At 60.7% G+C, this 57,671-nt stretch carries 43 protein-coding genes (2 of these 43 cut by a window edge); 22 read left to right on the top strand and 21 right to left on the bottom strand.

Annotation, left to right across the window (positions count from 1 at the left end; translation table 11 throughout):
- From ilvB to D3260_RS06715, 3 genes are all read left to right on the top strand, one after another.
- Positions 1–358 carry the end of a biosynthetic-type acetolactate synthase large subunit gene (gene ilvB, locus D3260_RS06725; RefSeq protein WP_120097813.1) on the top strand. The gene continues 1,487 nt to the left of window position 1, outside the view, so the window shows 358 of its 1,845 coding nt (coding positions 1,488–1,845); its start codon lies off the left edge, out of view; its stop codon occupies positions 356–358.
- A gap of 635 nt (positions 359–993) precedes the next feature.
- A complete protein-coding gene (locus D3260_RS06720) occupies positions 994–1,632 on the top strand; it encodes an SDR family oxidoreductase (RefSeq protein WP_120097812.1) in 639 nt (212 codons plus the stop codon).
- On the top strand, positions 1,632–2,300 hold the full coding sequence (locus D3260_RS06715) for a DNA-3-methyladenine glycosylase (protein ID WP_120097811.1): 669 nt from the start codon (positions 1,632–1,634) through the stop codon (positions 2,298–2,300). The genes D3260_RS06720 and D3260_RS06715 overlap by 1 nt, the downstream gene beginning before the upstream one ends.
- Positions 2,301–2,518: 218 nt before the next feature.
- Here the strand turns inward: D3260_RS06715 and D3260_RS06710 are convergent, their stop codons facing one another.
- A complete protein-coding gene (locus tag D3260_RS06710) occupies positions 2,519–3,520 on the bottom strand; it encodes an NAD(P)H-quinone oxidoreductase (protein ID WP_120097810.1) in 1,002 nt (333 codons plus the stop codon).
- Between the two features lie 262 nt (positions 3,521–3,782).
- On the opposite strand from D3260_RS06710, the gene D3260_RS06705 reads away from it, so the two are divergent.
- The 6 genes from D3260_RS06705 to D3260_RS06680 all read left to right on the top strand — a co-directional run bounded on the left by D3260_RS06705 (position 3,783) and on the right by D3260_RS06680 (position 9,915).
- The gene (locus D3260_RS06705; RefSeq protein WP_120097809.1) at positions 3,783–4,250 is read left to right on the top strand and encodes an RT0821/Lpp0805 family surface protein; all 468 of its coding nucleotides are present in this window, start codon (positions 3,783–3,785) and stop codon (positions 4,248–4,250) included.
- 98 nt (positions 4,251–4,348) lie between these two features.
- Positions 4,349–4,780 carry a thioesterase family protein gene (locus D3260_RS06700; protein ID WP_120097808.1) on the top strand — a complete coding sequence of 144 codons (432 nt, stop codon included), beginning with the start codon at positions 4,349–4,351 and terminating at the stop codon, positions 4,778–4,780.
- 621 nt (positions 4,781–5,401) lie between these two features.
- Positions 5,402–7,150 carry a CocE/NonD family hydrolase gene (locus D3260_RS06695; RefSeq protein WP_120097807.1) on the top strand — a complete coding sequence of 583 codons (1,749 nt, stop codon included), beginning with the start codon at positions 5,402–5,404 and terminating at the stop codon, positions 7,148–7,150.
- Between the two features lie 37 nt (positions 7,151–7,187).
- The gene (locus tag D3260_RS06690; protein WP_120097806.1) at positions 7,188–7,967 is read left to right on the top strand and encodes a DUF1295 domain-containing protein; all 780 of its coding nucleotides are present in this window, start codon (positions 7,188–7,190) and stop codon (positions 7,965–7,967) included.
- Between the two features lie 50 nt (positions 7,968–8,017).
- The gene (locus tag D3260_RS06685; RefSeq protein WP_120097805.1) at positions 8,018–9,091 is read left to right on the top strand and encodes a cyclopropane-fatty-acyl-phospholipid synthase family protein; all 1,074 of its coding nucleotides are present in this window, start codon (positions 8,018–8,020) and stop codon (positions 9,089–9,091) included.
- Positions 9,092–9,096: 5 nt separating this feature from the next.
- On the top strand, positions 9,097–9,915 hold the full coding sequence (locus D3260_RS06680; RefSeq protein ID WP_147418122.1) for a hypothetical protein: 819 nt from the start codon (positions 9,097–9,099) through the stop codon (positions 9,913–9,915).
- Positions 9,916–9,976: 61 nt separating this feature from the next.
- Here the strand turns inward: D3260_RS06680 and D3260_RS06675 are convergent, their stop codons facing one another.
- Entirely contained in the window at positions 9,977–11,221 is a 1,245-nt protein-coding gene (locus D3260_RS06675; RefSeq protein ID WP_120097803.1) for a pyridoxal phosphate-dependent aminotransferase, read from the bottom strand.
- A gap of 203 nt (positions 11,222–11,424) precedes the next feature.
- On the opposite strand from D3260_RS06675, the gene D3260_RS06670 reads away from it, so the two are divergent.
- The 4 genes from D3260_RS06670 to D3260_RS06655 all read left to right on the top strand — a co-directional run bounded on the left by D3260_RS06670 (position 11,425) and on the right by D3260_RS06655 (position 16,605).
- Positions 11,425–12,429: a D-2-hydroxyacid dehydrogenase gene (locus D3260_RS06670; protein ID WP_120097802.1), complete on the top strand. Its 1,005-nt coding sequence runs from the start codon at positions 11,425–11,427 to the stop codon at positions 12,427–12,429.
- Positions 12,430–12,751: 322 nt separating this feature from the next.
- Positions 12,752–14,209 (top strand): NAD-dependent succinate-semialdehyde dehydrogenase, encoded by a 1,458-nt coding sequence (locus tag D3260_RS06665; protein ID WP_120097801.1) that lies wholly within the window; start codon positions 12,752–12,754, stop codon positions 14,207–14,209.
- Between the two features lie 747 nt (positions 14,210–14,956).
- Entirely contained in the window at positions 14,957–15,961 is a 1,005-nt protein-coding gene (locus D3260_RS06660) for a histone deacetylase family protein (protein ID WP_120097899.1), read from the top strand.
- A gap of 221 nt (positions 15,962–16,182) precedes the next feature.
- Entirely contained in the window at positions 16,183–16,605 is a 423-nt protein-coding gene (locus D3260_RS06655; RefSeq protein WP_120097898.1) for a cytidine deaminase, read from the top strand.
- Between the two features lie 290 nt (positions 16,606–16,895).
- Here the strand turns inward: D3260_RS06655 and D3260_RS06650 are convergent, their stop codons facing one another.
- The 4 genes from D3260_RS06650 to D3260_RS06635 all read right to left on the bottom strand — a co-directional run bounded on the left by D3260_RS06650 (position 16,896) and on the right by D3260_RS06635 (position 20,907).
- On the bottom strand, positions 16,896–17,657 hold the full coding sequence (locus D3260_RS06650) for a PEP-CTERM sorting domain-containing protein (RefSeq protein WP_120097800.1): 762 nt from the start codon (positions 17,655–17,657) through the stop codon (positions 16,896–16,898).
- A 362-nt stretch (positions 17,658–18,019) separates the two neighbouring features.
- Positions 18,020–18,877 (bottom strand): 23S rRNA (adenine(2030)-N(6))-methyltransferase RlmJ, encoded by an 858-nt coding sequence (locus D3260_RS06645; RefSeq protein WP_120097799.1) that lies wholly within the window; start codon positions 18,875–18,877, stop codon positions 18,020–18,022.
- Between the two features lie 279 nt (positions 18,878–19,156).
- Positions 19,157–19,795, bottom strand: a complete 639-nt coding sequence (locus D3260_RS06640; RefSeq protein ID WP_120097798.1) for a GNAT family N-acetyltransferase — start codon at positions 19,793–19,795, stop codon at positions 19,157–19,159.
- A 347-nt stretch (positions 19,796–20,142) separates the two neighbouring features.
- Positions 20,143–20,907: an SHOCT domain-containing protein gene (locus tag D3260_RS06635; RefSeq protein WP_120097797.1), complete on the bottom strand. Its 765-nt coding sequence runs from the start codon at positions 20,905–20,907 to the stop codon at positions 20,143–20,145.
- Between the two features lie 125 nt (positions 20,908–21,032).
- Here D3260_RS06635 and D3260_RS06630 point away from each other — a divergent pair, with 125 nt between their 5' ends.
- The gene (locus tag D3260_RS06630; RefSeq protein WP_120097796.1) at positions 21,033–21,425 is read left to right on the top strand and encodes a hypothetical protein; all 393 of its coding nucleotides are present in this window, start codon (positions 21,033–21,035) and stop codon (positions 21,423–21,425) included.
- Between the two features lie 17 nt (positions 21,426–21,442).
- Here the strand turns inward: D3260_RS06630 and D3260_RS06625 are convergent, their stop codons facing one another.
- Complete coding sequence (locus D3260_RS06625; RefSeq protein ID WP_120097795.1) at positions 21,443–21,748, bottom strand: YrhK family protein; 306 nt, start codon at positions 21,746–21,748, stop codon at positions 21,443–21,445.
- Between the two features lie 123 nt (positions 21,749–21,871).
- On the opposite strand from D3260_RS06625, the gene dinB reads away from it, so the two are divergent.
- The 3 genes from dinB (at position 21,872) to tmpT (ending at position 24,401) form a co-directional block, all read left to right on the top strand.
- A complete protein-coding gene (gene dinB, locus D3260_RS06620) occupies positions 21,872–22,960 on the top strand; it encodes a DNA polymerase IV (protein WP_233543989.1) in 1,089 nt (362 codons plus the stop codon).
- Between the two features lie 83 nt (positions 22,961–23,043).
- The gene (locus tag D3260_RS06615; protein WP_120097794.1) at positions 23,044–23,745 is read left to right on the top strand and encodes a glutathione S-transferase; all 702 of its coding nucleotides are present in this window, start codon (positions 23,044–23,046) and stop codon (positions 23,743–23,745) included.
- A complete protein-coding gene (gene tmpT / locus D3260_RS06610; protein WP_120097793.1) occupies positions 23,745–24,401 on the top strand; it encodes a thiopurine S-methyltransferase in 657 nt (218 codons plus the stop codon). Before D3260_RS06615 ends, tmpT begins: the two co-directional genes overlap by 1 nt.
- A gap of 738 nt (positions 24,402–25,139) precedes the next feature.
- Here tmpT and D3260_RS06605 read toward each other — a convergent pair.
- The 7 genes from D3260_RS06605 to D3260_RS06580 form a co-directional block, all read right to left on the bottom strand.
- Positions 25,140–27,482, bottom strand: coding sequence for a S8 family serine peptidase (locus D3260_RS06605; protein WP_158583421.1), 2,343 nt, complete (start codon positions 27,480–27,482; stop codon positions 25,140–25,142).
- Positions 27,483–27,860: 378 nt separating this feature from the next.
- The gene (locus D3260_RS17230; protein WP_147418121.1) at positions 27,861–28,451 is read right to left on the bottom strand and encodes a hypothetical protein; all 591 of its coding nucleotides are present in this window, start codon (positions 28,449–28,451) and stop codon (positions 27,861–27,863) included.
- Positions 28,452–28,484: 33 nt separating this feature from the next.
- A complete protein-coding gene (locus tag D3260_RS06595) occupies positions 28,485–30,749 on the bottom strand; it encodes a S8 family serine peptidase (RefSeq protein ID WP_120097790.1) in 2,265 nt (754 codons plus the stop codon).
- 355 nt (positions 30,750–31,104) lie between these two features.
- The gene (locus tag D3260_RS17225; RefSeq protein ID WP_147418120.1) at positions 31,105–31,302 is read right to left on the bottom strand and encodes a hypothetical protein; all 198 of its coding nucleotides are present in this window, start codon (positions 31,300–31,302) and stop codon (positions 31,105–31,107) included.
- A 939-nt stretch (positions 31,303–32,241) separates the two neighbouring features.
- Positions 32,242–34,260, bottom strand: a complete 2,019-nt coding sequence (locus D3260_RS06590; protein WP_120097789.1) for a S9 family peptidase — start codon at positions 34,258–34,260, stop codon at positions 32,242–32,244.
- A 516-nt stretch (positions 34,261–34,776) separates the two neighbouring features.
- Positions 34,777–35,481: an aspartate/glutamate racemase family protein gene (locus D3260_RS06585; RefSeq protein WP_120097788.1), complete on the bottom strand. Its 705-nt coding sequence runs from the start codon at positions 35,479–35,481 to the stop codon at positions 34,777–34,779.
- Between the two features lie 225 nt (positions 35,482–35,706).
- A complete protein-coding gene (locus D3260_RS06580) occupies positions 35,707–37,971 on the bottom strand; it encodes a TonB-dependent siderophore receptor (protein ID WP_120097787.1) in 2,265 nt (754 codons plus the stop codon).
- A gap of 985 nt (positions 37,972–38,956) precedes the next feature.
- Here D3260_RS06580 and D3260_RS06575 point away from each other — a divergent pair.
- Complete coding sequence (locus tag D3260_RS06575; protein WP_120097786.1) at positions 38,957–40,654, top strand: ABC transporter ATP-binding protein/permease; 1,698 nt, start codon at positions 38,957–38,959, stop codon at positions 40,652–40,654.
- A gap of 796 nt (positions 40,655–41,450) precedes the next feature.
- On the opposite strand, the gene D3260_RS06570 is transcribed toward D3260_RS06575, so the two are convergent.
- Both D3260_RS06570 and D3260_RS06565 read right to left on the bottom strand, forming a co-directional pair.
- Positions 41,451–41,954, bottom strand: a complete 504-nt coding sequence (locus tag D3260_RS06570; RefSeq protein WP_120097785.1) for a sigma-70 family RNA polymerase sigma factor — start codon at positions 41,952–41,954, stop codon at positions 41,451–41,453.
- An 850-nt stretch (positions 41,955–42,804) separates the two neighbouring features.
- The gene (locus tag D3260_RS06565; RefSeq protein ID WP_147418118.1) at positions 42,805–44,043 is read right to left on the bottom strand and encodes a hypothetical protein; all 1,239 of its coding nucleotides are present in this window, start codon (positions 44,041–44,043) and stop codon (positions 42,805–42,807) included.
- 920 nt (positions 44,044–44,963) lie between these two features.
- Here D3260_RS06565 and trxA point away from each other — a divergent pair.
- The 4 genes from trxA to D3260_RS06545 all read left to right on the top strand — a co-directional run bounded on the left by trxA (position 44,964) and on the right by D3260_RS06545 (position 48,519).
- The gene (gene trxA, locus D3260_RS06560) at positions 44,964–45,311 is read left to right on the top strand and encodes a thioredoxin (protein ID WP_120097783.1); all 348 of its coding nucleotides are present in this window, start codon (positions 44,964–44,966) and stop codon (positions 45,309–45,311) included.
- 2 nt (positions 45,312–45,313) lie between these two features.
- On the top strand, positions 45,314–47,089 hold the full coding sequence (locus tag D3260_RS06555; RefSeq protein WP_120097782.1) for an enoyl-CoA hydratase/isomerase family protein: 1,776 nt from the start codon (positions 45,314–45,316) through the stop codon (positions 47,087–47,089).
- Between the two features lie 108 nt (positions 47,090–47,197).
- Positions 47,198–48,160, top strand: a complete 963-nt coding sequence (locus tag D3260_RS06550) for a DnaJ C-terminal domain-containing protein (RefSeq protein ID WP_120097781.1) — start codon at positions 47,198–47,200, stop codon at positions 48,158–48,160.
- Between the two features lie 2 nt (positions 48,161–48,162).
- The gene (locus D3260_RS06545; RefSeq protein ID WP_120097780.1) at positions 48,163–48,519 is read left to right on the top strand and encodes a chaperone modulator CbpM; all 357 of its coding nucleotides are present in this window, start codon (positions 48,163–48,165) and stop codon (positions 48,517–48,519) included.
- A gap of 144 nt (positions 48,520–48,663) precedes the next feature.
- Here D3260_RS06545 and D3260_RS06540 read toward each other — a convergent pair whose 3' ends face one another.
- The 5 genes from D3260_RS06540 to D3260_RS06515 all read right to left on the bottom strand — a co-directional run.
- Positions 48,664–50,358: an NAD-dependent malic enzyme gene (locus D3260_RS06540; RefSeq protein WP_120097779.1), complete on the bottom strand. Its 1,695-nt coding sequence runs from the start codon at positions 50,356–50,358 to the stop codon at positions 48,664–48,666.
- A gap of 128 nt (positions 50,359–50,486) precedes the next feature.
- Complete coding sequence (gene betA, locus D3260_RS06535; protein WP_120097778.1) at positions 50,487–52,145, bottom strand: choline dehydrogenase; 1,659 nt, start codon at positions 52,143–52,145, stop codon at positions 50,487–50,489.
- 25 nt (positions 52,146–52,170) lie between these two features.
- The gene (gene betB, locus D3260_RS06530) at positions 52,171–53,634 is read right to left on the bottom strand and encodes a betaine-aldehyde dehydrogenase (RefSeq protein WP_120097777.1); all 1,464 of its coding nucleotides are present in this window, start codon (positions 53,632–53,634) and stop codon (positions 52,171–52,173) included.
- Between the two features lie 481 nt (positions 53,635–54,115).
- Complete coding sequence (locus D3260_RS06520; RefSeq protein WP_120097775.1) at positions 54,116–56,527, bottom strand: mechanosensitive ion channel domain-containing protein; 2,412 nt, start codon at positions 56,525–56,527, stop codon at positions 54,116–54,118.
- Between the two features lie 185 nt (positions 56,528–56,712).
- Positions 56,713–57,671 carry the 3' portion of a DUF2254 domain-containing protein gene (locus D3260_RS06515; RefSeq protein WP_120097774.1) on the bottom strand. 385 nt of this gene lie beyond the right edge of the window, so the window shows 959 of its 1,344 coding nt (coding positions 386–1,344); its start codon lies off the right edge, out of view — the gene reads right to left on this strand; its stop codon occupies positions 56,713–56,715.

Below are 57,671 nucleotides of genomic sequence, written 5' to 3'. Positions count from 1 at the left end.
GCTCAACAACAACGGCGACGGCATGGTCAAGCAGTGGCAGAAGCTGTTCTTCAAGGGCCGATTGTCGGCCTCGGACAAGTCGCTGCACAAGAAGGACTTCGTCAAGGCTGCCGAGGCGGACGGTTTCGAGTTCGCCCAGCGCGTGGCAGACCCGGATGCCCTGCCCGGCGTCATTGCCGATTTCCTGGCCTTCAAGGGCCCGGCGTTCCTCGAAGTCATGGTCGATCCGGATGCCGGAGTCTATCCGATGGTCGGGCCGGGCAAGACCTATCGCGAGATGATCACCGGCGACTGGATCAACAGCCGCTATGCCGACGATGCCGGCGATACGGACGTTGGCCCCTCGGAGATGTTCTAGGGCCTGTTGATGTTTCGTGCGAGCCCGCGCCAAGCGCGCCCTGAAATTGACGATGGGCGGCAAGAAGAGGCGTAGCACGAGCAGCGCAGTCATTCTGCGCCCGCGGGCGACAACGCTGTATTGCCGTCGTGTTTTTGATTTTGGGGCGCTTGTCCCTTCGGGTTGGGCCGCCCATGAAAAATCGACGATGGGCGCGCGGCGGCGTTGCGAGCCTTGATCGTGGCGCGCAACACGGCATGGCGCGGCCCGCTGAGTAACCCGAAGGACGAGCGGCGCATGCGGCGTCGTTGCGCGCCGGTCGCTCGTCGCGGGTTCGTCGGCAACCGCACGGCCGGATGGGGACAGAGACGTCTGGCCTTGCTGCGAACGTTGTCGGCCTAAATCGCTGACCTGCGCTGAAAACGATACCGCCCTTCTCGAGCCGCCGATTTCCTCTCGAGCCGTCGTTGCCGGCGCGCATGACCGGTGTCGTCAGTGCGGCAAGGCCTGTGGATCGGCCCACGTGCCCGGCGGCCGCGCCCGAGACGTCCGGTTCATTACCGGGTTGCAAAATCCATTGCCGATGCAATGGTTGATATAGCGGCGCCGCGGAGACAACCGGCGCGCACTATGTCTTGAACCAGCAAGGACTCGTCATGCACGTACTTGTCGTCGGTGCCAACGGCCAGATCGGCCGTCGTTTTATTCACGCCATGCAACACAGCCAGCACACAGTGCGCGCGATGGTCCGTGATGCCGATCAGAGCGCGCGCCTGGAAGCCATCGGTGCCAACGAAGTCGTCGTCGCAGATCTGGAGGGCGATTGCCGCAGCGCACTCGCCGGTTGCGATGCTGTCGTCTTCACCGCCGGCTCCGGTGCACACACGCCGCCCGAAAAAACCGAGGATATCGATCGCAACGGCGCGATCTCGATCATCGACCAGGCCGTCTCGGCCGGTGTCCGGCGTTTTCTGATGGTCTCGGCCATCAAGGCCGATACCCCGGAAAAGGGCCCGGACAAGATGCTGCATTATTTCCGGGCCAAGGGCGCGGCCGACAATCATCTGCGCAACTCCGGTCTGGAATATACGATCGTACGCCCCGGCAAGCTGACCAATGAGGACGGCACCGGCCATGTCGATATCGCGAAATCGCTGAATCGTGACGGCGAGATACCGCGTGCGGATGTGGCTGAAGTCCTCGTCATGACGCTGGATTCGCCCAATACCGTGGGCCGGCATTTCGAGCTGCTCTCCGGCGAGACACCGATCGACAAGGCGTTGCTGGGCATCTGATGACCGACGCAACGCGGGCGACACGCCTGAGCTTCGATTCGACCGCCGCCCAGACACATCTGAGCGCGGCCGATCCGATACTAGGTCAACTGATGGCCCGTTGCGGCCCGTATCGGCCCGCCACCACGGCCGCCCCGGACGTCTTTCATTCGCTGATGCGCGCGATCGTCTATCAGCAACTGTCCGGGAAGGCCGCGGGTACCATTCATCAACGGGTTCTGGCAGCGCTGGGCAATGGTGATGCACCGGGGCCGCATGCCATTCTGGCTACCGATACCGACACGCTACGCGCGGCCGGCCTGTCAGCGAACAAGGAAGCCAGTCTGCGGGCCCTGGCCACGGCTCAGGCCGCCAATGAATTGCCCGACGAGAGCCGGTTGGGCGATTACGACGACGCCGAACTGATCACGGCCTATTCGGCTATCCGCGGCATCGGACGCTGGACCGTGGAGATGTTGCTGCTCTTTCATCTCGGCCGACCGGATGTCATGCCGATTCACGATCTGGGCATCCGCAAGGGTTATGCCCTGACCTACGGACTGACCGAACTGCCCAAACCCAAGGCGCTGGAAGCCGACTGCGAGATCTGGCGGCCCTATCGATCCGTGGGCAGCTGGTTCATGTGGCGGGCACTGGAGGCCGAAGGCGCCGCGCCGCAACCGGGCTGATTGTTGCGATACCAGAGAAGCGCTCGTCGTTCGAGACGCACTACGACCACATTCTTCAAGCGGCCATAGTCGGCGCGGCTGGCCGCCCGAGCGGCACAACGTCGTTTGGCCGCGGCGTAGGTCGTGGCCGCTGCCCCAACAGACGGGCCTCGCGCTGGAACCGTGCCGGCCATCCCGTACGCGCCGCACCGATGCGCACCGCGCGGCCCAGGGGCCGCTCAGTCGCGCACGAGCACGATCTTGCCCAGATGCCCACCGGTCTCCATCTCGCGCTGCGCCTCGATCGCTGCCTCGAAGTCGAAGGTGCGATCGACGATCGGCCGCAGACGGCCTGTCTCGAACAGGGGACGCAGGCGCTCGTCGAAGATACGGGCCATCTCGATCTTGCGCTCGAGCGGCAGGCTGCGCATCGTCATCGCGATGAGCGACAGCCGGCGCATGAGCAGCACGCCCATGTCGAGCTGCGCTTTTGTCCCGCCCATGACACCGATCTGAACCTGACGTCCCTCGTCGCGCAGACAGGCCATGTTGTCGGCCAGCACTTTGGCGCCGACGAAATCGAGCACGAGGTGCGCGCCGCCGACCTGCTCGTGCACGGTATCGGCCAGCCCGTCGTCTTCATCGACGAGGCCGAGATCATACGGCTGTGCCATGCCCTGCGACTTGAAGCGGGCCGCCAGCTCGTCGAGCCGTGCGCGGCTTCGGCTGGTCGCGATCGAGCGCGCACCAAGCGCATGGGCAAGCTGGAGCGCGGCGGTGCCGACACCCGACGTGGCGCCGCGCACCAGCGCCCACTGCCCGGGCATGAGGCCCCCTTCCATGAACAGACCACGGTAGGCGGTCAGAAAGGCCTCGGGCATGGCTGCGGCCTGGGCATGGTCGTAATAGGCCGGCGGGCGCATGGTATCGCGTTCGTGCACCACGACCTTTTCGGCGTAGGCGCCGCCGCCGATCAGCCCCATGACCGGATCGCCGACCTTGTGGCGCGTGACGCGCTTGCCCACCGAGGCCACTTCACCGGCATATTCGAGCCCCGGTCGTCGTGGATCGAATCCGGCCGGCGGCGGATAGGCGCCCTTGCGCTGCAACAGATCGGCCCGATTGACGCCGATGGCGCGCACGTCGACCAGAATCTCGTCGGGGCCTGGTTTGGGTGTCTTGATTTCCTCCAGACTCATGCCGTCGGAGTGTTCGGCTTCGTCGATCAGCCATGCGCGCATGAGCACACCTTGTTCGGGTCGTGAAACAATGGGCGCCGGTGGCAAACCGGCACGTCGAGCACGATACACACCCTGCGCACAATCGTGAACGCCCGCGCCGGCGAGTCCTTGCCAGAAGCCAGCCAGCGCCGACATTCATTTAAGGGCAAGCCGTCCCGCGGCTGAATATGGTGCATACAGCGGCTGCGAGGCCGGCCCGGCATCCGCTCTGGACTCGCGCCATCCAATCGCAACGCATCACGATCCTGCTAGGGAGCTCGCTATGAACAAGACCCTCACCACACTCGCTGCCGCCGCCATGGCGGTCGTCATGCTCGGCGGCTGCGCGAACTCGGGCTGGAACAACTCCGATACCGGCACGCTGCTCGGCGGCGCCGCCGGCGGTGCGCTCGGCAGCCAGATCGGCAGCGGCACCGGCTCGACCATCGCGACTGTGGTCGGCACCCTGGCAGGGGCGGCGCTGGGCAACCGCGTGGGTCAGCACTTCGACCAGAAGGATCGTCGCCAGTTCGGCAGCGCGCTGGAATCCAACCAGACCGGCAACACCTCGCGCTGGACCAACCCGGATACCAACGACACCTACTCGGTGACGCCGACCCAGACGTACCAGCAGGGCAACCAGCCGTGCCGCAAGTTCACCATGAACGCCAACGTCAACGGTTCGCCGGAAAAGGTCAATGGCACCGCCTGTCGTCAGTCGGACGGCACCTGGAAGGTCGTCAACGGCTAAACCGCCTTGCCGAGGCGCGTGCCGAAAGGCCGGATCCCGTGATCCGGCCTTTTTTGTAAGGCGCCCGACTCGTCATTCTTTTCGAACGGATCCGCGCCATGGCCGAGGATGATCGCCCTGCCCGCACCGACTACCGCTGGTTCAACGAGCTTCCGACTCGCTGGATGGACAACGATGTCTATGGCCACGTCAATAATGTGACCTATTACTCGTATTTCGATACGACGGCCAACCGGTATCTCATCGAACACGGCGGCCTGGATATCCAGAACGGCGCGATCGCCGGCTTCGTCGTGGCTTCCCAGTGTGCCTATCACGCCCCGATCGCTTTTCCCGACCGGCTCACCATCGGCCTGCGGGTCGACCATCTCGGTCAACGCTCGGTCACCTACGGGCTTGCCGTGTTTCGCGAAGCCGAAGATACGGCCCGTGCAACAGCCACGTTCACGCATGTCTTCGTCGACCGGGCAACTGGCCGATCGGTGGCCATGCCGAACGCCATGCGCGCAGCCCTCGAAGCCATCAGATAAGACGGGATCGCGCGACTGTTTAGGGAACCTCTGATCTATTCATCTACGGTCGCGCCGGTGTCTTTTGCGCGCGTCTGACAAGACGCCGCGAGCGCCGTTTGCTGAAATGCAAATGAGCGAGCGGCAACGCCGCTCAGGCGCGCGCAAAAGCCCGGCCGCCAAGCGGTTTGGCCCAAAAGGCCGCGCTACGGCGTTGCATGGCTGGATCATAGAGTGGCTATGACGCGGCGCCATGCGCCTTGTATCGTGGCCTTTGGGGACTCAAACGCGACCGTGGATGAATAGATCAGAGGTTCCTTAGAACCGATTCGTGACATGCGACTTCAAGCCGACGGTTCTTGCGCCCGGTCGGCCTGCCATCGTCGCCTTGCGGCCTATCGACCGTCGGCGGCGGGCACGCCCGTGCCCGAGTCGGGACTTGCCCCGCCGGAGAGAGCACCGGCGCCCCGTGTCTTCGACTACCCAGGATCAATATGTTCGTGGATGTCATGATCGACGAGATCGGTTCCGTGCCCCGCCGGGATTGACGCGCCGGACTCGATGCCCGTCTCCGTAGAACGGCGGACGCCGAACCCGTTGCATCCCGCTAAGCTGAGCCCACGACTTACACCGCGACTGCCGATGGCTGCCTCCGCCGACCGTGCCGCGATCCAAGCCCGCGATTATCACGCGCGGGTGACCAATCCCGATGATGGCGTGACGATCGCCATCACAGTCATGCAGCCGGCGCTCTCGGCGCAACAGACCGCCCCGCTGTTGCTACATGGCCACGGTTTCGGCGGATCACGGCTGACAGGACGTGCCGATCCGGCGCTCTACGAGACGCTGTCAGGCGGTGCACTGCCTTCGACCGAAGCCGCGCGGCGAGCCGCGGACGACGGTTATTTCGTGATCAGTTTCGATCAGCGGGGTTTCGGCGAATCCGGTGGGCACGTCCACATCATGGATCCGACGATCGAGGGCGCGGACATCGCCGCCCTGCTCGACTGGGCAGAACACGAGATGACCCACGCCGACCGGCTGATGCGCCGCGATGGACACATCGTGGTCGGCGGACTGGGCCTGTCCTATGGCGGCGGCTTTCAGCTGACCGGAGCCACGCTGGATGCCCGCTTCAGCGCGATCGTGCCCACCGCCACCTGGCACGACCTGTGTTACAGCCTGGCTCCCGAAAACGTGGTCAAGACCCTGTGGGGGTCGGCGTTGGTCGCGCTCGGGCTGCCGACCTCGGGCGTGAAGCTCGATCCGATCATGTACCACGCGCTGCTGCAGGGGCTGGCCTCGCCCCTGACCGGCCGCGGCATTTCCGATCGCGTGGCGCGCCGGCTGCGGGCCCACAGCCCGGTCGCGATGTTCGCCCGCCGCGAGGACGACGACGCCGACTGTGCCCCGGGCGCCGACGCGCTGCTCGTGCAGGGTGTCGGCGATACGCTGTTCAACCTCAACGAGGCCGTGGCCAACATGCAGGCCCTGCGCCGGGCCGGTCGCGATGTCCATCTGCTGATCATGCGTCACGGTCACAGTCTGCCCTTTCTCGAAGACATCAACCGGATCGCCTACGAAACCGACGACCGTCTCGAGCGCGGCGACCAGCCGGTCGAGACCGCAGCCCTGGAACTGGCCTATCTCGACTGGAAGCTCAAGGGCCATGATGCCCCGGCCCTGCTGCCGCGGGTCACGGTGATGCTCGACGATGCGACCGTGCTCTCCTTCGACGATCTGCCGACCGTCGATTCGCCGACCCATGAATTCTCCGGGCGCGCGGCCACCGGCGGACTCGATCTGCTCAAGGGGGTATTGCGCGAGGACACACTGGCCGGCCTCTGGCACGTGGCACGAACCGCCGGCACGAACGCACGCGAACAGATCGGCCAGTGGCTGAGCGGCGACGACCGGCAGCGCAGCGACGACAATACGGCCCTGCTGGCCCGGCTGGTCAACGCCCTGCCGGCCGATTACATCGACGAACTCGCCAGCGGCGGCGTGTTCCTCCCGGTCTATGACGTCGAGACGACGGGCGATGCGTTGATCGGCATTCCGATCGTCGACATCACGCTGTCCGGCGGCGGTCCCGCTCCGGTCGTGTTCGTCGGCATCGGCATCGAGCGCGCGGGCCGACACACGACCATGCTGGTCAACGACCAGATCCGCCCGATCCGGCCGCGTCCGGGCGGCGGCCGACGACGGGTCGAGCTCAACGGCGTGGCCATTCGTCTGGAACCCGGCGACCGAGTGGGCCTGCTGGTCTACGGCTATCATCCGCAGTTTCTCGCGAGTTTCTCGGCCATTCCCGGCCATGTCGACGTTGCCGGGCAGCTCGGCCTGCCCCGCGTGCGGATCGCCGATCACGCCCCGCAGAACGACTGTTAAGCTCGTTGGCATACCTTCTCGCTTCGTCATACTGCTCATGACTGCTCTTGCCGCCTTCGGGCTCGGCCTCGCCACGGCACTCGTTTTGCTGATCGTCGTTTGGTTCGTCCAACTGTTCACGCGTGATGCCAGCCTCGTCGATGTCGTCTGGTCAGCGTCGCTGGGCGTCATCGCGCTGGAATACGCGCTCGTCGGCGATTCGCCGGTGACCGGGCGTTTTCTGATGGCCGTACTGGCACTCGCCTGGTCACTGCGCCTGGCAGGCTATCTGGCAGTGCGCATGAAAGGCGCGTCGGAGGATTCGCGTTATGCCGCGGCACGCGAATCCTGGGGTGCCAGGGCCAATGTGTACATGCTCGGATTCTTCATCCTGCAGGCGGTCATCGCGGCCGTCCTCTCGTTGCCGTTTCTGGTCATCGCCTACATGGATACCGGCCCGTCACTGATCACCGCGGGCGTGGCCATCCTCGTCTGGTTTGTTTCGGTGGTCGGGGAAGGCACGGCCGACGCCCAGCTCAAGGCGTTCAAGGACCAGCCCGAGAACAGGGGCCAGGTCTGTCGCCAGGGGCTCTGGTACTACTCGCGGCACCCGAACTATTTCTTCGAGTCCCTGCACTGGGTGACCTATGTCGTGCTGGCAATCGGCGCGAGCTACTGGTGGGCTACACTGGCCAGCCCGGTGCTCATGGCGCTGCTGCTGCTCAAGATCTCCGGCATTCCGACGATCGAGGGCCGGGATGCATCCGAAAAACGACAAGGCCACGATGAATACGTACGCACCACCAATGCGTTCTTCCCGTGGCCGCCACGGGACTGAGACGCGGCCGATAACCCACGCCCATTTCGTTGCGTAAAGGAGCCGATCGCTTGGAGAGTCTGTCCATCGAAGCCTGCGAACGAGGCCTGGTCCCGGATCCACTGGCCCGTGCCGGCATGCGCCGTTTGATCGGATCGCGCCTGCGAACCCCGCAGGCCCGCGATCCGGCCGCGCGCGACGCACACATGCGCGAGTTTCTCGCGCGTGCCGCTTCGGGGCCTATCGCCCAGCACACCGCCGATGCCAACGCCCAGCACTACGAGCTGCCGCCGGCCTTCTTCGAAGCGGTGCTCGGGGCGCATCTCAAATACAGCGGCTGTCTGTTCGAGAAAGGCATCGACGATCTGGATCAGGCCGAGCACGCCATGCTCGCACTGACCGCCGAACGCGCCCGGATACGCGACGGCCACCGGATACTCGATCTCGGCTGCGGCTGGGGGTCGTTTTCGCTCTGGGCGGCACGCCGTTTTCCGCATGCCGAGATCCGGGCCGTGTCGAACTCGAACGGCCAACGCGAGTGGATCGCAGCGCGCGCCGCCGAACGCGGTCTGACCAACCTCACGGTCGAGACCTGCGACATCAATACCTTCGATCCGGGTGACAAGCGTTTCGACCGCATCGTTTCGGTGGAAATGTTCGAACACATGCGCAACTACCGGGCCCTGTTCGGTGAATGCGCCCGCTGGCTGGACGATCATGGCCGGCTGTTCGTGCATGTCTTCGCACACAAGCAACTGGCCTATGCGTTCACCAACGACTCGACCAACGACTGGATGGCGCGTCATTTCTTCACCGGCGGCATCATGCCGAGTGCGCATCTGTTCGCGCATTTCCAGGAGGATCTGATCCTCCGGGATCACTGGTGGCTTTCGGGCACGCACTATCGGGATACGTCGAATGCCTGGCTGGCCCGCATGGACAATGCACGGGACCGGATCATGCCGGTAATGACCGAGACCTACGGCGCCGAACATGCCGAACGCTGGTTCAACCGCTGGCGCATGTTTTTCATGGCAGTCGCCGAACTGTTCGGCTATGCCGGCGGCAACGAATGGGGCATCGGTCATTATCTGTTCACCCCGCGCCGCGATCTCGGCGCGCCTCCCACACGTCCGGAGCGTTGATGCCCATGCGTCTGTCTACTTCGTTCGTCCTCGTCACCGCCTGCTCACTGGCGGTGTCGGGATCTGTGTTTGCCCAGTCCGATGCCACCCGAGTCCAGAACAACGGCCAGACCTGTTTCAACGGTTACGGATATACGCTCAAGGGCGGCGATTATCGCTACACCGAGCATCACGAAGTCAGCCGCCGCAACGGCCGGATCACCGACTGGAACGTGACCTACGTCGGCCGCCAGGGCCAGGTCATCGCCCGGAAGCACATGGATTTCTCGACCAACCCGACGGTCCCGGTCTACGAGATGACCGTACCCCGAACCGGTTACGAGGAAGGCATTCGCCACCAAGGCGACACGTGGACGATGTTCAAGCGCGCCTCGGCCGATGCCAAGCCTCAGACCCAAAACTTCACCATCGATCCGCCGATGGCCGCGGATTCGGGTTTCAACCAGCTGGTCCAGCAGAATTTCAGTGCGTTGACCAGCGGGAAGACGGTCCACTTCAAGTTCGCCGCGGCCGGGCGACTTTCGGTCATCGATCTCAAGGCGAGCCAGACCGGCACACCGACCTTCGAAGGCAGGCCTGCGGTCCAGTTCACCGCGAAACTCGACATGTTCCTGGTCAACCGGTTCGTCCAATCGCTGAAGCTGACCTACGATCCGGACACCAAACGCCTGCTTGAATACGAAGGCATCGGCAACATCCCCGATGACGATGGCGATGTCTACCCGGTGCGGGTCAGCTACTACAGCGACATGCCACAGGTCGCCCGCCAGCACGACGCGCCGGCGGCCGCGTGTGGATCGGTCGACGACAACGGCAGCGGCTGAACCACGACCGTCTACCACCCGGCCGGCTCGCCAGACCGGCCGGATGCGCTCGAACGATCGGCTAGCCGTAGCGTGTCAACTCCGGCTGGCGCTCCAGCCACGGCTGCATGCGCGCGAACGCTTCCTCGATGTTCTCCATCGACGTCGAGTAGCTGATCCGCAACAGATCCGAAGAATGCTCACCGAAGGCATCGCCCGGAATCACGCACACGCCGGTTTCCTCGAGCATGCGCATGGCCAGCTTGCCGCCATCAACGCCGTTCGGCAGCGACGGCGCGATATAGAAGGCGCCCTGCGGCCAGTAGCCGGTCAGACCCGGTGTATCGCCGATCAGATCCACGACACGATCTCGTCGACGTGCGTACTCGGTCACCATGTCAGTGATACACGACTGATCGCCGTAGAGCGCGGCCACGCCGGCCCACTGCGCCGGCGTGCTGGCAACCGTGGTCGTGAACATGTGATAGCGGCGCAGCGTACGAATGGTGTTCTGGTCGGCCACGATCCAGCCGACCCGCAGCCCCGGCATGGCATAGGTCTTGGAAAAGCTCGAGACCACGGCTACGCCATCGAGATCCGTGGCACAGGACAACACGCTCGGATACTCGATGTCGTCGAGAATCAGGTTGTCGTAGACCTCGTCCGAGAGAATCTCGACGCCGCGATAGGCCGCTTCCTGACACAGCCATTCGATGGTCTCGCGCGGATAGACCGTGCCCGTGGGGTTGGACGGCGAGTTCAGAACGATGGCATGCGTGTTCGGCCCGATCATGTTGATGATGCGTTCCGGATCGATCTGATGCCCTTCGCTGGCCTTGGTCGGCACCGTGCGTACCTGGCCACCGTTCATGCGGATCAGCGGCGCATAGAGCAGAAACGTCGGGTCCGCGATGATGAATTCCCGACCCGGCGCGGCCATGGCCGTGAGCAACAGATAGATGCCCTCGGTCGCACCGGTCGTGATCAGGAAATTGTCCTCGTCCAGCGTGGAGCGGTACTTGGCGTTGTAGTACTCCTTGAGAGCCGTGAGCAGCTCGGGCAGCCCGGCATCCATGGTGTAACCGGTCTGGCCGGCCTGCAGCGCATGGATATGGGCATCGATGATGTGCTGCGGGGTACCGAAATCCGGCTGACCAATGGACAGATGCACCACATCGTCGAGCTCGGCCGCGCGGTTGACCATGCGACGAATGCCCGAGATCGGGATCGCGTGCATCGCCGGGTTCCAGACCATCTTGTCGCGGACATAGCGCTTGTCGGGTTCCGGCGGCAGCACGTTGGCGCTGGACTCCATATTCACAGCCATGGCTGACCTCATTAGGGGGGATAGGAAACGGGCGAGAACCCCGCTCGAACACGGGGCCGTCAGCCGAGCGTAGGCACCCCCGCGAGCACCGGTCAAGACTTGGTTCGAAGCCGATCGGCAAGCCTTGTTGACGCCTTGTCAGACGGCTGGGTACCGTCCTTGTCTATTATTCCATCGTCGCGCGCTCGCGCGCCTGAGGCTGCATGTCCGATAACGGGGCCATCACTCGCTCTTCCGCTCTGCGCATCACCGTGCTCACCGACGGCGATACCCGGCCACCCGGCCTGGACAAGGTCGAGGCCATCGGCGACGTGGCGATCGCCCACGATGAAGCAAGCCTGCGCGATGCCCTGCCCGGCAGCCAGATCCTCCTGGTCACCGATTTCCGCACCGCGGCACTCGAAGCGGCCTGGGATGCCGCCGACGCCCTGCAATGGATCCATGCCGCCAGCGCCGGCGTCGATGCACTGATGTTCGATGCGCTGGTCGACTCGGATATCCCGGTCACCAACGCACAGGGCATTTTCGATCGCAATATCGCCGAGTACGTGCTCGGCGCGATCCTGATGTTCGCCAAGGACAGCAAGAACAACATCCGCTATCAGCAGGCTCGTCGCTGGGTACACCGCGATACGGAAACGATCGAGAACAAGAAACTGCTGGTGGTCGGCGCCGGTTCGATCGGCCGTCATATCGGCCAGCTGTGTCGCGCGGCCGGGATGCAGATCGCCGGCGTGGCCCGACGCGCCAAGCCCGGCGATGATGTCTTCGACGCAATCCATGCCCAGGACGAGCTGGATGCACTGCTGCCGGCCGCCGATTACGTTGTCGTTGCCGCACCGCTGACCGAGGACACCGAGGGCCTGTTCGATGCGGATCGTTTCGCGGCGATGGCACCGCACGCCCGTTTCATCAACATCGGACGCGGCGCGATCGTCGATACGCCGGCGCTCGTGGCCGCACTCGACGATGCCCGCATCGCCGGCGCCGCCCTGGATGTGTTCGATACCGAACCGCTCCCGGAAGACCATCCGCTGTGGCAGTTCGACAATGTCCTGATTTCGGCCCACATGGCCGGCGATTTCATCGGCTGGCGGATCGCCCTGATCGATCAGTTTCTCGACAATCTGTCACGCTGGCAGCGACAGGAGCCGTTGTTCAACCTCGTGAGCAAACGCTTCGGCTATGCCCCGAGCACACCCCGCTAGGCGGCCCGTGTCCGCCGGCGCTCGGATAGCATCCCGTCGTGCCAGCGACGCCGGTTCCGGCCCTGCGCCCAGGCCCGACCCACCGGCACCGTGGCCGAGCCGGCCATCGGCCATGCCGCCGGAACGCCTGCATGCTGTATCGTCGGACGATATCGGTCTGGTGGATCGACGTCGTCCGACCCAGTCGTCGTAACCTGTACGGGCCCGGCAAAAACCCGACCGTCGATTGAATTGCCGAGGTCACGCCACGATCATCGCTCCATGCGTCGACGGCGGCGTGATCGTTGACCGTCTCTCGGATGCGCCAAAGGAATAGCAACTCATGATCGAATCGTATCTGCTCAAGAACATCGCCGGTTACATCGATGGCCAGTGGATCGCCCAGGCCGATTCCGGCAAGACCACCGAGGTCTTCAATCCGGCCAACGGCAAGACGCTGGCCGAAACCCCCTACATGGGCACCGACGAGACCCGGCGCGCCATCGCGGCGGCCAAGGCCGCACGCGACACCGTGCCGGACGTGGCCACGCGGCGCGGCTGGCTCGAGGACTGCTACGAGGCGCTGACGGCGGAAAAGGAAGAAATCGGCCGCATCCTGTGTCTGGAACACGGCAAGCCGTGGGCCGAAGCCCAGGGCGAAGTCGATTATGCAGCGAGCTTCTTCAGCTATTTCGCCGGCATGATGGAAGACACGCTGGCCCCGGAAACCCTGCTCGAACAGGCCAAGGACTGTCGTTGGACCGTGCACAAGCGGCCGATCGGTGTCGCCGGCCTGATCACGCCGTGGAACTTCCCGATCGGCATGATCGCCAAGAAAGTGGCGCCGGCCCTGGCTGCCGGTTGCCCGCTGGTCATCAAGCCGGCGGCCGAGACGCCGCTGACGATGATCGCCATGTTTCAGCTGCTGCACGAGCGGCTCGATCTGCCCAAGGGCATGATCAATCTCGTGATGGGCAGCTCCAAGGAGATCGGCGGCGAGATCATGTCCTCCTTCGACGTGCCCATGATCTCCTTCACGGGCTCCACCGAAGTTGGCCAGCTGCTCGTCGAGCAGTCCAGTCAGCACGTCAAGAAGCTCGGCCTCGAGCTGGGGGGCAATGCGCCTTTCATCGTGCTGGACGATGCCGACCTGGAATCGGCCGCCGATAACCTCATCGCCAACAAATTTCGCGGTGCCGGCCAGACCTGTGTCTGCGCCAACCGGATCTTTGTCCAGGACGGCGTCTACGACGAATTCGTCAACAAGGTCGTCGAACGCGTCAAGAAGCTCAAGGTCGGCGACGGCATGGACGAGAATACCGATGTCGGCCCACTGATCAACGCCGCCGGCTTCGACAAGGTCCACGACCACGTCAAGGATGCGCTGTCCAAGGGGGCTTCCCTGGTCGCCGGCAAGCATCCGGACGAGCTCGATTCGGGCAAGAACCTGTTCTACACCCCCACCGTCGTCAGCGACGTCACGCACGACATGAAGTGCTGTCAGGAAGAGACCTTCGGGCCACTACTGCCCTTGATCCGCTTCGAGACGGACGCACAGGCGCTCGAAATGGCCAATGACACCCAATTCGGCCTGGCTTCCTACGTCTTCGGTCGCGACAAGGAGCGTGCCCACAAGCTGATCGGCAAGTTGCACTTCGGCCACTGCGGCTACAACACCGGCACCGGCCCGGCTGCCCATGCGCCGTTCGGTGGTTTCCTGCATTCCGGCATCGGCCGCGAAGGTGGTGTCGAAGGGCTGATGGAATTCGTAGAATCGCAGACCGTACCGGATGGGAGCTGATCCTCTGATCTCCGACGAATAGAACGGGCGGCCTTCGGGCCGCCTTTTTTGTGTCTTGTGACGGATCTCTGCGTCGGTTTGTCAGCTCACGAGCGGCTTTACCCGGACGTTTTCGCACTGCCGTGCGAGTGTCTTTTCTTGTTTGCGCAAGAAAAGGCACCCAATGAAGCGCCCCCATCCTCGGCGCCGGCTTCGCCGGTTCACGCCGAGGCTCACGTCGAGGCGATGTGGCAAAAACGCCCATCGCTTTCGCGATGCTCGAACACTTTGCCGCACCGGCGCCGTGCGCCGGACACGCGTCGCCGCTGCGCGTCTCCGTCGCCTCACAATGGGCCATTACAGCGCGGGCTGGTGTTCATCTGGCGCCACTTTGACGGTTTGCGAGCGTCTTGGGGATCGTCGTATCAGCTTACGGCCTTCAGTCGAAGCCGACCTACGCACTCCCAAACTGCCGCGCCATGCCTGTATTCGGGTGCCCCTCAGGGCCCGCTACGCGTACCCGCGCAGCGGGCGGACATGTAGGGGGCCTTTCCTTTGGTTACTTTCGTTTGGACAAGCAAACGAAAGTGACTCGCACAGCAGTACGAAACCACGGCTAAAAAACCCGGCAAGCATTTCAACGGCGTTACAAGCCAGAGCGACGTTAAGACCGAAACCCCATTGCAGCCCAATGACCTCACGGCGTATTTTCAGACCATCCCCAAGGGCCGAAAAGGCCCGTCCCAAAAAGCCAACCGGATGCCCGTAGTGAAAGCTTATTTCGACGAAACCCAGAACCTGCATCATCCGCAGAGCTATCTCACCCGTGGCGCCATGCGGTCGCCACAGGAAGTACCGGCCCGTATTCCGCCGCTTCTCGCCGCCCTCCTGAGTCTCGACATCGAGCTGGATACACCGCGCGACCACGGCATGAATCCGATTTCGGCCGTTCACGACATGGGCTATCTGCGCTATCTCGAATCCGCGCATCGGCGTTGGCCGGCCGACTGGGGCGAGGAGGTGATGTCCAACATCTATGTCCGCAAGGGCAATCCGATGAAAGGCGTGCTCGCCGAGACCGCCTATTACATCGCCGACGGTAGCTCGCCCATCGGCCCGCACACCTGGCAGGCCGCTTATGCAAGCGCCCAGTGTGCCCTGTCGGCCGCTGACGACGTCGCCGCCGGGCAGAAAGCCGCCTACGCGGTCTGCCGGCCGCCGGGGCACCATGCAAGGCCCGACGCCGCCGGCGGTTTCTGCTTCCTCAACAATGCCGCCATCGCCGCCCAGGAACTGCGCAAGACGTTCGGCAAGGTCGCCGTCCTCGATCCCGACATGCACCACGGACAGGGCGTACAGGAGATCTTCTATGAGCGCGACGACGTGCTCTACGTCTCGATCCACGGGGACCCGACCAACTTCTACCCCGTGGTCAGTGGCTACGAAGAGGAACGCGGCGCCGGCCCGGGCTATGGATTCAATCTGAACCTGCCGATGCCCCACGGCTCGTCCGAGGCCTTCTTCTTCGAAAAGCTGGATCAGGCATTGACTGCCATCCGCTTGTTCGAAGCCGATGCCATCGTACTGGCGCTCGGCTTCGATACCTATCACGAAGATCCCCAGGCCAAGGTATCGGTAACGTCGCAAGGCTTCCAGAACATGGGTCAGCGGCTCGCCGACACCGGCAAACCGGTCTGCGTGATTCAGGAAGGCGGCTACGACGTCGATCATCTCGAGACCAACGCCACGCATTTCTTTAACGGATTGCTCTAGAGCCTGTCGAGGTTTCGTTCGAGTGCCTTTTCGTCGAGAGACCGCCGTGTGTCCAACAAGGCGCGAGTCGCCGATCGTGGCGTGCCACGATCAAGGCTCGCAACGCCGCCGGGCACCCATCGTCGATTTTTCATGGGCGGCCCACCCCGAAGGGACAAGCGCTGCCTTGCGCTTACCGGACGCCCGGTCCAGCGGGCGCCCAACATCTGGAGGTGACCGTCTTGCCAGTCGACAAATCACTCGTGGATGCCGCCCGTACCGAGGCTATCGCCCGCTGGGGCCGACACGCGCCGGCCGGAGCAGCTGCCGTCTATCTGGCGGACGGCTGTATCGTGACCAGCGTCGGTCTCGACACGCCGAACGAGGCAGCCAATCTCTGTCATGAGACCGGCGCTTATTGCGAAGCATTCCGGCGGAACCTGGCCGTGATCGCCTCAGCCTGTGTCATCCGTCTTGCGCCCGACGCCCCCTTCACGGTGGTTGCGACCTGCGGCCTGTGTATCGAACGACTGGCTATCTGGCGTGATGTCGTCGAAGTTGCCGTTCCACGACCGGATGACGCATCGCGCTGGCAATCGATCCCTTTTCACCAGCTATCACCGCACTACTGGGCGTCGCCCATCGCGGACGGATCAGTCTATTGAGCGGGCTTGCTGACGACGGTCGCCGCGGCCGTCCACGCCCTGCCCACTGAGACCTCGGCACAGCAGCGAGCGCCAATCCTGATCGCGGACTGCGATCCCGCCTGCCCCCACATTTCACAGACAGACGCGATCACCCGAGTCGACGTTCTGGCCGGAACAGATCGCCACAGCGCGATCCGTGGGCGCCCATATCATGACCGCCAGACATGAAAAAGCCCGCCGTAGCGGGCTCTTTCACCTGGCGCCGATAACGAGATCATGCCCCGCTACGGTCATCACGGCCGTCTCGTTCAGACGTCGCGCTTCTGCATGCGACGCACGCCGAAACCGAGCAGCAACAGGCCGACACCGAACATCGCGATCGAGGACGGCTCCGGTACCGGACGGATCGACTCGATGGTCGTCACGTAGTCCTGGTAATCGTTGTCGTCGCCGTCTTCCCAACCGAACAGATATTCGTTGGTCAGAAGCGAGCCGCTGTTGTCGCCCTGATAACCGACCATCCGATCATCGCCGCCGTTCAGGTCGGCATCCGAGTAGAAGGTCTTGCCACCGATCGTCAGGAAGTAACCGAAGACTTCCGACCCGAGATTCTTGATCTGGTTGTTGGACGTCGCGCCCGTGCGCACGTCCTGCGTGTAGGCACTGAATTCGCCGTCACCCAGATAGTTCAGAAAGCCCTTGGTCTCGTCGTTCGTCTCCGCACCAAGCTGCGAGCCGCCGTACAGAAGATTCAGACGGTTGGACGGATCATAGATGCTGTAGACACCGAACGTGGCATCCTGATAATTACCGGTCCAGGTGGCCTGCAGCACGCTGTTGCTCGTGCCGTTGGCACCGCCCGACCAGTGCGCGTTGTTGACTTGCGGGTCATTCGAACCGAGATTCTCGAACAGCGGTGCCTTGCCTGCTCGCGACCCGTTGGCAATGTCATAGAGCGACGGCTCGCCGTTGCCCGTATTCGTGTTGATGTCGATCTGATTCGCGAGTGCAGTACCGCTGAAGAGCAGCGCTGCGACGGCGCCGATCGAACCGTGAAGTATTTTGTTCATGTCGTATTTTCAGCTGTTGAAATCACAGGCCGGATCATTCGGCTGCTTGTGTATCGCAACTCGCGTGCCAAAAAAATAACACTTGAATTTCAAATACTTGAAAAAGACCAATACACTTGAGGCCTGTCACTGCAAGGTTTCCCGACAGCCTTGCGGAACAGGGGCCGAACGGGGGCCGGCAAAAAGACAAACCGCGGTACCACGAGCGCAAGTACCCACCAGTCATCCACCCCAGACATGTGTCTCCCCCGGCCCTTCATGGCCTGGTGTAAGGTTTACCGACAAACCACGGACCCGGCATGTCGGATCCGGTCGAAAACCGCCTGTTGGGGATCACCGATCGACACACCCGCCCCGATTTTTCAGCGCGGCTTTTCGCCGGTCAGCCAACGTGATGCGTGTCGCACGTCCGGCCCGAGACAGGACGCCAGCGACGAGAAACTCGCGTTCAGGCGCTGGTCGAGCTGCCAGGGCGGATTGAGCATCAACAGACCACTGCCCTTGATGCCCTGGTCCGTCGATCCGTCAGCATCCACATGGAGCTCGCTGCACCACAGTTTGGGCAGCCCGGCGGCTGTCAGCGTCTCGTGCATCGTCTCGTGACGGCTGGCCGCCAGCAACGGATACCAGACGGCCACGACCGCATGACGCACCTTGCGAGCGACGTGGCGTAGAGTCTTCGCCACGGCCTTGTAGTCACCCTTGACCTCGTAACTGGGATCGATCAGCACGCACAGCCGCGGCGTCGTCACCGGCACCAGTTTGCCGAGACCGGCCAGTCCGTCGTCCTGACGGATGTATCGCTCGTGGCGCGTGCCGAAGCGCTGGGCAACGAGCGCCTCGTACTCCGCGGGATGACGTTCGAACAGCGTCAGCCGATCCTGCCGGCGGCGGTCGCGTTCCAGCCACCAAGGCGAACCGGGATAGTGGCGCAACGTCCGGCTCCCCTGACATTCGGCCAGCCGCGTGAGCCATGCCACGAGCAGCGGATCATCGATGTCGGCACGCTGCGCCCAGAGGCGGGCCACCCCGTTCTCGTATTCGGCGGTCTTTTGCGATGCCGCTGCCGATAATGGATACAGCCCGCGCCCGGCATGCGTGTCGACGAACGTGATGGCCGAATCCTTTTTCTGGAGTGCCTGCATCAGGCCCACCAGGGCGATGTGCTTGTGAACGTCGGCGAAATTGCCGGCATGATAGGCGTGCTGATAGGAAAGCATGCAGAATTTTCCGATCCCGGATGGGTGATGCTGTGTGATGGAGGAGCGCCGCCAGGGCCGCTTTTATTGAACCGGCCCAAAGTGGATGAATATTCGGGTTGATAACGCGCGCATGTGAATGTGTGCGCGCCGCAGCCAGCGGCTTCGAAGGCATTGAGAATGAACGACGGACAGGCGCTCTCGTTTATTTTCGATGGCGTTGAAAACAGCCGACGCAGTCAGCTGTCTTGGTGCCGGATTAAAAAGATGAACCCGGCCGGCAGCGAAGGCGCGATGCGCTCAATCGCTCTCCTGGGCGAGCGCCCGAACCCAGAACACGAGCTGCTTGGTCGTTTCGTGATCCTGGTCGATATCCTGCCAGCGATATGCCGCTACGATATCGTCGCGTCGCGCGTAGCCTCGCCGGCGCCAGAATGCATCGAGCGGCTGGTGGCCGGCCGGGCGCAGCGGATGATCGGCCGGCCGCTGGACCGAACAGAAACAGGCATGGCTGAAATCGCCCGCATCGCCGGCCCAGGTTTCGCGTTCCGCGAAAAAGCGATGGCCGAGGCCGTTGCCGCGATATGCCGGCAACAGCAGTGATTCGCCGAAATAGAACAGTCGTGATACGTCGAAACCGGCGGCAGCGAGTGGCTGGCTGAACGCTGCCTCCTCGTCGCGCATCGGCAACGCGGTGGTCGCCCCCACCAACGCCGCTCCGTCGTAGACAAGAAACGCGAGTGACCGTTCGGACGCGATATACGTCTCGAGATAGGCGCGTTCGTAGGCGATATCGCCGTCGTAGAGATAAGGGAACGTCCGAAAGACCTGCATCCGCAGGGCGGCCAGGGCATCGACATGCGGGCGGATCGACTCGCCGCTGCAATGCAGATATCGGAGGGCGCGCGGGGCGCTCGGCTGCTTGTCGGACCCTGTCATGCGGGATTCCCTGTGACGTCGGTTCGCCTGATGCATCGTGCGCGTGTCTTGCATGCCGCCCGGCCGAGCCGCCGAGACAACGCGCATCCCCTGGCCGTGCCCAGCGCGCAAGCGCCGCCCATGCCGGGACATGCCGGGACATGCCGGGACATGCCCGGCCGTGCACGCGGTATCCGGCCTTGTCGTCGTATCGTAGCGATGCCGCGGGCCGCTCACAAAGCCCCGGGGCGTGCCGACAGGCGCCTTGTGCGGCGATCGTCTCAACACACGTCGCCGAGATGCGTCCGCGCGGATCGGCATCGCATACGAGCCAACGCGATCTGGCGTCGTTGTACCACGGCGTCCCGTCACAGACGGGACAGAAGCGCCTGTTTCTTGGCTGCGAATTCCGCCTCGGTCAACAGCCCCCGATCCCGCAGTGCCCCGAGCCGCTCGATGGCATCGAAGATATCGGTGCCGGGCAGCGCCGGCCTGTCCGCTTCGGTCGTTGTCGTCCTGGCCGCCGGCTCTGGCGGCAGATCATCGTCTGCCTCGGTCGCAACCGGTGCACGCGGCAACGTACCCAACGGCACTTCGCCGTACTGGCTGGTGAAGATGACGCTCTGATGCCGGCCCTGCTGCGATTGGGAGATACCGGTAATGCGATGGTCGCCGGTATCGTAGACGGTGATCGCGCCCGCCCGTTGCACGACAAGCCGGCGTTGCCGATCGAAATAGGCATAGCAGAGATCGTCCTGTTCGCCCATCGCACTGGGCTGTCCGAGCGCGGCGGGCCACCAGACCGCTGGCCGGGTCGCCGAGACATCCACGCCCCGCGGCTCCGCGACGCGCGACGTTCGTATCGGCTCATCGTCCCCGGATCGCAGCGCGGACAGCGCATTGCACAACGCATCGATCCGGTGCTTGCGCCCGGTGTCACTCGGATCGGTGATCAGGATCAATCCGCCCCGCATCCACTGCCCCGGCCCACAGAACTCCGGATGATCAAACATCGCCATGTCGCCGCCGCCCGCCTCAACGGCCCGTGCGAGATGCGCCACGGCCGCTTCGGAAAAATCGAAACGCGCGGACAGATCCGCCAGCGTACGGCGGGATGGCATGGTGGCCGCCATGACAGACTCCGGTGGAGATCGATCCAGCACTCGACTATACGCCAGACCGCCATCCATCCAATCATCGATCGCCTGGCACGGCGCTGGCTACAATCGGCGCCTCACCCGTCGCCGGAATCCCCGACATGTTCACGTCGCGCAACCGTGGCAGCCGCAGCCGTCTCATCGGTGACATCTACGATGTGCTGCGCGCGGCCAGTCCCACACACCTGCACCTGCGCAGCCGGCTCACCAAGGCCGTGATCGTGACGCTGCTGGTTGATCTCGTGGGCAGTACGCTGATGTTTCTCGTCGAACACGACGCGCCCGCCAGCCAGATGCATTCGCCGTGGGATGCGTTCTACTGGACGACATCCCAACTGGTGACGATTTCGTCGACCATGCCCAATCCGGTCACCGCTTTCGGCCAGCTGATCTGTCTGGTGATCAATATCTACGCGATCACCGTCGTCTCGACACTGGCCGGCATGTTCAGCGCCTTCTTCTACAGCCGCAGCGCCGAACACCGCCGGTCATGACCGGCGATGATGGCGCGTCAGAAATCGTGTCCGGCGTCGGCCGCCCCGGGCTGATCCGGATGAAAACGCTGCAGATGCACACGCCGTACCAGCCGGATGGTGGGCCGGATCAACATCTCGATACTGCCGACGAGAAACAGCCAAGTGCCCCAGTAGACGAGTGAATCGTAGAAGAAAAAGACGGTGCCAATGAGAAACCAGACACCAATCAGGACATCATTGGCGATACTGACGATTTCGTAGCGCTGGCGGATGACGAGCTCTTCGCGCCCGAAATGGATCACGGCCGTATCGCGGGTGCTGTCGGGAGAAACATGCGACATGAGGGACAACCTTTTGACAAACGATGAAGGGTCCCCGCCAATCTGGCAGGCTCATGCCATGAGAGCCAGGGCCGCATGCCGCTGCGCATGGCGTGCCGGGGGCTCGGACCCATTGTCGAGGCCATGACCGAAACGTCCGACACGCCGCCGGTGCGTAAGATCGTCCATGTCGACATGGATGCCTTCTATGCCTCGGTCGAACAACGCGACAACCCCGCCCTGCGCGGTCTGCCCGTGGTCGTCTGCAAGAAAAGCCCGCGGGCCGTGGTCACCGCCGCCAGCTACGAGGCTCGCCCCTTCGGTATTCATTCGGCCATGCCGGCCATGCGTGCCGCGAAACTATGCCCCGATGCCATCTTCGTACCGCCGGATTTCTCACGTTATCGGGCGGTCTCGGCTCAGATACGCGAGATATTCCACCGCTACACCCAGCACGTCGAACCGTTGTCGCTCGACGAAGCCTATCTGGACGTCTCCGAACCACTGATCGCCTCGCCCTCGGCCACCGAAACCGCGCGCGCCATCCGCGATGCGATTCGCACCGAGACCGGCCTGACCGCCTCCGCCGGCATTGCACCGAACAAGTTTCTGGCGAAAATCGCATCGGACTGGCGCAAGCCGGACGGCCAGTTCGTCATCAAACCGCGTCAGATCGACCGTTTTCTGACCGATCTCGACGTCGGCAAGATCCCGGGTGTCGGACGCGTCATGCGTGGCAAGCTCGAAGCGCTCGGACTGGCCAAGGTCGGCGATCTCCGGGACGTATCGCCGGACGTGCTGCGCGAACGCTTCGGGCGCTGGGGACAGCGGCTCTCCGAGCTCGCGCGCGGCATCGACGATCGGCCGGTCAAGTCGCATCGCGTGGCGGCCCAGATCTCGGCCGAGGACACGCTGCGTGAGGATCTGCCGCTTGCCGCGCTCGCTCCCCACATCGCGCAGATGGCGGACAAGACCTGGCGCAATTACCAGAAGAAGGCCGAACGCGTGGCCCGGACCGTGGTCCTGAAGCTCAAGACCTCCGATTTCCGGATCCTCACGCGTAGCTATACGCCGCCGGTACCGCCGGCGTCGCAAGCCGAGCTCACCGATATCGCCTGTGCACTGTGTCAACGGGTCGATTTGCCCGTCGAGACACGCTATCGCCTGGTCGGCGTCGGCCTGTCCGGTTTCGTCGACGAATCACCGGCCATGCAGCAGACCGCCCTGTTCTGAAAGAGCGGCCTCAACATCCGCCGAATTGACGTCGTCGTCGCGCTTTGCTGCGATAAGCTCGACCAATCGACTCGGGGCATTCGATGAAATTCTGGCTCTACTACTGGCCCAGTATTCCTGGCCGTGGCGAATTCATCCGTCTGGCACTTGAAGCGGCCCAGGCCGACTATATCGACGTCGGGCGCAACCAGGGTTCGGCGGCGGTGGCCGAGCGTGTCCATCGCGGTGATCATTTCGCCCCGCCCATACTCGACACGGAACACGAATCACTGTCCCACGTCGCGCACATCCTGGCCTGGATTGCCGGCCCGCTCGATCTGGCACCGTCCGGCGAGCGCGAATTCCGGCGCATGATCCAGCTCCAGCTCACATTGACCGATTTCGTCGCCGAGATCCACGACACCCATCACCCACTCTGCACGAGCCTGTACTACGAAGAGCAGCAAGCGGCGGCACGAACGGCCGCGCGGCACTTCCGGGCCGATCGGCTGCCGACGTTTCTCGATTATTTCGAACAGACCCTGCGCGACAACCCGTTCGGTGACGATTGGCTGGTAGGCGATCGATGTACTACCCTTGATCTATCGCTGTTCCAGGTCGTACGCGGGCTGAAATATGCCTTTCCGAATGCCATGACCCGGTTCGACACGCCACGGCTGGCTGATCTGACAGCCCGCGTGGCGCATCGCCGCGGCATTCGCGGTTATCTCAACAGTGATCGCTGCATCGCCTTCAACAATGATGGTGTATTCCGCCACTATCCGGAACTCGACGAGCAGACTTGATGGATCGTGAATTCTGGCACGAACGCTGGGAAAACAACGAAATCGGTTTTCATCAGGCATCGGTCCATCCGATGCTGGAAACCCACTGGCCGAACCTAGGCCTGGTGCCCGGCTGCCGAATCCTCGTGCCGCTGGCCGGCAAGTCCGTGGACATGCATTGGCTCGCCGAATGTGGCTATCGCGTCGTCGGAGTCGAGTTGTCCGAACGGGCCGCCCGTGATTTCTTCGCCGAGCAGGGTCTGGCCTATCAACGCACACGGCGTGGCACGTTCGACTGTTTCATCGGCGAACGTATCGAGATATGGGTGGGTGATATCTTCGATCTCACCGCAGCCGAGCTCCAGCGCTTCGAAGGCTTCTATGACCGAGCCGCGCTGATCGCCCTGCCCGAAGACATGCGCCGTCGCTACGTCGATCACGTCATCGGCCACATGCGTCGCGGCGCGACCGGCCTGCTGATCACGTTCGCCTACGATACGGCGCTCATGGACGGCCCGCCCTTCGCCATCGACGATGAAGATGTCGGCGAACTCTACGGACGCTACGCCCACGTCGATCTGTTGGCCGAGCGGCGAGGCCTGCCCGAAAGCGACGATCTCCGCGCCAAGGGGCTGACCGACGCACGCGATGGCATCTACCGCATCGTGCGGCGCTAGGGCCTATTGATCAGTCGTTCGAGTTCACCCCAGGCTCTGCCCGAAATTAACCATGGGCGGCAAGATGCGGCATAGCACGCATAGCGTTTGGTTCTGCACTCGCATTCTGATACACGAAGAGGGCAATTGGCTCTTCGGGTTGGGCCGCCGACGGCAAATCAACGACGAGCCCCAGCCGCGTTGCGCGTCTGGAGCGTAGCACGCCGCGATGCGGCGACTCGTGCCTTGCAGAACGCGACTTGCGGACAGGAACAGGACGCTCTCAGGAAACCGCAACAGGCCGCGCTAGGCTGCGTCATCACGTGCAGATAACAGCCCGGCCATCAACCACACACGGCGAAAACCCAGCAGATGACCCAATTTTGGCCATATTATCAACTCAAAAGCAGAAAGATTAAATTTCACACGTTAAATGTCATAGAAAAGCGCGGCAGCATCTGTCCGTCGTTGATTTAACATGGCAACGTGGCTTCTTTTCGCCGCAAGCGCGTATTTTCGCACGTCTTTATCGAACCGAAAAATTGTCTATTTAGGCGCTTTTTATTCCAAGCCGGGCATTCGCTGCTCGATCCTTGAAGTACACCGATCATCGATCTCAGCTGCGAAGCGCGACGAACCTCCAAGGCCAGCACGGTGCGACAAGCCCCCCCCCCGGCGCGGGAATCATCCGCGCCAGGGAGAAACAGCGCGTCGCTGCGTTTAGCGGCCGAGAAGTCGGCCTCAAACAAGATCTTTTTATCAATGCCCTACAATACGTAGCGCCAAGTCGCCGAGTTCCGAATTGGTTTTATTGTTGTCCAGATATACCGGACCACTTTCCACGTTGAAATAACCGCCGCCATTATCCGATACGTAACTCCTGCCACTCGCATCGACGATTTGAATTTTCCATCGCCCACCCGCCGACTCGCCGTAAAAGCTGTTGGCTAGGAATTTTGTCTGATACGCAATATACCCCTTATCCCGCGGTGCATTCCATGCGCGCGCAAATATGCTCTGCATTCCGGGCAGCAAGACAGCGCGCGTTCCGGACGGGGATGTGACAGCAATGCCGATATTCATACCCGCAGTCGAATCCCGCTCCACACCGTTTTCGTAGGCGGCAAGGATATCCGGATTAGAGATCGTGACACGCAGCATCATCGACTCGATGGTTACGTCGTCGGGCACATCGATATAGCGCGTGATACCGGCTGCATCGTTATCGGGAATATCGATCGGCTGATCGATATCGCCGCTGATCCAGTCGGTATCGACCATCGGACCGAGTTGTGGCGGATTATGTTGGGCTTCGTCCACGGCCGCTGCGGCATCGACAAGACCAAACCCATACCTGTTCGAGAACGACAGCCCAGCCGCGTTCTGAACCCAGCCCGGATAGGCCAACCACGACCCGCGACCTGTCCTCAATGATACCGGCTCATCCTGTCTATCGATCGGCCGAGCCGTATGGGCCAGAATATCGCGAATCTGTCGCCAATTGAGCCCCGGATTGGCCGATGCAATCAGAGCGACGACACCGCTGACGATCGCGCTCGCCGGCGCCGTGCCCGAAAACCTGCTGGTATATTTACAGTTGGTATTAAGCAATGACATCAGCTGCGGCGCATCGAAAGGAAAAATTCCTTCCGTTGCACTGCCGTAACCGGCATTTGTCATTCCATACGCTTGAAGGCCGGGGAACGAGCTGTAACCGGCGAGACATGTCGTCTGATCGGCGGCAATGATCCCTGGTTGTTCGAAGCCGTCTTCCCCTCCCGGCGCTGCGAGAAAGATATTAGATCCGCCCGAAGAAGAACTCGCCTTGACGCCCGCCGCATTCACAGCCGATACCGATAGTACGTACGGCGAGACGATGTTCGGGTCCATGTTCGAATTCACACACCCGAACCCTGTCTCATTGATACTCGCGATCTGACAAAGCCTTGAAAACCCGGTTGTACGCCAATAATCGCCGTTCGCGGCAATATGCAAGGCGCCTTTGCCGTTGCGCATATGAGTCGGCGCGTACTCGTTGATGGATTCCGCGATTTTCGCGCTGTCGCTATCACCTGCATAAAGTGCAGCCGTGCGCAGTGACTCCGCATGATCGAAGGCGACGATATTATCCTGCGTCGTGAATCTGGTGCCCGAAACACCGTTCGCCGCCATTTGCCGGGCAATGGCAATAGAGCGAGAAATAATCGTATCGTTGTAAGTATTGATACCGATCAGTTTCGCGTCGGGTGCAACGCCACGACCACCGATGCCGTTCCATCCTGTCCCGGCGATCACACTGGCGACGCTCGTCCCACGCGACCCGGTCCTGATTGCCGGATTGGTCGGGTCGCTCGGATCCAGTACGCTGACCATAAAATTCATCGAAAGTCCGGGCGCGACATTGGCTTCCAGATCTTCGTGCGCGATTTCCATCCCCGAATAGTCCGGCACCACGACCAATGCATTCTGACCAGTAATCCCCGCACTCTGAACCGGAAACACGTTGGCATCGATCCCCGGTACCGAAACGTTCTCCGGATAATGAATCGAACCGGCGTCTTCTCTTTCTATCTGGCCCGTTTCGACCAGATAATCACGGTAACTCTCTAACGCCGCGTCTGTCTGCGAATAGGCCAACTGACCGGTATTGCGCAGATACCACTCCTGCGCGAGCAACGGATCGCCAACGACCGAAGTGATATCCACTTCAACACGTGCACTCGCGTTACCATCGGATGCCGTGACGTAGAAAGTCGCGGGCGAGTCATCGTAAGGAATATAAGTGAACTTTCCGGTGTGCTCGTCGATCGTCAGCCTGCCCGACGGCTGCGATCCATCGTTGGTTACCAGCAAAGCAGAGTACGTCAACGCATCGCCATCCGGATCGGAGAAATCCGCCTCTCCCGTACTTGGCTGCCATTCCCTTGCATCGGTGATGGTCACTTTCGAAGCCCCCGCCGTCGGCGCGCTGTTATCCGCAGCACCGGAGCCGCCCCCTTGACCATCACCGCCATCATTGCAGCCGGATAAACACAATAATGCGATAAGGCACATCGGCGCATATCCCCGGCGCCCTTTTCTTTCTTGAGTCAATTTCTTCATTTGAAAATTCCCAAACCCCAATATCTGGAAATCGAGCGTGGACCGGTCATCCCTGCATCGGCCCCGTGGGCATCCCTTATTTGGGGACCGCAAGTCTTGCGCTCTTTGCCGATCGCGCTCCGCCCCCCAACCGCGAATTTGCTCAACGGGTCGACGCCGGACCGCGTCCGACGTCACCCGAAAGGATTGAGCGAACCACGCGACCATGTATGCGCCTACCGTCGTCCGGATTATGCGATGACTCGCAGTGGCAGGCAGATGGAACTTGTTGGTTCGTCACCGACCTACGCCAACACTCGATAGTTTAAATAGCGGGCGGCCCGGATATGTAAAACCGCCAGGCTCTCCCTGACCGGTGTCGCGCACCGGGCCCGCACATCACATCGGCTTCTTTGCTTGATCAAGGACATCAATTCTTGCAGCCTTGACACCCTCCTGTTGAAGGAGGCTATGGCGCACATCGAGCAGATTCTGGTCCTTGCGCGCCTTGAGCACGTACAAATTGATTTCCGGGACACGACGCTCGATCGAAAGTCCCTCGCGCTCGGCGATTTCGTCGATATCGCCTTTTTCAATAAGCACCACGACCGAACCAGTCGCTTCCGCAAGCTCGCCGGTGATCTGATTGCGCAGTACCGAACCCATGACAACGCTGTTCGCAGCGGGCGTGTCTTCATTTGCGTGCAAATCGCCCTCGTCTGCATCTTTTTGAACCGCGGCCATGTCCCCAAGCTCCCCGATTCGATCAGTGGGCTGCACCTGATTGGCTGGCTTGAGTTCTACATTCGGTAAAAGCTTGTAAACACCGAAAGTATTCGTCGACTGGTCCATCGTAGCGGCATGTCTCGACACCGATCCGGAATGTACCTGGTCGAGCTTTTTCGACAGCGACTGAGCCGGATCGGCCACGGCCGAAGTGAAGACACCGAAGCTGGCAAGTGCGGTCGCACAGAGCAGAAGATTTTTCATTGATAGATCCTCTTAATATTTTTAAAAATTCAATCAGTGGCCCATGACCCGGATAGCGACCGCATCCAGCGTCGAATCCACCGTATTGTTATTCAAGACAAGCGGATCCTCGCCGACGACCCCACCGCCATTCTGAAGGCTGTAGCTCTGGTTAGAGGCATCCAGGACATGCACGGTCCATGTTCCCGCTGAAGGTTCACCGTAGAATGCATTAGCCAGAAACGCGTGGTTCAACATGATATTTGTGCCGTCGGCCCCACTCAGACCGGTTGCAGCAGGTGGAAAATAGACCGACTGTTTACTCGTCAGAAGTATGGCTTTGGTCCCCGACGGTGATGTCACCTCGATAGCGAGGTCGATACCGGCGGTCGACGCTTGACTGACCCCTTCTGCATTAGTGGCCGACGTTATCGCGTCGCGCATCTCAGGATTACCGACCGACAAACGAACCTGTAGGGATTCAATATCAAGATTCTGCTTGACGGTAACCTGGGCTGACGCACCGGACACATTGTTATCCGGAATATCGATCGGATCAGGAATTCGTGCAGACGTCCATCCCGTATTGGTCATCTTGCCCAGATGGGGCGCATCATCCTTCGCCATCTTCACCGCGGCCGCCGCATCGATCAGCCCGAAACCATACTTGCGATTGAAGTGCAGGCCGGCAGCGTTCTCGATCCAGCCCGGATAAGCGGTCCACTGTGTCCCACCGACATCCAGCTGGACCGGCGGATCGCGGTCATCTATTTTCCTGGCAGTATGCGCAAGAATATATTTGATCTGGCGCCAAGTCAGATCCGGTTTGGCCTCGGCCAGCAATGCAAGCACACCGACCACGTTCGGCGTGGCCGCGGACGTACCGTTAAACGTGTTGGTGTAGTCACACCCCTGGTTGTATTCATTGACCGAAGGCGCATTAAACGGAAAGATCGCTGCCATTATGTCCGGATAATTGAACGAATTGCCCAGATTGGAGGCTGCAATGAAACTGCTATAGCCTTTGAGACAGGTTGATTGATCGGTCGTGATCATGGCCGGATAGCGAAAACCGTACTCCCCGGCAGGCGCAGAAATGAACAGATTGGCGCCCGGGGTAGAATAGCTTGCGCGAGTACCGTCAGCATCGATCGCAGCCACACTCAGGTTATAAGGGCTTGCATTAGCCCCATCCATATTTCCGTCGGTGCAGGAAAGGCCGTACGCGTTCGGATCCACGCCTTCTTCAGTACAAATACGCGTCTGGTTACCGTCGTCACTCCAGCTATTGCCGTTTGCCTTGACGTTGAGTGCGCCCTTCCCATTCCGCAGGTATAATTCCGGATAGGAAATGATCGTTTCTTCAATCGGATCGATGTTGTAAAAGATCGGCGCCGTCAATCCATAACTTCGATTGAACGCAACAACGTTGTCATCCGGGGTCAAACTCGAGCCCGGCATACCATGAGAAAGCATCTCGGTAGTCGTCGTCTGGGCCTTGAGAAAGTTCATGCCGACAAGACTCGCTTCCGGCGCCGCACCGCGACCACCGATCCCGTTCCAGCCAACCGCTGCAATCAAACCGGCGACACTCGTTCCGTGGTCACCATCTTGATCAATACGGTTGGTAGGGTCCGTCGGATCATACGCATTTTGCAAGAAATTCAGCGATTTGCGCGGCAGCAAATTCTCTTTCAGATCGGGATGATCGATCTCGAGGCCCGTATCCGCGACAACGACAATCGAATTCTTGCCTGTCAGCCCTTCGGCCTGAACCGGGAAAACGTCCATGTCTATATCCGGAATCGACACGCTCTCGGGAAACGTGACCGTGTTTCGATCTGACTCGTTGATTTGTCCCGTGGCCACCAAATAATCACGATATCCTTCGAGCGCCCGGTCGAGATGTGCAAAAGCCGTCTGGCCGGTATTTCTAAGCTGCCACTGCTGGTCGGCATACGGATCGCCGGCCACCGACTCGACATCCACTTGCGTGCTCGCGCTGAGCTGCCCATCGGACGCTGTGACAATAAATTCCGCTTGCGCCGTGCCATACGATACATAGGTAAACTCGCCGGTCTTCGAGTCGATGCTGACCTCGCCCGGCGCATCTGCACCATCGTCTTGCACCAACTGGACCGCGTAAGTCAGCGTGTCACCATCCGGATCGGTAAAACCAACCTGCCCCGTCACCGGCGACCATTCGCGGGCAGAGTCCAGAACATAAACTTTCTGCTCAGCCGTGGGCGCCTGATTTGAGCTGCTACTGCTATCGTCACCCCCACCATCACCATTACAGCCCGCAAGAAAAATCGGCATTACGAAAAAAACTCCGCAAAAGCAAAACCTTTTCCTCACTATCAACCCCTTTCAAATGAATTCTTGCAGTCGTAATAAAAGACGAAAATTTTCGAAGCGAATTAATTCCTTCGTCTTCAACTCCAATGCCAAGAATTAGTTTTAGTAGATTTTCACGGCGTGGATTTATCCGGAAGCCAATGTGAATCGAATACATCTTTCGATTCCAAGCATCAAGGAACCAAGAAATAAACCGAAAATTCCAGCGCCCTGATATAACCAACAAGAACCATGCCAAAAAATATTCGATTTAAATTTATAAAAAAACCTAATCTTCTGTTTTTTTAAAATATTCGACAAATCATTGAGTTGAGATTCATGGAGTTGCCGGAATGGCGCCAAAATCATGACGTGAACCTTGCAGGCCGCCCTTTCTGAGTCGGCTCATGATTATTTTTGTCCGATTGAGGCGCTGTCCGAACAATAACCGGCTTTGGCGGGCCTGATCGACGACTGCCCTCAGCAGGCGATCGATCACCGCGCCGTCCGTCAACCGCTGGCGGTTCTTGGTCAAACGCTAAGGCATCCCAGACCGCTTCATCCAACGACAGCCCGGCCAACCACTGAAATCGCAATTTTTAGCGGAACTTCTGGAGAAACTGATGTTTGGAGAGAATCGAGCACAGCATCTCGCCCGACCACCCCGTATGGGAATCGCTGACCGTTGGAGTGACTTCCATCGAGTCCGGGGCCGCATCGGCCATCGAACGAATCCGAAGTAACGGGTAGTCGGCGAGCACCAAATTGGACGCCTGCGAATACTATTAATCCGGCACCAGAACAGCTGACGACGTCAGCTGCTTTCAACGCCATCGAAAGAAACGCCGACACTTGTCCGTCTTTTTATTTTCAATGGCTTCACGGCCGTTGGCCGTGGCGCGCGTGCTGTCGCACACGCGCGTTATCAACCCGAAAAATCATCTATTTTTATGCGGGGTTAATAAAACAACGAGGGCTGCTCAGCGTCGGGCTGCGCATTGGCTCGGCTCCCATTCACTCACTCTTGCTGACCATGCTCTCGAGATTTCCCTCAGTAGCGCTTTAGAGGGTTCTGACGAGCGAAATGAGAGCACGCTTTTGGGGCGCATCAGTAGGACAGTTAGAAACAGCCGGCGGCCTATCGCGCTGATCGAGAACCGATACGGACGAACAGCTGCCCCCCATGGGCCATTGGGCAACTAGAGCCTGTTAACACTTCGTGCGCAACCCGCCGCGCCGGCGGTCATTTTTCCGCAATCCGGCGTTGTCGTTCGCGAAGTCAGAATGACGGCCGTACGCGCCCGATGCCTTGTCTTGCAAAAAATGAGCGCCGGCGCGGCGCACGCGGGAAGCGTTAACAGGCCGTAGAAACGCGTAACATGTCGAGATGACCGCAGGCAATGGCCACTGTGTCCTTGAAGGCGACTGACAAGATCATCCGCTTTGATCCCCGATTAATAATCGTGGCGCAACGTCAGCCCTTGGCTAAGAGCGCATCCTGCAGCCCCGGCGCGAATTTCGCGCCGTGGGGGACGGTGACGGTTGACGGCGTCAAGGCCCCACCGAACGGCTCGGCTCGCCCGCCGAGATGGGCAGCAAGAAATGTTTCGGTGATCGCATTGAAGGCAATATTGTTAGCTGGACGCGCGAAACCGTGGCCTTCATCCGGGAACAGGACATAAGTGACGGGAATGGATTTTTCGGCGATTGCAGTCACGATCTGATCGCTTTCAGCCTGTTTGACACGCGGATCGTTGGCCCCCTGACCGATCAGTAAGGGTCGTACGATCCGATCCGCGTAGCTCAGCGGCGAGCGCTCGGCAAGCCAAGCTCTACCAGACTCGGTATCGGGATCGGCCATGCGACGATACATCTGGCGACGGGCGGCTTCCCAATAAGGCGGGATACTGTCCAGCAACGTCGCGAGATTCGACGGCCCGACGATATCCACGCCGCAGGCAAACGTTTCAGGCGTCAGCGTCAGTCCCGCAAGTGAAGCGTAGCCGCCGTAGGACGCCCCCATGATGGCGACACGCCCGTCGTCGGCGACGCCTTCGGCTACTGCCCAGTTCACGGCGTCGATCAGGTCGTCGTGCATGGCCGCGCCCCACTCGCCATTGCCGGCCGCAACAAACGATTTACCGAATCCGGTCGAGCCCCGATAATTGACCGACAACACCGCGTAACCACGATTCGCCAACCAGTGGTGATAACCGTTACTACCGTAACCGTCTCGTACCCAAGGGCCGCCGTGCACCAACAAGACCATCGGTAGCGGCGTGTTCGGGGTCACGAAACCGTCGGCATCGCTGCCACGGGGCAACGTGAGATAGGCGGTTAGCGTAAGCCCATCGCGGGCCTTGATCTCCAACGGCGTCATGCCCGCCAGCGGCGCGCCGACCAACTCGGGACGGCTGACGAAAAGCGGCGTAAGCGTGCGCGCGTCCCGATCATAGAGATGTGTCTGGACCGGCGCGGTCACGGGATCGTTGACCACCACCCAACGACGATCGTCGTCGGTTCGCGATGTGACATGCACGTCACCGGCTAGCTGAATTTCCAGAAATGTCAGATCGTCACCGATGGCAGCATCGATGACGTGCCACTCGGTACGTAGATAATCCGCGGCCCAAGCCTGGATCGCGTGCGTGTCCGGATCGGCCATCACGCCGGTGATGTCAGCCTTCGGCGACGCCGCAATCGACTGTATTTCGCCGGTGTCGAGACTTTGGGAAACCAGCGCAGCCGTATCGCGATCGCGGCTATCGATCCAGTAGAGCGTTTTGCCGTCGCGAGTAAAACCCACCGGCCCGGTATTGGCACTGTCCTCGAAGCTGATGCGTGCGAACGGCTCGTCACTGATCGTGCCGCCGTCCTGCACGATAAAGAAATCCTGTCCTCCGTCCTCGCGCGGACATTGGGCGAGCCGAATCTTAAGATCCCGATCCACCAGAAACCCGCCGTAACCCTCGTTGTACATTACTCGCGTCAATGCGCCGGTAGCCAGATCCAAGCGATAAACATCGTGCCACCGTGGATCACGATCGTTGATACCAATCACAATGTAATCCGGCACGTGCCGACTGACACCAAGCACCTGGACACGCACGCCATCCTGCGGCGTCAGCGTACGCTGTGTCGCCGTTTCGACATCAACGCTGAACAGACGAAAGTTCTCATCGCCGTCCTGGTCGTTCACGAACAACAATTGCCGGCTGTCCGGCGACCAAAAGTAACTACGGATCGGTCGCCCGCATCCGTCAGTCAAGACGCGCGTGTCATGCGGTCGATCGGCCGGCGCCACCCACAGATTGAGCACGTCATTGGCTGGCGCTATCCAGGACAGCCAACGACCATCAGGACTTAGCCGACCCTGTATACGACTCGGATTACCGAAAAGTCTCTCGCGCTCGATCAGCGGCACATCGGCGATACCAGCGGGGCCAGCGCTCGCTGGCGCAGTCCCCTCGTCGGTCGGGTGATTCCAGCGCATAGGCGCTCCTTGTGTAGAAAAGCAATGAGTACCGCGTTACTGTTTTGTAAAATTTCTGATATTTTTATTTTTACAAAGACAAAATTCCATATTTTGACTTCATAAAATAATTTTAAACTCAATATAATCGCCATATTCGCAATATCTCAAGGCGCATTGACATGCAGCATCTTTTTTCTGTTCATTGATCGCAAAAACTGCTCCAAAGCCAGCTTTCTCTCAAATCGGCTCACGGAAAACACGGCGTTGCAGTTCCTGATGAGGACAACCCACGAGTCAGGCCAATCGGATACCTTCACGAACGTTTACGAAAGATTGACGCCAACTAAAACAGGAATTACTGAAGACACAACCTTCGGACTGATAAAATCCAGAAAAATTCGAAATCGATGTTTTATCATCAATTTACAGAATAAAATTCGGAACATTTCACAATTTATTTTTTAAAGGCTTTGCGGCATCTTGCATCCGCGAGCACGGTTATCAATCCGGAAAACCATCGATTATCATGCTGGTCTAATGGCTATCTCTTTCAAGCGCAAATTTAACCGCCGCCTCCACGTGGAGCCGAGTCGAATCAAATACCTTGAGCTCGGAGTCTTTTTCATCAATCAGCAGGCCAATCTCAGTACAACCCAGAATGACGGAATCGCATCCGGATGCCCGCGCGCACGAAATAATTCGCAAATAATCGGCCCGGGATATGTCCAGGATCCGGCCGACACAAAGCTCCTCGAAGATGATCTCGTTGACTGTTGCTCGCGCGTCGGCATCCGGCACCTTGGCCTCGATACCGAAGCGTGACCGCAACCGGTCTCGATAAAAACCACCTTCCATCGTATAACTCGTCGCCAGCAGCAAAGGCCGCTTGGCACCAGCCCGGACCAACGCCTCCCCTGTCGCATCGACAATATGAATCAAAGGAACATCCAATCGATCCGAGACGTCGTCGGCAACCCGATGCATCGTGTTGGTACAAATCAAGATGCAGTCTGCACCGGCCCTTTGCAGGTTAAAACCGACGGTTGCCAGATATTCGGCTGCGTCTTGCCACGCTCCTGCCTTCTGCCATGCCACGACACGGGAAAAATCGACGGAGTGAAGCAACAGATCAGCCGAGCTCAGACCGCCACGAACGGCCCGAATACGCTCGTTGATCTTTCGATAATAAGTGGCGGTTGACTCCCAACTCATTCCACCGATAAGACCGATTGTTCTCATAACGATTTTCAATACCCTGTTCTACTATTAACCCGGCGCCCCAAACAGCGGATTCCGCCAGTTGTTTTCCAGCACCTTCAAAGGCCAGGACAGAAGGCCTTTCCGTGTTTCTTTGTCAACGAATACAAACGATTGACCGCGATCCAGATGCCTTGCCATACGCGTAGCGGGACCAAGAAAAACCATTTTTCTCTTGGCAATACAAACCTTAAAATCCTAATGGCCTTAAAAATCGTAATAGACCGTCAAGTGCGCACGACGTCCCTCCTTAACCGAGACGAAGTCGGGAACCGAGGTATAGTTATAGAGCCGGCTATCGAAGATATTCTTGACGCCTAGGGTCACCGCCCAGGCTTTCTTCCGATAAAAAATTGAGGTGTCCACCTGGGCCCAGCTCGGCAACTTGAAGTATCCCGCCGTGTTATTGCCGTTGGTCGTCTGGCTGGCGGCAGTCACGCCAAAACCACCCCCCAACCCTGCCAGCAGACCATGCTGTAGTTGATAGGTCGTCCAGAGATTGACCGAATGCCGAGGCTGACCGGTAATTCTTGTTGGTGCGACATCGGGCTGTGTATCGGAAACTTTCACGCTCAAGTAGGTATAACCAAAAGTGACGTCCCATCCCGGCATGGGACTACCGTCGATATTAAGCTCAAACCCCTTGCTACTACGCCCCTGCGCGCTGATGTATTCGCCTGTCTGTGTATTTTGCACCGGGACATTGTCTTGTTCGATCTCGAAAATATCGCTAGTCACAGTCAACTTGCTGTCCAGAAGCGCCCATTTAAGGCCGAACTCCTTCGACTGACTTGTGCTAGGCGGTAACGGCTCCTGGTTCGTGTCGACTTGCATCGTGCCGTAGAAACCGTTGAGCAAGTTGAAATATGCCGTCATATCCGGGGTTATATTGAAGGCGATTCCGTAGTTGGGTACAAACTTGCTTTTTTTGAATTTGCTCGCCGAACCCGAGCCAGCCAACACATTGAGCCGGTTATCCCATGTCGTGTAGCGACCGGAAAAAAGCAGGTGCAATCGATCGTTGAAAATCGAGGCATCGTCCTGCAAAAGCCACCCCTTCTGAATTTGCAGTTGCGTGAAGCTTTTCTGCTCGGCCTTTGGAATGGCCGGGTAATTCAATGTATCGGGGCGCCATACGTTATGCCCGAATACCGGCCCGGTGGAAAGATCGAACTGACTAGAATCAGCCTGCATGAAACTGTGGGCAATCTGCACCTTGTGGTGGATTGGGCCGGTATTGAACTTGCCCTGGATATCGTTCTGGGTACTGATAGAGCTTAGGTCGATCCGGCTCGAAAATGGATGGGCGACGATATCCCCATTCGGCTCGATGGCCCACGCTTCATGTAGCCGTATATCGACCATGCTGTCGAGGTAGGTCGCCTTACTGTTGAACGTCCAGCCCGGTGCCAAATCCTGACTGAATTCGTAATAGATGGTGGACGAATCTCCCGAGACATGGTCATCCCGGTCACCGAAGCGGAGGCGGGGAATGTCCTGGACCGCGCCTTCGGCAAAATCGTAGTACGTCGCACTCAGGCCTTCGGAAGAGCGAGATTTCGAAAATTGCCCCCCCACCTTGAAACGGGTGCCGTCGCCGCGCCAACCGATCACCGGCGCGACGAAGAAGGAGTGGCCACCATCGTAGTCGTACCACGTATTGTCGGACTTCATGCCCGAGATATTAAAGCGATAGGCCCACGACTTGTCACGGCTGAGCGGCCCGCCGAGATCCAGCGCAAGCTTGTACTCGGCATGGTTGTTGTCAATGGCATCGGCTTTCAATTGATGCAGCGGCTCGCGCACTGGCGCCTTGCGGACCAGGTTGATACTCCCGCCGGGCGAACTGCTACCAGCCATGACCGAATTCGGCCCTTTGATGACCTCAATACGCTGGATACCATCGATGTTCGCGGATGGTGTCGTAAGATTGTTCCGGCTTTCAAAATTGGTTACACCATCCACTGATGTCTGCGTTACATCGTAACCACGGATGGCGAAGGAAGAACTGCCGTGCCCGCCGGGTTGTATGGAGACACTGGGCGCATTCCTGAGTGCATCTTCTACGTCTGTCGACTGCTGGTCATCGAGAACATCCCGGCCAATAACATCCACGGCGCGAGGTGTCTCCTGCAGCGGCATACCCATGCCGTAAGCGCCGCTCGAAAAGCCTGGGTTGTAACCCAAGTCGTCGAGGAACCCGAACACATCGATGGTCGAAAGCGTGCTGTCTACAGCAGCTGCCGGCTCGACGGATGCCGGCTTTTGGGACGAACTCTTTGACGGCGGCCTCTTGGCTTCAGACGATCGGGGATGGCCCGATTTGGCAGACGAGTCCGGTGCGACCGACGTGCCAGAATCATCCTCGGGCTCTGGCGTTTGATAAGGCGCCGCGACCAGTGGCGGCGCAGTCATCATTGCCATACCGACGGAAACTGAAATCACCGCAACCCGGTTCGCTCTGGATCGCATGTTTGTCACTGCTCGCCCCCCTTTCAAGAACCGCTAGAAATGCCGAAACGACACGTCGGTCTCTATGGGGTATGTGTGATAACGCGCGAAAAGTGACAGCTACAAGACATAAAATGTCGCCGTTGACCGACTGGCGACTGGCTGCACCCGTTGCCAGTTGGCGGCATATCCCGTGCCTAATCCGTGATTGCGACGCAGAGAATTCCGACAAGGCAATCGCGACGGTCCCGTTATCGATACGGTATCCAAGCAGCTGAAATCGCCAGCCGTTTCCACCGCCATCGGAGAGAACGCCGCCGCGGCTCATTTTCAATGGCTTCGCACTCCAGGCGGCGGCGCATATATCGTCGCAAAGCGCTTCGTCAACCCGAAAACGATCTATTTTTATACTGGGTTAATAAACCTCAAAGGCCGATACCATGGCCGACGCCAGGCGATTGGATCGGATGATCACGACGCAACCGGCAAAGACGATAGCCGCTTGTGCTGCCGCGCCGTCGCCAAACGCTGTCGGCAGGCGATGCTGGCACCGCTTCGCACGCCCTATCCGACGGCCGTCGCCAACCGCGAGAGAGCTCGCGAGATTCTTTCGCCGAGAACTGTCATTTCGTGCTTCGAAATACACAGATATAAGAGTGGCATCGAGAAGTCCGGCAGCCTTGCAAACGCCCGCCTCTGTGTAGCGGCCTCGGCCAATCCGGCATGAATATACGTTCACGCTGGATTGATCGCACACCGCAACCATGGCGCTGCGGCCATTCGACGGCCGGATCTTTGAAAACTACAGACAGGCACGCAGCCGACCAAGGTTTGCAGGGGGCTGAGAGAACGGCCGGGTTTCGGCCTTCCAGTGCCGTTCCGATATGGACTGCAGCACCGAGCCAATCGAATAAGCAGATCTCTTGCAATGCGTTTTCAAAATCAAGGGCCAAGGATTATTTATTTTTTATTTATTGGCTTATCGCCCTGCGGCCGGATTCGATAAATGAGCGATCTTATCAAGCGGGGCCGTCGTCCCGGCATCGGAGAGATGATCCTTTTGTTCTGGCGGCACGCTCCGTCTTACTGGCAGCGGTTTGCGTTATTGGCGCTGATCCTGGCGATCATGTTCGGCAGCACGTCACTGGCCGTCTGGGCAAACCGCCTTTCCGGCGAGTTGATCGATGCAATGGTGTCGCGCGATTGGGCGAAGATCAAACCGCTAATGCTGATCAGTTTCTGCGTCGGGCTAGGCGTCGCGATATTACCCATCGTCAGCTACGTGTTGCAGCAGATCCTGCAAGTGAAGTGGCGAAGCTGGCTGACCGATCACTATCTCAAACGCTGGATCGACCATCACGCTTACTACAGCGTCGAACGCGACGACCTGATCAGCAATACCGACCAGCGTATCGCTGACGATGTCGCCCGCTTCGTCGATATCACGCTCAACCTGTGCCTCAATACGCTATCGGCGACGGTATCGACAATTTCTTTCAGCGTGGTCTTGTGGAACCTGTCCGGTACGCTTCACTTCCAAATTGCTGGCGTACCGCTGGCGCTGCCGGGTTATCTCGTCTTTGCCGTGCTTATCTATTCGATCCTCAATCTCGCCTTGGTCCACTATGTCGGCAAGCCACTCATCGGGCTTAATAATCGCCAACAGACGGTCGAGGCCGACTTTCGTTATCTCGCCATGCAGCTGCGCGAGAATTCCGAGCAAATCGGTTTTTATGGTGGCGGTTCCCGAGAAAAACAGCGTTTGGGCGACGCATTCCAGCATCTTCTGACCAACTGGTATCACATTATTTCCCGCACATCAAAAATAATGCTTACCCGCGCGGTCTATAGCCAGACTTTTTCCGTCCTGCCCACACTGCTCGTGCTGCCGCGTTACCTTGCCGGCGCAATCAGCTTCGGCGATATCGGCCGAACAACGGGTGCCTTTTCCATGGTCGAGAATTCGTTGTCTTTTTTCTCACAGGCATACGAGCAATTCACGCAATGGCTTGCAATCACAAATCGTCTGCGTGACCTGGAATGGGGCTTTTCCAAAGCCAATAGCACGCCGACAGATCTGATACAGGCCTTCCCGGCTGGCGCCCAGGCATTGAAATGCCGGGATCTGTCTCTACGTGACCCGTTCGGCAAACTGCTTACACGTCTGTCAGAATGGCAAGTCGGCCCGGGGGAACGGTGGCTGATCACGGGCCCCTCGGGAACCGGCAAGAGCACGCTGCTGCGTGCCTGTGCCGGCCTCTGGCCCTACGCGAAAGGCGAAATCCGACAGCCCGCGACCAGCCGCTGCTTTCTACCCCAGCGCAGCTATATTCCCAGCGGACCATTGAAATCGGCACTTTGCTATCCACAGCCGCCAGACAATTTTGATAATGATGCCTGTCGGCAGGCGCTAACCGCTGCCCGCCTTGAGACATTGGGTGACTCATTGTCCGTCAACGCCCGGTGGCAACAAAAACTGTCGGGCGGTGAACAACAACGCCTGGCACTGGCTCGGGTGTTGCTACAGCGTCCGGCATTCGTGTTTCTAGACGAAGCAACCAGCGCTCTGGATCCCGAGACCGAGAACGCCTTGTACCGTGCTTTGACGACACAGTTGCCCGATAGCGCGATCGTCAGCGTTGCGCACAATGAATCTCTGCGGCCCTTCCACGACCGTACACTGACGTTACGACCAGCCAATTAAAGATATGACATTGCAACAAACGTCGACGCCCCACTCTCAAGAGCCGCACAGTGACCCGGCATATGCGTCGTTTTTTTGTGCTCGGGTCGACGACAGCCTGTGGCACCGCAGAGCATTTGAGGTCAATCCAGTGTAGCGCCTGTCGAGAGTCAGTACGTGTCCGCGCCAAGGCTTGTCTACTGCCAAGACGAAGCGTCCATGGCTGTGCCACGCAAGACAGGGAAGGGACAACGCGGTATTGCCGTCAGACAAGCCCTGGCCGGTTGGGGCGCCAATTGCAAGATACCGCGTTACACGTCTGGATTGTTACACAGCACAATGCAGCCGCGCACGCCTTGATTAACCCGATTAGCGTTCGCCAACGCGGCGCGATCCTCAACAGACGCTAGGGCCTGTTGATGTATCGTTCGAGCGCCGCGTTGCGCCACAAATCGTGTCCGTCAAGGCGCGAGTTGCCGATCGTGGCGTGCCACGATCCAGGCTCGCAATGCCGCGGGGCGGCCATCGTCGAGTGTTCATGGGCGACCGAACCCTTCGGGACAAGCGCCCCAAATCAAAAACACGACGGCGATCCAGCGTTCGAGCACGCGGGCGCAGAATGACACGCTATGCGTGCTACGCCTCGTCTTTGCGCCCATCGTCAATTTGAAGGCGCACTCGGTGTGGAAACGCACGAAACATCAGCAGGCACAAGGCAGTTATTCCTATTCCTCGATAATCAAGACATCGGCGCACACACGACGTCTTGGGCTCTCCGCATACCCCCCGGATTCGCCAATCGACCCATCGTATATCTTCAGGGGTTTTGCACGACCTCTTCCAACCGCGTCTGCACCGCGGCGATATATTGACGGACCATACTCTTGGAAACGCCGATCTTCGCCGCCGCCTCGGCCTGCGTCAGCCCCTCCAGACGACAATAGACGAATGCCTGCCGGGCTTTTTCCGGTAATGTGTCAAACGCACGATCCACAGCCAGCAGAGCATCCATCATCGCATTCTGGTCTTCGGCCGACACCTCAATGGTTGTCGGCATCTGAGCCAGCAGCTGCAGATAATTCTGATAAAGGCTGCGGCGGCGAAGCGTGTTGAAGAATACCCGATTGGCGATCGTGGTTAACATGGCACGCGGCTCGCGCACGCTATCCAGCTCGCGTACAGCTGCAAACTGCACGAACGATTCGGATGCTATATCTGCTGCCTTGTCGGGATCGCCGGTGCGATAGCGTAGCTTATTGGTCAGCCACGAATAGTCCTTGCGAAAGACTTCGTCGAGTCGCTGCTGTCTATTCTTTTTCATTTGCCCGGGTTCCTCCGGCGCTGAACAATCAGACGCTTTATTGACACCTTCCGCGCCCACGGATATTCATTCACCACAGAACCGTCGCTCTGACTCCATCGGCAAACCGTAGTCGTGCCGCGCTTTACTCGCGAGTCAGCCTGCCAACCAGGCACGAATTCAACAATCAAACGCATGCCGACGACGCATTGCTGCGTTTCGGCTGCCCCAGTCGACAGCCGGTCGTTACGAAATATCGCCATATCCTCGCCGCATATGACTGTTCGTTGTGCCAAATCCGACACGCGCCGCCGGCCATCGTACGCTGCGCCCAGAAAACGCTCCGAATTGGCACCAAGAGCATTATCGCGACCACGCATGATGACGCAGTCTGTCGATCGATGGCAGATCCAATCGCCAAACAGTGCTGGCACTCGCTTGTATTGCCCCGCCATACTTCTTCTGCCTAAGACGACCAGTTCGTTATCGGCCCGAAAACGCACCACGACACGGCGATCAATCGGGATAAACCACTACCATGCAGAAAATTGAAGGCAAATTCTGCGCCATCTCGAATGGCCACGTGCACGTCCATTGCCGGTCAAGCATAGAAACTGGATCGCTGAAGGTTTCGACCCACCCTGCCGCGGGCTCGATTATTATTAACCTGGCATAAAAATAGATGATTTGCAGGGTTGATAACGCCCGTATGCCGGCCGCGGCGCGGCCAGAGGACGCGAATCCGTTAAAAATGAACGCCGGAAACGCACCAGCGTTCGTTGTTTGGTAGCGTTGAAAACAGCTGAAAAATTCAGCTTTCTCATGCTGGATCGATAATGATTCTTGGGTTATCGCTTCGATTCGCGAGCCTTCAAACCGGGGCCTCACGCAGCAACCGCAACAGATAGAGCCACCAGTCGTGGTCGAACGTCGATAGCCAGACCCGGGCATTCTCGTGGAAGGCTTCTTCTCGCGCGATGTATTCCTGGTCCTGGGGCTGTGCTTCCCATTCCCGTTGTGCCTGCTGCAAGGTCTCGGGGGTGAAGCGCCCGCCGGGCTCGCGGGCCTCTCGCTCACTGAACCAGCGGAAAAGCAACATTTCCATCGCAAAATCCTGATGCCGCCAACCGTGCAGAAAACGCACCATCGAGACCTTGGCGTAACTGCCCAGGCCAAGCAGTAGATGACGCCAGGCCCGATGGGCATCGTCAGCCGGCGGCGGCGACGCACACATGATCAATTCGGCGACATGTCGTTGCAGCGTTCGGTACGGATCATCTCCCGATACCATGTGACTGGCTGCCAGACGTAATTCCCGCCATTCCCCGGCTGGCACTATCTCTCCGCGACGACGCTGCGCATCCAGTGTCAGCCATTGTCGTCGCAAACCGTCAATGTGGCTGTCATTGATCAATTCAGCCCAGGGTAGCTCGGGCGCCGCCAGCCAAGCACTGAACAGATTGATTGCCACATCACGCAACTTACAGCCCGGCTCTAATACATCGAACAACTGATCGATCTGATCACGGGTGGCGACATCCAGAAATTCGAGCACGCAGGCGAAGGCATATGGCATGCCGGTCATGCGCTCGAACAATTCGGCATCGGTGTCGTGGACCATAGCCGCGGAGATCGTGCCTTGTCCGTCATGCCAGCGCGGCGCATTCCAAGTGTCGATATGCCCGGCACGAGCATGCCAGCGCAGGCGTTGGTAGAAAAAATCGCGCAGTTGGCTATCACCGTAGAAGGCGCGCCAATCGCCGCGGCCAGGAGACAACCCGTTTTTCAGCAAACCCTGCTCATATAGCCAGTGCTCGATCCCGTCTACGGTCACCGGATAGGGCAGCAACGCGGGCGTCGCAAGCGGCTGAAGCAGCATGAGCAAGGGCGGCTTTAGCCCCAGACGGTCGAGATGCTGGGCCTGCCCGCGGCTGTCAAGCCAAACGCAATGAAGGCGTTTCTCACGCCCGTGCAATTTGGACAGCGTCTCGATTACAGACGAGTATCCTGCGGCATCGGGATCACCTGCATAGAGCAATATCGGCCCTTCGGTGGCCATTAAGGCGGCTTCGAGCATGTCGCCATCGAACTCGTGAATTGGTTCTGGCATCAAACGCTACACTCCGATTGTTAGCAGTGGACGGCGAGATCTGCCGGCCAGCCGGATCCTCTTTTGTTAATCCGGTACCCAGACAACTGACCCAGTCAGCTGTCTTCAACACCGTGCTGACATGCCCGCGCTTGATGCCGCACGGCTTCGCAATGCTTGGCCGCGGCAGGCATGCCTTGGCATAGGCACATCGTTAACCCGATAAAACCACCTCGATTCGCGGCGCATCAGCGAAGCGCTAAACAACTGTTGCGGTCGCACTACTGGTTTTGCGCATGGGCTGCTGGCAAGGAAAAGCGAGCGTGGTCTGCTCAGCGCCCGCTCGCATGCTCTGACGCCAATCAGACGCGGGCCGCGCCCGGGCTGCTCGTTTCGCGAACACGCATCGCACGGGATTCGGCCGCCAATGCGCCGATACCGCGTTGCCGAGCTTGACCTGCCGATTATCAACGCCTTGGGGCAGATGCCACGCTCGGACGCCTTGTATCGACACATTCGAGGACACGAACGCAAGCCGCCAGAGGTTGTTCCGAGCTTCCTTGGTCAATCGTCGATGTCCTCAAAACACGTTCCGCCCGCATGCCAGCAGGCTCGATGAGCCGACGCAACACTTACGGCATCGCCGGTGAGTTCGCGACGGCCCCAAGCCTGTTGAACTGGCATCGGATGGTCGAACGCTCAGCCGCTTTCAATACCGTGACGGAAGGCCGACGCACGGTCGTGCCCCGAAGACACTCGGCTAGACCTGTCGCAGGCGAAGTCGCCACTGTCACTTTTCGATGCTCATTGCACACAAGTAGAAACATGATGCGTCGAGCGGCGGCCGCGGTCCAATCATGAAAACCCGGTCACTGTCAGGTCGGCGCGGCGGAATCCAGGGATATACCTATCCCGATGCCCCTCCTGCAAGGACCCATGCAATGAGTAATATCCAAGCTGTAACCCTGGCCGATTTCGAAGATCGCGTATTACGCGCCCGATCTCCGGTGCTGGTCGATTTCTGGGCACCATGGTGCCAGCCATGCCGGTTGTTACAGCCCGTACTTGAAGAGATCGCGACAGAATACAGCGACCGACTGATTGTTGCTGCCCTTGACGTGGAACAAGCCAACCAGACACACGATGACATAACGGCAACACGCTTCGAGGTTCGTAGCCTGCCAACGCTGGTTCTGTTCGATCAGGGACACGAAAAAGATCGCCGTGTCGGCCTATTGTCACGGCTGCGCCTGCGCGAATTTATCGACTCGATCGGCGTGTCGCACTGAAGATGAGCAATACACACGAATCGAACAACGCCCACGCGGTCGGCCACGATGAGAACCGGCCGAATATCGTACCGGATACTGGTGGTGAACCGGTGACCGGTCAAGCCGGACACGAGCCCGCCGTGGCCTATCAGCGCCATGGCGGGCTCGTCTGGCTGATTTTCGGCGCCGCGGACGGCAATCTCTTCGACGAGACGCTCCTCGATACGCTGCACGCCGCGCTTACGCGTTTTGTTGCCGATCCCACGTCCCACTTGGCCATACTATGCGGCAAGGGCGATGACTTTTCACGCGGCGCCGCTCCCGAGGAGCTCGGCACGCTCTACAACAGCGATGCCGCGCGGCCGCTGTGCGAGACGCTTCAGGCCAGCCCTAAGCCCGTCGTTGCCCTACTTCGCGGTGCTGTACTTGGCACGGCACTGGAGATCGCCCTGGCCTGCTCCTATCGCCTCGCCGTCGGCCCGGTTCGTATGGGATTTCCGGAAATTCATCTCGGCTTACCGCCGGGCGCCGGCGCCACGGTGCGCTTGCCACGACTGATCGATAACCTCGACCGATCCGCGCGCCTGTTGCTTTCCGGTGCAAGCATCAATGCAACCGTCGCCATGCGTTGGGGCCTGCTCGATCATCGCCTTTCCCGGGATGACCAGGACGAGATCGAGGCGGTTCTGCACAACCTGCCTGCCCATGGACGGGAGACGGCAATGAACCGCCCCTCACCCGCGGGAGCACTCGCTGACATGGCCGCATGGCCGGTCCGCCACATGGCACAACAGGCTATCCGGACAGTGCTTTCCGAACCAGACGCGGCAACCGCCGACGCGCTGGAACGCCAACATTACCGCCAGTGCGAGGAATCGACCGAGCGACACACGATCGCTGCACACTGGCAGACTGAAGTGATCGCAGCGCAGCGCCCGCTGAACGGCGTCGCCCTGCCTGTCATCGATCGCATAGTGCTACTCGGCGGTCACGACATCGACGCATCGCTGGTTCTCCCCGAGGTTGTGCGTACTGAGACGGTCGCGACCTGTATCGCCGAAGCAGCGCGATCGACCATCATTGTCGTTGACCAGGACCCGATCTGCCCGGAACAGATCGAGAAACTCGATCAAAGCCTACCGACTGATCAACCGCTACTCGTGTTACGTCCAGAGACCGAATCGCCACTGATCGGCAACGCACGGCTGATCGACATTGCATTGAGCGGCGGCCACCCCCGCCGGGTGGCGATGCTGGGTCCGAGCGAGTCCGAAGACCAGCCCCATTTGGCGCCGGCCGTTGCCGCCCTGCGCGCGCTGGGCTTACCTTGCCTGCATCTTCAACAACGACAGCCGCTGGGCGCGATCCTGATCGACGCAACGACGGACACTCTGATCCGAACGGCAGCCGCGATCGGTACGAACCGCGGACTTCATCGCGCCTGGCGTGCGGTTGGCCCGGCCGTCGCACTGCAGCAGCTGCGGCCGGATACCGATTCAAGCCCGGCAACCCCGCCATTACCCTGGAAGAGACTCGTTTACTTGGCATTACTCAACAACGCGTTGCGTTGTCTCGCTGGGGAATGGAATCTCGCGCGTCATCCGGATGATCTGGATCTATTGCTGATTGAAGGCTTCAATCTTGATGTTACCCAGGGTGGCATACTGCGCCAGTCACTCATCGAACCGGAAACATGCTTGCGCGACATCACGAATCTGGCGCAACGCTACGGTGAACCATGGCGACCGGCGAAACTATGGCAACGAATTGAGCGCGGAACAGCTGACGGTCGTTGACTCAATACCACACTAAATAATATGACGGATCGACAATCAATCAAACATATATTGAATTGACCAAAGCCTGTCGCTAGATTGATGGAAGGGCTTCTTCCATCATCCGCCATGGCCTATAGAGATTATTACGAAACCCTGGGCGTTGCGCGCGATGCCTCGGCCGACGACATCAAGCGCGCTTACCGCAAGGCGGCGCGCAAGTATCATCCGGACGTGAGCAAGGAAGCGGATGCCGAGGACCGCTTCAAGGATGTCTCCGAAGCCTACGAAGTGCTCGGCGATCCGGAAAAGAAAGCGGCCTACGATGCGATCCCGCCCGGCGGTGAGCCGCCGCATGACCGCACACAGGGCGCCGATACGGCCGCCGGGTTCGATTTCCACGGCGGCGGTTTCACCCAGGCCGATGCCGCGGACTTCAGCGATTTCTTCAGCGACATGTTCGGCGGCGCGACCGGGCCTCGTCGCCACGGCGCGACGGGCGGCACACGGCTGCGCGGCCAGGATGTCCACGCCCGGATCGAGCTCGCCATCGAGGACGCGTTCGATGGTGCGGTTCGAAGCGTCAATCTCGCCCGGCCTGAACAGCTTTCAGACGGTCGTATCGTCGAGAAACGACAGAATCTACGGGTCACGATCCCCAAAGGCGTGCGCGCCGGCCAACAGCTACGGCTGACCGGCCAGGGCGGGCCCGGCTTCGGCACCGATGCGCCGGCCGGCGATCTGTATATCGAGATCGACTTCGCACCGCACGCCATCTATCGACGCGACGGGCCCGATCTCATCGTCGATCTGCCGATCGCGCCCTGGGAGGCCGCGCTCGGGGCAACTGTCAAGACACCAACGCCCGGCGGCCCCGTCGATCTCAAGGTACCACCCGGGAGCAACAGCGGACGCCGACTGCGGCTGCGTGGCCGCGGCATGCCGGGCGGCGAGACGGCTGGAAATCTATATGCGGTGCTGCGGGTCACGATGCCGCCGGGCGGTGATGCGATCGATGCCGAAACCCGGGCACTCTACGAACGGCTGGCCGAACGCACGCCCTTCAATCCGCGTGCCGGCCTGGGAGTCTGATCATGTCCGATATTCACGCCCCGTCGCTGGTCTGCGAACACCTGCCCGGCGATCATACGGTCTCCCTCGGCCAGCTCGCCCGGGCCTGCGACATGCATGCCGAATGGATCATCGAGCTCGTCGAGCACGGTGTCATCGAGCCAGCCGCCCGACATCGAGGCCCGCAAGATGTCACGGTCTGGTATTTCAGCACCACGCATCTCGTACGCGCCCGTCGGGCCGCCCGACTGCATCGTGATCTGGCCGTCAACACGCCCGGTCTGGCGCTCGCCCTCGAACTCATGGACGAAATCACGACACTGCGAGCCGAACTCGATGCGACCCGCGAGCGCACACCGCCGGCGAGCGCCCGCGACTAACGGCGGGCAGCGCCAATCACGCGAAACCGTGCGTGCAACACGCACGCCTCGTACCGTGCTCCCACCGGGTATGGCGCGCGGATGGATGCAGGTTACCCGACTGGTGTTCGCCGGCGCGGCGCACGCGGGACGCGTTAAAAGGCCCTAGAAGGCAGCGCGGCGATATCGACGATAACGCGGGAACCAGAAATTGCGCTCGACGGCGTCACGGATCGCCGCGTCGGTCGAAGACAGCGCCACACCGTCTTCCTGGGCCTGCTTGGCGACGGCGAAGGCGATGGCCTGCGACAGTTCCCGCACGGCCGACAGTGGCGGCAACAATGCGCCGGTGTCCGAATCGGCGAGCGGCGAATTCTCGGCAAGCGCGCGCGAGGCCGCCATGAGCATCTTGTCCGTGACCTTGCGCGCACGGGCTGCAATCACACCGAGCCCGACGCCGGGAAAGATATAGGCATTGTTGCACTGGGCGATGGGAATCCGTCGCCCGTCGAGCTCGACGTCGCGGAACGGACTGCCCGTGGCAACCAGCGCATCGCCCCCGGTCCAGGTCAGCACTTCCTCGGGGGTGGCCTCCACGCGAGACGTCGGATTCGACAACGGCATCACGAAGGGTTTCGGGCAATGCTTGTGCATGGTCTTGATGACCTGCTCGGAAAACAGGCCGCGCTGGCCGGACACGCCGATCAGGACCGTGGGCCGCGCGTTTTCGATCACGCTCATCAAGGCATCTTCGCCACGCGGCGCGGTTGACCAGTCGGCCACCGCATCGGCTTTATGGGCCAGCCGGGCCTGGAAGTCGTATAGATCGTCGACGTCGTCGGTGAGCAGCCCCACGCGGTCGATCATGTAGATGCGTTTGCGCGCCTCGGCATCCGACAGGCCTTCGTCGGTCATGGCGACCACGATCTGCTCTGCGATACCGCAACCCGCCGAGCCGGCGCCGACGAAGGTGATGGTCTGCTGGCTGACCTTCTCGCCCTTGGCCTTGCAGGCTGCCAGCAGCGAACCGACACAGATGGCCGCCGTGCCCTGGATATCGTCGTTGAAGCAGCAGATCTCGTCGCGATACCGCGACAGCAGCGGATTCGCATTGGCCTGGGCGAAATCCTCGAATTGGAGCAGCACGTTCGGCCAACGCCGCTTGACCGCCTGGACGAACAGATCGACGAACTCGGAGTACGCGGCATCGGAAATCCGCTCGTGCCGCCATCCCATATACATCGGATCGTCGAGCAACTGCTGGTTGTTGGTGCCGACATCGAGCACCACCGGCAGCGTATAGGCCGGCGAGATGCCGCCACAGGCGCTGTAGAGGGACAGCTTGCCGATCGGGATGCCCATGCCCCCGATCCCCTGATCCCCCAGGCCCAGGATCCGCTCGCCGTCGGTGACCACGATCACCCGGACATTGTCCTTGGTGGCCGAGCGCAGGATATCGTCCATGCGATGCCGATCGGGGTACGAGATGAACAGGCCGCGATGATTGCGATAGATCTCGGAGAACTGCTCGCAGGCCTGGCCCACGGTCGGCGTGTAGATGATGGGCATCATCTCTTCGAGATGTTCTTCCAGCAGCCGGAAGAACATGGTCTCGTTGTCGTCCTGGATCGCGCGCAGATAGATATGTCGGTCCAGGTCTGAATCACAGGCCTGATACTGCTTGTAGGCGCGCTCGACCTGTTCCTCGATCGATTCGACGTTCTGGGGCAGCAGCCCGATCAGATTGAAATCGACACGCTCGTCCGCCGTGAAGGCACTCCCCTTGTTCAGAAGCGGCATCTCGAGGAGCGTCGGTCCGGCATAGGGGATATAGAGCGGACGTTTTTCGTGCTGCGTCATGGCTTGCCTGTCGATCGATCGCGGGTCGCTAGGATAACGCCTCGTCGCCGCCCGCGCGTGAATGAGAAACGCCGGCACGAAGGCCGGCGCTGGAAAGCGGATCGCATGTCGGTGCGGGGACCGCGGGATCAGCGCTGGCTGGACTGCCAGTTCTCGGCGCGATAGAAATCGGCCGGCTCGGCCGAGCGCGACTTGCCCCGGACATAATCGGCGATTTTCTCGGCGATCATGATCGTCGGCGCGTTGAGATTGCCCGTGGTGATGCGCGGCATGACCGAGGCATCGACCACTCGCAGGGCTTCCACGCCGTAGACACGGCCCTCGCCGTCGACCACCGCCTCATCGTGGGTGCCCATCGCACAGGTACCCGACGGATGGTAGGCCGACTCGCCGTTGGCCCGCACCCAGGCATCCAGTGCCTCGTCCGACTCGACGTCTTCGCCCGGGCCCATCTCGGCACCGCGAAAGGCATCGAACGACGACTGGGCGATGATCTCCCGCGTCAGCCGGATCGCATCCCGCATCTCGCGCCGATCGCGCTCGGTGGCCATGTAGTTGAACACGATCTTCGGATCGGCCTTGTGATAAGCCGAGGCCAGCCGCACTTCGCCGCGGGATTCCGGCCGCATGGGCCCGACGTGTGCCTGGAAGCCGTGCGATGTGGCCTTGGCCGACCCGTCATAGGACACCGCCATCGGCAGGAAGTGATACTGAATGTTCGGGTATTCGATACCCGGCTCGCTACGGATGAAGCCGCCCGACTCGAAATGGTTAGTCGCCCCCAGGCCCTTGCGCGTGAGCAGCCACTGCGCGCCGATCTTGCCCATCGCTGCCTTGCTCTGGGCCGAGTACAACGTGATCGGCTGCTTACACTCGTACTGGACGTAGACTTCCAGATGGTCCTGCAGGTTCTGGCCGATGTACGGATTCTCGTGCACCGGCCGGATGCCGTGCTCGCGCAGCTGGTCGCCCGGGCCGACGCCGGAGAGCATGAGCAACTGCGGCGAGTTGATCGCTCCGGCACAGCAGATCACTTCGCGACGCGCCTCGAAGACCTCGCGCGCCCCGTTGCGATCGACCTCGATCCCGGTTGCCCGTGTGCCGTCGAACACGATGCGACGGGTCTGGGTGCGTGTCATGACGGTCAGGTTCGGACGCCGCATGACGCCGCGCAGATAGGCGTTGGCCGTGGACCAGCGCACGCCGTCCTTGGTCGTCATGAACATCGGACCGAAGCCTTCCTGCTGATGCCCGTTCATGTCCGGCGTGTAGGGATAGCCAGCCAGCATGCCGGCCTGGACGAACGCGTGATAGAGCGGATTGCGCCCGAGCCCCGTGGTGACGTGCAACGGGCCACCAGTGCCGTGGTATTCGTTTTCGCCCTGGTCGAAATCCTCGGCCTTGCGGAAGTACGGCAGTACGTCCTCGTAACGCCAGTCCTCCAGACCGAAATCGCGGGCCCAGCCCTCGTAGTCCAGCGCATTGCCACGCACATAGGCCATGCCGTTGATCGACGACGAGCCACCCAGCACGCGGCCACGCGGGCAGTGCATGCTGCGATTGTCCATGTAAGGGTCCGGCTGGGTATGGTAATTCCAGCTGAACTGGTCGCCGTTCATCGGGTAGGCGAATGCCGAGGGCATGTGGATGAACAACGAGCGATCCATCGGACCCGCCTCGATCAGCAGTACCTTCACGTCCTTGTCTTCGGACAGACGGTGCGCCATGACTGCCCCGGCCGAACCGGCGCCGATGATGACGTAATCGTATTGCGCGTGGTGACTCATGCGTTGACCCTCGAAAGACGTTGTTTCAGTACGGCGCGTCGACCGCACCACGGGCGACGAACACGCTCTTGATGCGTGTGTAATGCGACAGTGCCCGCCGGCTGTTCTCCTTGCCGATGCCCGAGCCCTTGATCCCGCCGAACGGCATTTCGATCGGCGTGATGTTGTAGTGATTGATCCAGCAGATGCCGGCCTCCAGCGCCCCGATCACGCGGTGTGCGCGTTCCAGGTCGCGCGTGAAGACCCCGGCCGCCAGGCCGAATTCCGTGTTGTTGGCCCGTGCCACGACCTCGTCCTCGTCGGTGAAAGAAAGCACCGACATGACCGGCCCGAAGATCTCCTCGCGCACGATCTGCATATCGTCGCGGCAGCCGTCGAAGACCGTCGGGGCCACGAATACGCCGTGTTCGCATCCGGCGACGGTGACTCGCTCGCCCCCGGTGACCAGACGGGCCCCGCTCTGCTTGCCGGCCTCGATGTACTCGAGAACCTGCCGACCATGTTCCGGGCTGATCATCGGCCCGACATCGGTCTCCGGCTCGGCGGGATCGCCGATCACGAGCCGCTCGACGCGTTCGACCAGCTTGTCGAGAAACGCCGTACGTACCGACTCGTGGACGAATACGCGCGTACCGTTGGTACAGATTTCACCCTGGGTGAAGAAATTGGCGAGCAGCGCGCCGGAGACCGCGTTGTCGAGATCGGCGTCCTCGAAGATCACGAGCGGCGACTTGCCACCCAGCTCGAGCGAGACTTCCTTGAGCGTGCCGGCCGCATCCGCCATGACCCGCTTGCCGGTGTCTGCGCCGCCGGTCAACGAGATCTTGTCCACGCCCGGATGCGTGGACAGCGCCTGCCCGGCCTCGCCGAAGCCCGGTACCACGTTGAACACGCCGGCCGGCACTCCCGCCTCCTGCGCCAGCTCGGCCAGACGCAGCGCCGACAGCGGCGTGAGTTCGGAGGGCTTGAATACAAAGGTGTTGCCCGCGGCCAGCGCCGGGGCCGCCTTCCAGCAGGCGATCTGCAGCGGGTAATTCCAGGCACCGATGGCGCCGACCACGCCCAGCGGCTCGGGTCGCGTATAGAAGAACCCGCCGTCGACTTCCTGATACTCGCCCTGGATCGAGCTGGCCTGCCCGGCGAAATACTCGAGGCAGTCGGCCCCCGAATCGACGTCGGCTTCCGGTGTCTCGGCGATCGGCTTGCCGCCGTCGCGCATTTCCAGCGCAGCCAGCTCATCGCGATGTTCGCGGACCAGCATCGACAGTCGATGGAGAATACGCCCGCGCTCGACGCCGCTGAGCGCCCGCCAGGCCGGTATCGCCGCGCGGGCCGCCGCGACCGCGGCATCGATATCGCCGCCGCCGCCGCGCGCGACCTCGGCCAGCACCGTCCCGGTCGCCGGGTTGATCGTCTTGAAGAATTGATCGTCGCGGCTCGGTACGAACCGGCCGTCGATCCATAGATATCGCTGGGCAGACTGCGGCATGGGCATGGCAAAAGACGTCAAGAAACCAACGACCGCGCAGCTTATCACGGCGCCATGCCTTCACCGGTCAATGATGCATGTCGCATCTATCGCCCCGCGGCCGGCCGCCACTGCCGTTTTTTTCACACGTGCGCTGGGCAAGTATGTGGACAACTCGTGGGAAGACGCGGCCAAGCCAGTCAAGACGGGGGTTTCGAACCCAATGGTTATTTTTTGACCAGTCGCGCATCGGAACGCGCAGCGACCGCGTCACATGATGTGAGCCGTTTATTCACGGCCCGGCTGGATAAGCCTGTGGACGGTCGTCGGCAAACACGACAAAACGCCCGTGGCATCAGGGCTGGCGTGAGAGTGATCACTTTCTAACCAATCGGTGCTGTAGGCCATCGGCCGAAGACCCTCGCGTCTTCCTCGCGACGAAAAAAAGCCCGTCATCACATCGCGTGATGACGGGCGGATCGCTGACAGCGTCACGCCGAGGCTATTCAGCCGGCGCGTCTCCGGTCTCGTCCGGTGCGGCATCGTCGCCGCGCCGACGTTTCTTCAACGGCTTGGTCTGATGATCGACTTCGCTTTCCTCGATCACCCGCACATTGGCCGCCGGCGCTTCGCCCTGTCGGTCTTCGCCGAAGTACAGGGTCTGATGCGGATACGGGATCTCGATGCCGGCGCGATCGAAATGAATCTTGACCAGCCGGTTGAAGGCACGGCCGATGCCCCACTGCGTACCGGGCTTGGTCTTGATCATGATCCGGATATTGACCGAACTGTCGGCGAGCGCGGTCACGCCGGGCACGGTCATGTCCTCGAGGATGTTCGGGCCGTGTGTCGGGTCCGACTTCAGATCCTCGAACGCCTCACGCAGATAGTAGATCGCGTTGTCGATGTCCTCGCGATAGGCAATGCCGTATTCGGTACGGAAATAGGCCCAGTCGCGCATGTAGTTCGACACCACGCTGGCCGAGGAGAACGGCACGATGTGGTAGCAACCGTCGATGTCGCGAATCGATACGGAACGGATGGTCAGGCGTTCGGCAGTGCCGGTGACCCCGCCGACCGTCACGACATCGCCCGTGTTCATCGCGTTTTCCAGCTGGATGAACACACCGGTGATGATGTCCTGGACCAGCTTCTGCGCACCGAAACCGATGGCCAGACCGAAGACCCCGGCACCGGCGATCAGCGGCCCGATATTCACGCCGATCTGCGACAGGGTGATCATCACCGTGAAAGTGGCGATGATGATCGCCAGCGCGTTGCGGAACAGCACCAGCAGCGTCTGCTGACGCGCGCTGGGCGCACCGCGGCCGGTCTTGTCGCTCAGCCGATGCTCGATGACGCTCGCCGCGATCAGCCACAGCAGCGCAGCAGCCGCGAGGATGATCAGCACTTTGAGCGTGACGGACACGGCGGTCAGGCCGGCATCCGATGACAGCCACTGGCCGAGATTGAACACTTTCCAGGCGTTGGCGATCAGCGCCACGACCACGATCAGGATGAGCACGCGGATCACCTGAAGCGCGTTCGGCACGTAGGAGTTGACGCGTGATTCCAGCATCGGGAGCCGCTCGCGCAGCGAATCCGAGAATCGCAGGCGACGCCCGATCGCCTTCGAGATGATCCCCGAGACTCCCAGGCCGATTGCGGCGACGATCAACGTCTCCAGCGTGGCGAGCAGCATATAGGGCAGCGCGCCGGACGGATCGATCTGGCTGACCACGAACAGCACGGTGAAGTAAGCGACCGCCAGGATCACCCAGACACGGGCCAGCAGACGGTACAGCACGCCGAAGAATCCGTTGGAGGCATGATCGGCCTTGTCACGGATGCGCTCGGTGAGCAGTTTCCGGTTGCCGAAGATCACGGCCAGCGCATAGATATAGGCCGCGCCCATGATCACGAACGTCAGGATGGCCCCGGCAATCAACGAAACCTGCTCGTTGACGATCGGCACCGCGACGAGCAGTGCATAGCCGACCACGCCGACGAAACAGCGCAGGCGGATACTCCACCAGCCGGCGACCGCCGAATCGAGATTCAGAAGCCGCAGGCTGGCGTGGCGCGAGGCAAACAACGCCCGGATCGCGACCTTGACCAGCTCGATCATCATGAAGGCGTTGATGAACAACGATTCGCGCGTGCCCATCGCGCCGGCGTCGCCCACGGCGAACAGCCCCGCGGCGTAACCCGCGCCGCCAGCCAGTGCGACGACGATCACATCGATCACGATGCCGCTGAAGATGGCCGTGGCCCGGCGGACCAGGGAACTGCCGTCCTCGTCCTTGCCGGCGCCAAAGCGCGCGATGGCCGAGAACATGAAAGAGGCCAGCCAGCGCAGCACGAGGAAAGCCGCCACGGTCGAGCCAACCACGATGGCGAACATGAGCGCAGCCTGCAGGAATACCTGCAGGTCGAACTTCGCCTTGTCCTTGGCACCGTTCGAACCCGGCTGGGCGATGGCACGTGCCGCGTGCCAGGCCGTCGTCACCTTGTTACTGATCGCCTCGGACCACGCACTGGTGGTCTGGGCGAACTGACGCGCGAACGAGACACGCGGCGCCGGTTCGGGCAGTGCAGCGGCCTTGTCGGTGGCCGCATTGGCATTGCCGGCCGTTTGATCCGCGGCTGTCGAATCACCCTGCCCGGCCGCACCATCGGCGGATTGTCGGAGCTGGGCGATCAGCGCCTCACGTGTCTTGTCGTTTTCGAGCAGATCGGCCAGCTGGTTCAGCGACACCGACTGGCCCGCTTCCTGGTCGCTGCTGGACTGATTGTCAGCGGCTGACGGCGCGGCCTGTACCGACGGTGCGGCAAACAGCACGGCCGCCGTCAGGCAGACGGCGAACAGATACAAGATCCGGGCGAAACCATTCGCCGCACGGTACTGATCCATGAATGTTTTCCTTTCCGCGATTCGTTCTGGGTCGGCGCCCGCCGGAATGGAAACCGCGGCGCCGACGATCTGTTTTGCCCGACATAATGACGCGACGCACTACGTAAAAACAAACCGTTGTGGATTCGCCAAGTCCGTGCCGATACACGGCACGGTCGATTCAACGACCGCGCGGTCGTCGTCGATCAGACCGCAGCCGGTGGCTCGGGCGTGTGGCTGCCGGCAGCCTCCAGGGCCTCGCGCGTCAGACCGAAGTGCCATTTGATACGGTCCACATCGATCTGCTCGCGCAGGCCGTGTTCGGCACTCTCGCGAATGGCCTCGGCGTGACGCGCCAGCATTTCACGTTCGTCGCTGCGGCGGGTCAACGGCGCCAGCTTCTCGATCACCGACAACATCTGTTCCAGCGTCTCGACGCTGGTGCGCCCGTAGTTGCGGATCGGCATGAAGGCGGTATCGAAAAGACTCGGGAAATACGGCAGTCGCAACACCAGCCGCAGCTCGCCGTCGTCATCGACATGGGCCTCGGACGGTCGCGGCCGGCCGAGAACGGTCGCCAGCGAACGCCCGATGCGGTTCAGGCAATCGAGCGCCGTGTAGGGATTGTTCAACGCCGGCGACAGCGCACGCACTGCGATCTCGCTGACCTGATTGACCGCGAACATCAGGTCGCGATCGGTCGTCCGATCCGGGCCGAGCACATACTGGCTGACCACCTGCGACACCGCATCGTCGGCGAGTTCCCGGCCATGCACCCGGGCCAGCACGGTGCCGGCGAATACATAGTCGCCGTAGGAGACACGCGACTCGATGAGGACATCGTGTTTCTTCGCGCAGGTGATCAGCGCCTTCTCACCGACGGTCTGCACATAGCCGCCGTGCTCGGCCACGATCTCCTGCGTGCCGTGGCCGAGTTCCGGCGCGCGCACGCCGTCGGCATCGGCCGGTTCCGGGGAATCACTGTCGGGATAGACCCGCGCGATGGCACCGTCGAGCTCGCCCGCCACGGTTTCGAGAACCCGGGGAGCCGAGACCAGCGCGGCCATGTGGTGGGTAAAATAGATCAGCGTGCAGGTCGAGAAAATCGACAGCGCGAATCCGACGGTCAGCGAAATGCCGGGCACGAACTGGTTCTTCGGATCGT

Source organism: Salinisphaera sp. Q1T1-3, assembly GCF_003602005.1.
Classification (GTDB): domain Bacteria; phylum Pseudomonadota; class Gammaproteobacteria; order Nevskiales; family Salinisphaeraceae; genus Salinisphaera.
The sequence above is the reverse complement of the archived record's forward strand: the minus strand, read 5'-3'. Positions and strand labels throughout refer to the sequence as shown.

What these genes read in the sequence shown, in the direction of transcription:
- D3260_RS06720 (WP_120097812.1), top strand. Translation starts at nt 994, where the DNA reads ATGCACGTACTTGTCGTCGGTGCCAACGGCCAGATCGGCCGTCGTTTT.
- D3260_RS06715 (WP_120097811.1), top strand. Translation starts at nt 1,632, where the DNA reads ATGACCGACGCAACGCGGGCGACACGCCTGAGCTTCGATTCGACCGCC.
- D3260_RS06710 (WP_120097810.1), bottom strand. Translation starts at nt 3,520, where the DNA reads ATGCGCGCATGGCTGATCGACGAAGCCGAACACTCCGACGGCATGAGT.
- D3260_RS06705 (WP_120097809.1), top strand. Translation starts at nt 3,783, where the DNA reads ATGAACAAGACCCTCACCACACTCGCTGCCGCCGCCATGGCGGTCGTC.
- D3260_RS06700 (WP_120097808.1), top strand. Translation starts at nt 4,349, where the DNA reads ATGGCCGAGGATGATCGCCCTGCCCGCACCGACTACCGCTGGTTCAAC.
- D3260_RS06695 (WP_120097807.1), top strand. Translation starts at nt 5,402, where the DNA reads ATGGCTGCCTCCGCCGACCGTGCCGCGATCCAAGCCCGCGATTATCAC.
- D3260_RS06690 (WP_120097806.1), top strand. Translation starts at nt 7,188, where the DNA reads ATGACTGCTCTTGCCGCCTTCGGGCTCGGCCTCGCCACGGCACTCGTT.
- D3260_RS06680 (WP_147418122.1), top strand. Translation starts at nt 9,097, where the DNA reads ATGCGTCTGTCTACTTCGTTCGTCCTCGTCACCGCCTGCTCACTGGCG.
- D3260_RS06675 (WP_120097803.1), bottom strand. Translation starts at nt 11,221, where the DNA reads ATGGCTGTGAATATGGAGTCCAGCGCCAACGTGCTGCCGCCGGAACCC.
- D3260_RS06670 (WP_120097802.1), top strand. Translation starts at nt 11,425, where the DNA reads ATGTCCGATAACGGGGCCATCACTCGCTCTTCCGCTCTGCGCATCACC.
- D3260_RS06665 (WP_120097801.1), top strand. Translation starts at nt 12,752, where the DNA reads ATGATCGAATCGTATCTGCTCAAGAACATCGCCGGTTACATCGATGGC.
- D3260_RS06650 (WP_120097800.1), bottom strand. Translation starts at nt 17,657, where the DNA reads ATGAACAAAATACTTCACGGTTCGATCGGCGCCGTCGCAGCGCTGCTC.
- D3260_RS06645 (WP_120097799.1), bottom strand. Translation starts at nt 18,877, where the DNA reads ATGCTTTCCTATCAGCACGCCTATCATGCCGGCAATTTCGCCGACGTT.
- D3260_RS06640 (WP_120097798.1), bottom strand. Translation starts at nt 19,795, where the DNA reads ATGACAGGGTCCGACAAGCAGCCGAGCGCCCCGCGCGCCCTCCGATAT.
- D3260_RS06635 (WP_120097797.1), bottom strand. Translation starts at nt 20,907, where the DNA reads ATGGCGGCCACCATGCCATCCCGCCGTACGCTGGCGGATCTGTCCGCG.
- D3260_RS06630 (WP_120097796.1), top strand. Translation starts at nt 21,033, where the DNA reads ATGTTCACGTCGCGCAACCGTGGCAGCCGCAGCCGTCTCATCGGTGAC.
- D3260_RS06625 (WP_120097795.1), bottom strand. Translation starts at nt 21,748, where the DNA reads ATGTCGCATGTTTCTCCCGACAGCACCCGCGATACGGCCGTGATCCAT.
- dinB (WP_233543989.1), top strand. Translation starts at nt 21,872, where the DNA reads ATGACCGAAACGTCCGACACGCCGCCGGTGCGTAAGATCGTCCATGTC.
- D3260_RS06615 (WP_120097794.1), top strand. Translation starts at nt 23,044, where the DNA reads ATGAAATTCTGGCTCTACTACTGGCCCAGTATTCCTGGCCGTGGCGAA.
- tmpT (WP_120097793.1), top strand. Translation starts at nt 23,745, where the DNA reads ATGGATCGTGAATTCTGGCACGAACGCTGGGAAAACAACGAAATCGGT.
- D3260_RS06605 (WP_158583421.1), bottom strand. Translation starts at nt 27,482, where the DNA reads ATGAAGAAATTGACTCAAGAAAGAAAAGGGCGCCGGGGATATGCGCCG.
- D3260_RS17230 (WP_147418121.1), bottom strand. Translation starts at nt 28,451, where the DNA reads ATGAAAAATCTTCTGCTCTGTGCGACCGCACTTGCCAGCTTCGGTGTC.
- D3260_RS06595 (WP_120097790.1), bottom strand. Translation starts at nt 30,749, where the DNA reads ATGCCGATTTTTCTTGCGGGCTGTAATGGTGATGGTGGGGGTGACGAT.
- D3260_RS06590 (WP_120097789.1), bottom strand. Translation starts at nt 34,260, where the DNA reads ATGCGCTGGAATCACCCGACCGACGAGGGGACTGCGCCAGCGAGCGCT.
- D3260_RS06585 (WP_120097788.1), bottom strand. Translation starts at nt 35,481, where the DNA reads ATGAGAACAATCGGTCTTATCGGTGGAATGAGTTGGGAGTCAACCGCC.
- D3260_RS06580 (WP_120097787.1), bottom strand. Translation starts at nt 37,971, where the DNA reads ATGCGATCCAGAGCGAACCGGGTTGCGGTGATTTCAGTTTCCGTCGGT.
- D3260_RS06575 (WP_120097786.1), top strand. Translation starts at nt 38,957, where the DNA reads ATGAGCGATCTTATCAAGCGGGGCCGTCGTCCCGGCATCGGAGAGATG.
- D3260_RS06570 (WP_120097785.1), bottom strand. Translation starts at nt 41,954, where the DNA reads ATGAAAAAGAATAGACAGCAGCGACTCGACGAAGTCTTTCGCAAGGAC.
- D3260_RS06565 (WP_147418118.1), bottom strand. Translation starts at nt 44,043, where the DNA reads ATGCCAGAACCAATTCACGAGTTCGATGGCGACATGCTCGAAGCCGCC.
- trxA (WP_120097783.1), top strand. Translation starts at nt 44,964, where the DNA reads ATGAGTAATATCCAAGCTGTAACCCTGGCCGATTTCGAAGATCGCGTA.
- D3260_RS06555 (WP_120097782.1), top strand. Translation starts at nt 45,314, where the DNA reads ATGAGCAATACACACGAATCGAACAACGCCCACGCGGTCGGCCACGAT.
- D3260_RS06550 (WP_120097781.1), top strand. Translation starts at nt 47,198, where the DNA reads ATGGCCTATAGAGATTATTACGAAACCCTGGGCGTTGCGCGCGATGCC.
- D3260_RS06545 (WP_120097780.1), top strand. Translation starts at nt 48,163, where the DNA reads ATGTCCGATATTCACGCCCCGTCGCTGGTCTGCGAACACCTGCCCGGC.
- D3260_RS06540 (WP_120097779.1), bottom strand. Translation starts at nt 50,358, where the DNA reads ATGACGCAGCACGAAAAACGTCCGCTCTATATCCCCTATGCCGGACCG.
- betA (WP_120097778.1), bottom strand. Translation starts at nt 52,145, where the DNA reads ATGAGTCACCACGCGCAATACGATTACGTCATCATCGGCGCCGGTTCG.
- betB (WP_120097777.1), bottom strand. Translation starts at nt 53,634, where the DNA reads ATGCCGCAGTCTGCCCAGCGATATCTATGGATCGACGGCCGGTTCGTA.
- D3260_RS06520 (WP_120097775.1), bottom strand. Translation starts at nt 56,527, where the DNA reads ATGGATCAGTACCGTGCGGCGAATGGTTTCGCCCGGATCTTGTATCTG.